At 39.1% G+C, this 57,671-nt stretch carries 48 protein-coding genes, 3 pseudogenes and 1 riboswitch (2 of these 52 running past the window's edge); of the genes and pseudogenes, 8 read left to right on the top strand and 43 right to left on the bottom strand.

From position 1 onward, the window contains the following. The 3 genes from KSHG_RS02335 to KSHG_RS02350 all read left to right on the top strand — a co-directional run. Positions 1 to 1,360: the 3' portion of an amino acid permease gene (locus tag KSHG_RS02335; protein WP_010301252.1), read on the top strand. Its footprint begins 29 nt before the window's first position; only the last 1,360 of its 1,389 coding nucleotides appear in the window; the start codon falls outside the window, past its left edge; it ends in the stop codon at positions 1,358 to 1,360. Between the two features lie 336 nt (positions 1,361 to 1,696). Next, entirely contained in the window at positions 1,697 to 1,867 is a 171-nt protein-coding gene (locus KSHG_RS18220; RefSeq protein WP_154646869.1) for a hypothetical protein, read from the top strand. Continuing rightward, positions 1,849 to 2,316 carry a DUF4309 domain-containing protein gene (locus tag KSHG_RS02350; RefSeq protein WP_010301254.1) on the top strand — a complete coding sequence of 156 codons (468 nt, stop codon included), beginning with the start codon at positions 1,849 to 1,851 and terminating at the stop codon, positions 2,314 to 2,316. Before KSHG_RS18220 ends, KSHG_RS02350 begins: the two co-directional genes overlap by 19 nt. A gap of 262 nt (positions 2,317 to 2,578) precedes the next feature. Beyond that, a riboswitch (cobalamin riboswitch) is annotated at positions 2,579 to 2,768 on the bottom strand. Positions 2,769 to 2,810: 42 nt separating this feature from the next. Here the strand turns inward: KSHG_RS02350 and KSHG_RS02355 are convergent. Next, a complete protein-coding gene (locus KSHG_RS02355) occupies positions 2,811 to 3,689 on the bottom strand; it encodes a LysR family transcriptional regulator (protein WP_010301256.1) in 879 nt (292 codons plus the stop codon). A gap of 98 nt (positions 3,690 to 3,787) precedes the next feature. Here KSHG_RS02355 and KSHG_RS02360 point away from each other — a divergent pair, with 98 nt between their 5' ends. After that, positions 3,788 to 4,957, top strand: a complete 1,170-nt coding sequence (locus KSHG_RS02360) for an MFS transporter (protein ID WP_010301259.1) — start codon at positions 3,788 to 3,790, stop codon at positions 4,955 to 4,957. Positions 4,958 to 5,206: 249 nt separating this feature from the next. Here KSHG_RS02360 and KSHG_RS18225 read toward each other — a convergent pair whose 3' ends face one another. The 5 genes and pseudogenes from KSHG_RS18225 to KSHG_RS02390 form a co-directional block, all read right to left on the bottom strand. Continuing rightward, on the bottom strand, positions 5,207 to 5,389 hold the full coding sequence (locus KSHG_RS18225; RefSeq protein WP_147630477.1) for a hypothetical protein: 183 nt from the start codon (positions 5,387 to 5,389) through the stop codon (positions 5,207 to 5,209). A gap of 220 nt (positions 5,390 to 5,609) precedes the next feature. Continuing rightward, the gene (locus KSHG_RS02375) at positions 5,610 to 5,981 is read right to left on the bottom strand and encodes an immunoglobulin-like domain-containing protein (protein ID WP_010301262.1); all 372 of its coding nucleotides are present in this window, start codon (positions 5,979 to 5,981) and stop codon (positions 5,610 to 5,612) included. A gap of 123 nt (positions 5,982 to 6,104) precedes the next feature. After that, positions 6,105 to 7,439 carry a type I glutamate--ammonia ligase gene (gene glnA / locus KSHG_RS02380; RefSeq protein WP_010301264.1) on the bottom strand — a complete coding sequence of 445 codons (1,335 nt, stop codon included), beginning with the start codon at positions 7,437 to 7,439 and terminating at the stop codon, positions 6,105 to 6,107. Between the two features lie 48 nt (positions 7,440 to 7,487). Continuing rightward, a pseudogene (locus KSHG_RS15935) lies at positions 7,488 to 7,873 on the bottom strand (MerR family transcriptional regulator). A 214-nt stretch (positions 7,874 to 8,087) separates the two neighbouring features. Continuing rightward, the gene (locus KSHG_RS02390; RefSeq protein WP_010301268.1) at positions 8,088 to 9,335 is read right to left on the bottom strand and encodes a methionine gamma-lyase family protein; all 1,248 of its coding nucleotides are present in this window, start codon (positions 9,333 to 9,335) and stop codon (positions 8,088 to 8,090) included. A gap of 133 nt (positions 9,336 to 9,468) precedes the next feature. On the opposite strand from KSHG_RS02390, the gene KSHG_RS02395 reads away from it, so the two are divergent. Further along, on the top strand, positions 9,469 to 10,083 hold the full coding sequence (locus KSHG_RS02395; protein WP_010301270.1) for a trimeric intracellular cation channel family protein: 615 nt from the start codon (positions 9,469 to 9,471) through the stop codon (positions 10,081 to 10,083). 53 nt (positions 10,084 to 10,136) lie between these two features. On the opposite strand, the gene KSHG_RS02400 is transcribed toward KSHG_RS02395, so the two are convergent. The 7 genes from KSHG_RS02400 to mutS form a co-directional block, all read right to left on the bottom strand. Then, positions 10,137 to 10,436, bottom strand: coding sequence for a rhodanese-like domain-containing protein (locus tag KSHG_RS02400; protein WP_010301273.1), 300 nt, complete (start codon positions 10,434 to 10,436; stop codon positions 10,137 to 10,139). 76 nt (positions 10,437 to 10,512) lie between these two features. Beyond that, the gene (hfq, locus tag KSHG_RS02405) at positions 10,513 to 10,734 is read right to left on the bottom strand and encodes an RNA chaperone Hfq (protein ID WP_010301276.1); all 222 of its coding nucleotides are present in this window, start codon (positions 10,732 to 10,734) and stop codon (positions 10,513 to 10,515) included. A 50-nt stretch (positions 10,735 to 10,784) separates the two neighbouring features. Further along, positions 10,785 to 11,696, bottom strand: coding sequence for a tRNA (adenosine(37)-N6)-dimethylallyltransferase MiaA (gene miaA, locus KSHG_RS02410; RefSeq protein ID WP_010301281.1), 912 nt, complete (start codon positions 11,694 to 11,696; stop codon positions 10,785 to 10,787). 1 nt (position 11,697) lies between these two features. After that, positions 11,698 to 12,624 carry an alpha/beta fold hydrolase gene (locus tag KSHG_RS02415; RefSeq protein WP_010301286.1) on the bottom strand — a complete coding sequence of 309 codons (927 nt, stop codon included), beginning with the start codon at positions 12,622 to 12,624 and terminating at the stop codon, positions 11,698 to 11,700. After that, positions 12,617 to 14,266: a glycerol-3-phosphate dehydrogenase/oxidase gene (locus KSHG_RS02420; RefSeq protein WP_010301289.1), complete on the bottom strand. Its 1,650-nt coding sequence runs from the start codon at positions 14,264 to 14,266 to the stop codon at positions 12,617 to 12,619. The genes KSHG_RS02415 and KSHG_RS02420 overlap by 8 nt, the downstream gene beginning before the upstream one ends. 19 nt (positions 14,267 to 14,285) lie before the next feature. After that, entirely contained in the window at positions 14,286 to 16,223 is a 1,938-nt protein-coding gene (gene mutL, locus KSHG_RS02425; protein WP_010301293.1) for a DNA mismatch repair endonuclease MutL, read from the bottom strand. Positions 16,224 to 16,241: 18 nt separating this feature from the next. After that, positions 16,242 to 18,893, bottom strand: a complete 2,652-nt coding sequence (mutS, locus tag KSHG_RS02430) for a DNA mismatch repair protein MutS (protein ID WP_010301296.1) — start codon at positions 18,891 to 18,893, stop codon at positions 16,242 to 16,244. Between the two features lie 120 nt (positions 18,894 to 19,013). Between mutS and KSHG_RS02435 the strand changes: the two genes are divergently transcribed. Then, complete coding sequence (locus KSHG_RS02435) at positions 19,014 to 19,379, top strand: DUF423 domain-containing protein (protein WP_010301299.1); 366 nt, start codon at positions 19,014 to 19,016, stop codon at positions 19,377 to 19,379. 110 nt (positions 19,380 to 19,489) lie between these two features. Here the strand turns inward: KSHG_RS02435 and KSHG_RS02440 are convergent, their stop codons facing one another. The 5 genes from KSHG_RS02440 to KSHG_RS02460 form a co-directional block, all read right to left on the bottom strand. Then, the gene (locus KSHG_RS02440) at positions 19,490 to 20,239 is read right to left on the bottom strand and encodes an alpha/beta fold hydrolase (RefSeq protein WP_010301302.1); all 750 of its coding nucleotides are present in this window, start codon (positions 20,237 to 20,239) and stop codon (positions 19,490 to 19,492) included. Positions 20,240 to 20,555: 316 nt separating this feature from the next. Then, complete coding sequence (locus KSHG_RS02445) at positions 20,556 to 20,909, bottom strand: RicAFT regulatory complex protein RicA family protein (RefSeq protein ID WP_010301304.1); 354 nt, start codon at positions 20,907 to 20,909, stop codon at positions 20,556 to 20,558. Next, positions 20,909 to 22,429, bottom strand: coding sequence for a tRNA (N6-isopentenyl adenosine(37)-C2)-methylthiotransferase MiaB (miaB, locus tag KSHG_RS02450; protein WP_010301307.1), 1,521 nt, complete (start codon positions 22,427 to 22,429; stop codon positions 20,909 to 20,911). The genes KSHG_RS02445 and miaB overlap by 1 nt, the downstream gene beginning before the upstream one ends. A 58-nt stretch (positions 22,430 to 22,487) precedes the next feature. After that, on the bottom strand, positions 22,488 to 23,840 hold the full coding sequence (locus KSHG_RS02455) for an AMP-binding protein (protein WP_010301310.1): 1,353 nt from the start codon (positions 23,838 to 23,840) through the stop codon (positions 22,488 to 22,490). Positions 23,841 to 23,903: 63 nt separating this feature from the next. Further along, entirely contained in the window at positions 23,904 to 24,845 is a 942-nt protein-coding gene (locus KSHG_RS02460) for a TDT family transporter (protein ID WP_010301313.1), read from the bottom strand. Between the two features lie 100 nt (positions 24,846 to 24,945). On the opposite strand from KSHG_RS02460, the gene KSHG_RS15940 reads away from it, so the two are divergent. Further along, a complete protein-coding gene (locus KSHG_RS15940; RefSeq protein ID WP_407635297.1) occupies positions 24,946 to 25,761 on the top strand; it encodes a LysR family transcriptional regulator in 816 nt (271 codons plus the stop codon). Positions 25,762 to 25,808: 47 nt separating this feature from the next. Here KSHG_RS15940 and KSHG_RS02470 read toward each other — a convergent pair whose 3' ends face one another. Beyond that, the gene (locus KSHG_RS02470) at positions 25,809 to 26,675 is read right to left on the bottom strand and encodes a 2-oxoacid:ferredoxin oxidoreductase subunit beta (RefSeq protein ID WP_010301318.1); all 867 of its coding nucleotides are present in this window, start codon (positions 26,673 to 26,675) and stop codon (positions 25,809 to 25,811) included. Then, positions 26,662 to 28,421: pseudogene (locus KSHG_RS15945) on the bottom strand (2-oxoacid:acceptor oxidoreductase subunit alpha). Before KSHG_RS15945 ends, KSHG_RS02470 begins: the two are co-directional and overlap by 14 nt. Before the next feature lie 263 nt (positions 28,422 to 28,684). Here KSHG_RS15945 and KSHG_RS02480 point away from each other — a divergent pair. Continuing rightward, a complete protein-coding gene (locus tag KSHG_RS02480; protein ID WP_010301322.1) occupies positions 28,685 to 28,891 on the top strand; it encodes a hypothetical protein in 207 nt (68 codons plus the stop codon). Positions 28,892 to 28,977: 86 nt separating this feature from the next. Here the strand turns inward: KSHG_RS02480 and KSHG_RS02485 are convergent, their stop codons facing one another. The 23 genes and pseudogenes from KSHG_RS02485 to KSHG_RS02595 all read right to left on the bottom strand — a co-directional run. After that, entirely contained in the window at positions 28,978 to 29,775 is a 798-nt protein-coding gene (locus KSHG_RS02485; protein ID WP_010301325.1) for a TIGR00282 family metallophosphoesterase, read from the bottom strand. Between the two features lie 142 nt (positions 29,776 to 29,917). Beyond that, positions 29,918 to 31,471, bottom strand: coding sequence for a ribonuclease Y (rny, locus tag KSHG_RS02490; RefSeq protein WP_010301328.1), 1,554 nt, complete (start codon positions 31,469 to 31,471; stop codon positions 29,918 to 29,920). Positions 31,472 to 31,767: 296 nt separating this feature from the next. Next, a pseudogene (recA, locus tag KSHG_RS15950) lies at positions 31,768 to 32,842 on the bottom strand (recombinase RecA). A gap of 182 nt (positions 32,843 to 33,024) precedes the next feature. After that, on the bottom strand, positions 33,025 to 34,269 hold the full coding sequence (locus tag KSHG_RS02500) for a competence/damage-inducible protein A (protein WP_010301333.1): 1,245 nt from the start codon (positions 34,267 to 34,269) through the stop codon (positions 33,025 to 33,027). A gap of 120 nt (positions 34,270 to 34,389) precedes the next feature. Beyond that, positions 34,390 to 34,968: a CDP-diacylglycerol--glycerol-3-phosphate 3-phosphatidyltransferase gene (gene pgsA, locus KSHG_RS02505; RefSeq protein WP_010301335.1), complete on the bottom strand. Its 579-nt coding sequence runs from the start codon at positions 34,966 to 34,968 to the stop codon at positions 34,390 to 34,392. A gap of 54 nt (positions 34,969 to 35,022) precedes the next feature. Then, positions 35,023 to 35,976, bottom strand: a complete 954-nt coding sequence (locus KSHG_RS02510) for a helix-turn-helix domain-containing protein (protein WP_010301338.1) — start codon at positions 35,974 to 35,976, stop codon at positions 35,023 to 35,025. 16 nt (positions 35,977 to 35,992) lie between these two features. Further along, positions 35,993 to 36,802 (bottom strand): DUF3388 domain-containing protein, encoded by an 810-nt coding sequence (locus tag KSHG_RS02515; RefSeq protein ID WP_010301340.1) that lies wholly within the window; start codon positions 36,800 to 36,802, stop codon positions 35,993 to 35,995. Positions 36,803 to 36,950: 148 nt separating this feature from the next. Beyond that, a complete protein-coding gene (gene ymfI, locus KSHG_RS02520; protein WP_010301341.1) occupies positions 36,951 to 37,673 on the bottom strand; it encodes an elongation factor P 5-aminopentanone reductase in 723 nt (240 codons plus the stop codon). Between the two features lies 1 nt (position 37,674). Then, positions 37,675 to 38,979, bottom strand: a complete 1,305-nt coding sequence (gene yfmH, locus KSHG_RS02525; protein ID WP_010301344.1) for an EF-P 5-aminopentanol modification-associated protein YfmH — start codon at positions 38,977 to 38,979, stop codon at positions 37,675 to 37,677. Next, the gene (gene yfmF, locus KSHG_RS02530; protein WP_010301347.1) at positions 38,979 to 40,244 is read right to left on the bottom strand and encodes an EF-P 5-aminopentanol modification-associated protein YfmF; all 1,266 of its coding nucleotides are present in this window, start codon (positions 40,242 to 40,244) and stop codon (positions 38,979 to 38,981) included. The genes yfmH and yfmF overlap by 1 nt, the downstream gene beginning before the upstream one ends. Positions 40,245 to 40,710: 466 nt before the next feature. Continuing rightward, positions 40,711 to 41,670, bottom strand: coding sequence for an ABC transporter permease (locus tag KSHG_RS02535; RefSeq protein ID WP_010301352.1), 960 nt, complete (start codon positions 41,668 to 41,670; stop codon positions 40,711 to 40,713). Between the two features lies 1 nt (position 41,671). Further along, a complete protein-coding gene (locus KSHG_RS02540; protein ID WP_010301355.1) occupies positions 41,672 to 42,736 on the bottom strand; it encodes an ABC transporter permease in 1,065 nt (354 codons plus the stop codon). 2 nt (positions 42,737 to 42,738) lie between these two features. Further along, positions 42,739 to 44,277, bottom strand: coding sequence for an ABC transporter ATP-binding protein (locus tag KSHG_RS02545; protein ID WP_010301358.1), 1,539 nt, complete (start codon positions 44,275 to 44,277; stop codon positions 42,739 to 42,741). 183 nt (positions 44,278 to 44,460) lie between these two features. Further along, complete coding sequence (locus KSHG_RS02550) at positions 44,461 to 45,519, bottom strand: BMP family lipoprotein (RefSeq protein WP_010301363.1); 1,059 nt, start codon at positions 45,517 to 45,519, stop codon at positions 44,461 to 44,463. 74 nt (positions 45,520 to 45,593) lie between these two features. Next, positions 45,594 to 46,322: a GntR family transcriptional regulator gene (locus KSHG_RS02555; RefSeq protein ID WP_010301366.1), complete on the bottom strand. Its 729-nt coding sequence runs from the start codon at positions 46,320 to 46,322 to the stop codon at positions 45,594 to 45,596. A gap of 210 nt (positions 46,323 to 46,532) precedes the next feature. Then, entirely contained in the window at positions 46,533 to 48,920 is a 2,388-nt protein-coding gene (locus KSHG_RS02560) for an FtsK/SpoIIIE family DNA translocase (RefSeq protein ID WP_010301369.1), read from the bottom strand. A gap of 93 nt (positions 48,921 to 49,013) precedes the next feature. After that, a complete protein-coding gene (locus tag KSHG_RS02565; protein ID WP_010301372.1) occupies positions 49,014 to 50,681 on the bottom strand; it encodes a ribonuclease J in 1,668 nt (555 codons plus the stop codon). Between the two features lie 200 nt (positions 50,682 to 50,881). Continuing rightward, positions 50,882 to 51,787: a 4-hydroxy-tetrahydrodipicolinate synthase gene (dapA, locus tag KSHG_RS02570; protein WP_010301374.1), complete on the bottom strand. Its 906-nt coding sequence runs from the start codon at positions 51,785 to 51,787 to the stop codon at positions 50,882 to 50,884. A 20-nt stretch (positions 51,788 to 51,807) separates the two neighbouring features. After that, the gene (locus KSHG_RS02575; protein WP_010301377.1) at positions 51,808 to 52,848 is read right to left on the bottom strand and encodes an aspartate-semialdehyde dehydrogenase; all 1,041 of its coding nucleotides are present in this window, start codon (positions 52,846 to 52,848) and stop codon (positions 51,808 to 51,810) included. A gap of 182 nt (positions 52,849 to 53,030) precedes the next feature. Beyond that, entirely contained in the window at positions 53,031 to 54,248 is a 1,218-nt protein-coding gene (locus KSHG_RS02580; RefSeq protein WP_010301379.1) for a M16 family metallopeptidase, read from the bottom strand. Between the two features lie 111 nt (positions 54,249 to 54,359). Beyond that, complete coding sequence (pnp, locus tag KSHG_RS02585; RefSeq protein ID WP_010301382.1) at positions 54,360 to 56,489, bottom strand: polyribonucleotide nucleotidyltransferase; 2,130 nt, start codon at positions 56,487 to 56,489, stop codon at positions 54,360 to 54,362. Between the two features lie 176 nt (positions 56,490 to 56,665). After that, the gene (gene rpsO, locus KSHG_RS02590) at positions 56,666 to 56,935 is read right to left on the bottom strand and encodes a 30S ribosomal protein S15 (RefSeq protein WP_010286308.1); all 270 of its coding nucleotides are present in this window, start codon (positions 56,933 to 56,935) and stop codon (positions 56,666 to 56,668) included. Between the two features lie 139 nt (positions 56,936 to 57,074). Further along, a protein-coding gene (locus KSHG_RS02595) for a bifunctional riboflavin kinase/FAD synthetase (RefSeq protein ID WP_010301385.1) crosses the window boundary here: on the bottom strand, positions 57,075 to 57,671 show its 3' portion. 348 nt of this gene lie beyond the right edge of the window; the window shows 597 of its 945 coding nt (coding positions 349–945); the start codon falls outside the window, past its right edge; it ends in the stop codon at positions 57,075 to 57,077.

Below are 57,671 nucleotides of genomic sequence, written 5' to 3' on the forward strand. Positions count from 1 at the left end.
CATCGACGCCTTTGCGAATGAAAACAAAAACGGACACCTTGCTAAAACATTAGGTCCTTTCGACTTAATGCTACTCGGCGTCGGTGCCATTGTCGGTACAGGTATTTTTATTTTACCGGGAACAGTCGCTGCCGAACATGCAGGTCCCGGAATCGTTTTTTCTTTCATTATCGCCGCTATTGTTTGCGCATTCGCCGCTCTATGTTACTCAGAATTCGCGTCAAAAATCCCTGTGACAGGTAGTGCTTACACGTATGCGTACGTTGTATACGGCGAGTGGATTGCTTGGCTAATCGGTTGGGCACTCATATTAGAATACGGATTAGCAGTTGCTGCCGTATCTACTGGATGGTCCGCTTACTTGAATTCATTATTAGTAGGTTTCAACATTCACATTCCACAAGCACTTTCAGCTTCTTACAATGCAGATGCTGGAACGTACATTAACTTACCTGCTATGCTCATTATTTTCTTGCTATCATTTTTATTAACGAAAGGTGTGAAAGAATCAACGCGTTTAAATACGATCATGGTGTTTATTAAAGTCGGCATCATCTTGCTATTTATTATCGTCGGTATTTTCTACGTAAAACCTGAAAACTGGACGCCGTTCTTACCATTTGGCACAAGCGGTGTATTAACGGGAGCTGCGTTAGTATTCTTCGCCTTTTTAGGCTTCGATGCCGTATCTTCTGCAGCGGAAGAAGTAAAAATTCCACAACGTAACATGCCAATTGGTATTATCGGTTCTCTTGTCGTTTGTACGATTTTATACGTTTGTGTATCGCTCGTCTTGACAGGCATGGTCCCATTCACGCAATTAAATGTAGATAACCCAGTGAGCTTTGCCATGCAAATGGTACATTTAAATTGGGTATCTGGATTTATCTCACTTGGAGCAGTCGTCGGTATGACAACGGTTATTCTCGTAATGCTTTACGGTTGTACACGTCTACTTTACGCATTCAGTCGTGATGGTTTATTGCCTAACGTGTTGAGTGAAGTAAATGAAGAACATCACACACCTATTAAAAACACATGGATTACCGCAACGATTACGGCGATTTGCGCTGGTGTTATTCCACTTTATCAACTTGCGAGCTTAGTCAATATGGGTACGCTTCTCGCCTTCGCAGCCGTATCACTCGGAATTTTATTTTTACGTAAACAAAAAAATATTCCTAAAGAAGGATTCAACGTTCCTTTCTTCCCAATCGTACCAATACTGTCATTTATTCTTTGCGTATTCTTGATGACACAATTAACACGTTTCACTTGGATCACTGCGATTATTTGGCTTGTGATTGGCTGTATCATCTATTTTATATACGGTAAAAAACATAGTAAATTACAACAATAAAACAAAAAACTCCTACAAATCAATGTAGGAGTTTTTTTATGGCTGCGTACTGCTAATTAATAAACTAATTAACGGAACTAACGGCGCATTTAATTTATTTTAAAAATGGAATTTTTTTGAACGTTGTCGATTTTTCCATCTGCAACGAATATTTCCCACTGTTGTTCCATCACTTGTAACATATTACGTCCTCACTTACTATTTTCATAGATGTTATTGTACATGGAATGGATTGTTTATTGCAACAATTGCACGAAAGCCTCTTTTACTTGATTGTGACAACGTCAGCTATCGCTTATAATACATATATTGATCATAATGTAAGGAGAGATCTTGTTGAAACGAGCATTTGCATTCATTCCTATTATTTGTTTATGTACGCTTTTAGTTGCTTGCACGTCATCAAAAGAAGAATTGACGACATCAAAAGTTTCCAACAATGCGACAACTGAAAATAAAAAAGAACAACAAGCGATTCAAAAAAACAATTGCAACAAAAACAATTAACCTACGTCAAAAAAGCCTATGAAACGGCAAAGTTAGGTCAACTACCGAACATTCCATTTATCGTTGGTGAAACGACTTATACGACGGTGAAAAGCGAATGGGGCGAACCTAATTTAGCATTTGTCAATACGGCTAACTTCGTACAATATCGCGCTGCAAAAAAAGAACAAATCGCAACGGGACTCGGAGTTGGGCTTTATCAAAAATTGTACGAAATTCGTTCATACGTTTTGGATGATACGAAAACGGCCATCGAGCCACTTTCTGCTAAACTCATTCAAAAAGAGTTTGGCAAACCGATGCAAAAAGACTTTTTAGGTCCAGATCAAGTTTGGCATTATACAGCGAATCAATTTACATTTAAAGTAACAATTCATACGAAAGAACAAACCGTTCGTTCTGTTGCTGTGTATGCAAAAAACTTCGATGATTCAAAACAAATGCAATAAAATAGAAAAAGACTAGAAATGCCAGACAAACGTCTGAATTTCTAGTCTTTTTTTCGTATCGCTTCTGTTTGTTTTGTTTTTCGAATTGGGGAGTTCGTTAAAAAACAGAAATCACTAAAGTTTAAGGAAGCATATACGAAGAGTCTAGGAGAGTGGAATGATTCCTCATATCTCTCACAATAAAGTTCACTAGCAGAAGCCATACCAACTGCTGTATTCTACAAATTTCTGTAGCCAACATCACCTATCCTCGTAGGTAAACTCGATGCTTTTGCTATAGGCAGGTCTCCTGGCTCATACTTATCGCTAGCTCGCCCTTCCCACCTAATTAGGCAGTGGATATACAAACGTAGCAAGTATTTACAGTTGCGGGACAGCGTCGGACTTTCACCAAACTTCCCTTTTAAGCAAAATCTTTAAAAAGATCTCGCACCTAAAGCTGCATAATAAATTTACTATTCCATCATATCAATTTTTTCGTATTTTCGCAATATTTATTTAAATAGATTTTGTGTAAATTCAATAAACAATTCTACAGACGGTTTCGTATGTTGACTTTTTTTCCACGCAAGCTGTATGAGTCGTATATTATCACAATCCTCTATATTGAACCGATGGAGTTGCAACGCCTCCATACCAACATAATACGGAATAATACCAATTCCTAAATTAGCCGAAATCAACCCTGCAATTGTCGGAACATCTGTCCCTTGGAAAACCATACGTGGGTGGAATCCGACTTTTTCACACCACATGCGCATTTGCTGTTGTAAAATTTGTTGATCGTTAAATCCAATAAAATCAAATGATTGTAGTGCTGATAAAGAAACAGATTCTGTCATCGCAAGTTCATGTTCTAAACTGCAATATCCATAAAGTCTTTCTTCTCGAATATTGATTTGATTGACTGCATCACGCTTCTTAAAGTCACTCATAATAAAACAGACATCGACTAAGTCTGCTTCAACTAAAGCAAGTGCCTCTTTTGAATTACATTGCATCAAATCAATATGAACATTCGGATAATTTGTTGAAAATTCTGGTAGCACTTTCGGCAATAACGTCGTACCAATTGATTGAATAAATGCTATACGAATTGTTCCTTGATACGGATCATTCCAATTTTTTAGTTTTTCTTCCCCATTACGTAAAGCAGTAAGTGCCTGTTCGACATATGGTAAAAAGGTTTTGCCATACGCACTTAATTGAATAGAGCGTCCTAATCTCTCGAATAAAGTACCTTCTAACTCCGCTTCCAGTTTTAAAATAGCTTTTGATAAAGCCGGTTGCGAAACGTGCAAATTTTCAGCAGCTTGACGATAGTTTAATGTTTTACAAATTTCTTCAAAATAGCGTAATTGATGGATTTCCATAATTTCCTCCGATAACTTATAGTTATTAATTCAATAATAACTCAATATTAGACGTTATGAAAATATGGGCGTATGCTTAAGACAAGGAAGTGAATCATATGTCACAAAAAATTACGTGGGGTATGTTGATTGGTAGCCTCGTTACTTTTGCTAACTTATACGGGCCGCAAACATTCATTCAGCATTTCACCCATGATTTTCACATGTCCGCATACGAATCGAGCTTAGCTCTATCTATTTCTACGTTTACACTTGCCATCGCTATGCTCGTAATGGCGACTATATCCAATGCCGTCGGACGAAAAAACATTATGGTATTTTCTTTAATAAGTTCGTCCATCTTATATATAGCAGTTGGCTTTGCACCTAATTTCGAAATTTTATTACTCCTCCGAGCATTAGAAGGAATTGCCCTTGCTGGTTTTCCCGCAATAGCTATTACGTATCTAGCAGAAGAATTACCGAAAAAAGAATTTACAAAAGCATTAGGTGTTTATATTACCGGTAGTGGCGTAGGTGGTTTTTTTGGCCGAATTGTCTCTAGTACGATGCTTGATTTAACGAATTGGCATATTGCCGTATGGTCACTCGGTTTACTAACCTTGTTACTATCCATTATTTTTATGTATCTCGTACAACCTTCCAAACATTTCTCCCCTCAACCACTTTCATTAAAAGCGTGGACGAATGGTATGTTAGAAGCATGTAGACATACGAAACTATGGTATTTTTATACGCTCGGTTTTTTAGCTCTCGGTATTTTCGTTGCCACGTTTAACTATATCGGATTCCCTTTAATGAATGTATACGAGCTTTCACAAACTGTTGTGGGCTTTATATTTATTTTTCAATTATTTGGATCCATTGGGTCAATGATTGTAGGGAAATTGTCCGGACGCTACAGTCGTAAGCGAATGCTTATCGTGAGTATTTCCATCGTTACAATTGGTATTTTGTTAACGACTGTTCATTCCCTTTTAACTGTCTTATTCGGTTTATTTATTTTATCATGTGGATTTTTCGCTTGGCACAATCTCGTAAGTGGCTGGGTTAGTATTAGTGCTCAACCAGAAGTGAAAGCTTATGCTTCTTCTCTCTACTTGTTGAGTTACTACGTTGGATCTAGTGTTATCGGAACAATCGGCGGTCATTTTTATGATAGCTACTTGTGGAACGGTGTGGCGATGCTCTTAATTAGTTGCACAGCCATTAGCTTCGGATGTGTTGCATTATTATCTACTTATTTACGACATCATACCGCTTCTTAATAAAAAAGATAGTCAAAGAACTGACCTCCGAAAGTGAGACAGTGAAAAAGACACTTCTTTTAAGCCGAATTTGACGGCAACTCCTAGAATATGGCTGAAGACCTCGCAAGCTCCCTGCGAAGTCTTCAGCTAATGTTTCTTTGCTAGGAGTTGCCGTCAAATTTTTATTAAACCACCTTTTCCGGTATTTTACTGGAAAAAGGTGGTTTAAATGTCCTATTATCATAAATTGTATAAGCAATCATTTAATTAAAGCCATCCATAATACGCTGCACGTGCCCCATTGACCGCTTTTAACACATCTTTAAGTGGGGAATTTCCGCATAATGTTTCAATCGCTTGAAAAAGAGTTGGTTGCATCGCTTCTTTTCCGGAACGATGTAACTCCCCCTTTTTCATACGACTTCTCCCACTGATAAATTTGGCTGTCATTCTTACTTCCACATACGTTCATCATGTCTTTCACTGCCTTCTGCCAACTTCCTCTTCCTCTTCATCCCTTTCATTTTTGTTTCGTATGAATATACTTGTTTTTTGCCAATCAAAAAACACCTCCAAAGATTTTATCCCCTTGAAAGTGTCTTTTTCTTTTTATGTTGTCTCAGATTTTTAGCTCAGTTCCTGAAGGAGTCCTCTTTTTTAGAGGGAACCATTAAACAAAATCTGCCTCTTCTATAGTAAATGGTGCTATTAATTGTTGATTTTCAATTTGTTTAATGAGTCGATAATGTCCATCAGGCAACGAACCGTAATGTGCGCCCCAATGGATGGTCTCTTTGTTTTGAGAGAAAGGCTCTACATACAACGCCAATAGCGGAACAGCTAGAGGTCCACCTTTAACCCGCTCCCAAGACGTTCCTACTTGTACTTCTAACTTGTAGTCTAATCCGTATACGAATGGACGGTTCGTATCATTTTGAATCGTAAATACAGCCGAATCGGCACAAACTGTCAATGGATCTACGAAAAATTGAATCGTCGTATTTTCAGAGAAACCTTCTTCAGTATATTGATAATGCTTCATTCAGCAGCACCTCCTCCTTATACTAGTTCCTCCATTTCTATTATGTAAAACATATGTGCATTTTACGCATTAATTAACTACATAAAAAAACAGCCCTAAATAAGGGCTGCTCGTTTAATCGGCTTAGTACATTTTAAGATATTGTTCGCGTTCCCATGGGTGAACTTGTGTGCGGAACATGTCAAATTCAATTTCTTTCGCTTCTTTGAAGTTTGCATAAATGTGTGAGCCAAGTGCATCTTGGATTACTTTGTCTTCTGCAAGTGCTTGAAGTGCATCGTAAAGGTTAGAAGGTAAGTTTGTAATACCTGCTTCTGCACGTTGTTCTTCATTCATTGTGTAAATGTTGCGATCTACAGCAGCTGGTGGTGTTAGTTGTTGCTCAATACCGTTTAAACCTGCTTCAAGAATAACAGACATCGCTAAATATGGGTTGGCTGTTGGGTCAACAGAGCGTACTTCGATACGAGTTGATAACCCACGTGAAGCTGGTACACGGATTAACGGTGAACGGTTTTGACCAGACCATGCAACGTAACAAGGTGCTTCGTAACCTGGTACTAAACGTTTGTATGAGTTCACTGTTGGATTCGTAATAGCTGTGAATCCTTTTACGTGTTTTAATACGCCCGCCATGAATTGCATTGCTGTTTCAGACAATTTCATCTCTGCGTTTTCATCGAAGAAAGCATTTTCTTTACCGTTAAATAGTGATACGTTCATGTGCATACCAGAACCGTTCACACCGAATAAAGGTTTCGCCATAAATGTGGCGTGTAAACCGTGTTTACGTGCAATTGTTTTTACGACTAATTTAAATGTTTGGATGTTATCACACGCTGTGATAGCATCTGCATATTTAAAGTCAATTTCATGTTGTCCAGGAGCGACTTCATGGTGTGATGCTTCAATTTCAAAGCCCATTTCTTCTAATTCAAGAACGATATCACGACGGCAGTTTTCACCAAGGTCCGTTGGCGCTAAGTCAAAGTAAGCACCGTGGTCATTTAATTCTAATGTTGGTTCGCCTTTTTCGTCTAATTTGAATAAGAAGAATTCAGGTTCAGGTCCTAAGTTAAATGCTGAGAAGCCCATTTTTTCCATACGTTTTAAAGAGCGACGTAAGTTGTTACGTGGGTCACCTTCGAATGGTGTAAGATCTGCTTTGTATACGTCACAGATGAAACGACATACAGTACCTTTGCCCGTAGTCCAAGGGAATACAATAAATGTATCAAGATCTGGATATAAGTACATGTCTGATTCTTCAATACGTACGAAGCCTTCGATTGATGAACCATCAAACATCATTTTGTTGTCTAATGCTTTTTCTAATTGAGATACAGGAATTTCAACGTTTTTGATTGTACCTAGAATATCTGTAAATTGTAAACGAATGAATTTGACTTCTTTTTCTTTAACTAATTGACGAATATCATCTTTTGTATATTTCCCCATGAATGAACACACTCCTAATTTTTTTATGTTTATACTAATCTCTTCTTTTTATGGTCTAAAAAATCGAGATAAATCACCTTGTCGTAGTGAAGTCGTCTGCATGCGCTGTGCTTGCTGCATTTCTTCACGCAGTATGCGACGTAATTCCGCATCTGTAATTTCAGTCTTTTGTTGATTGGATAATACAGGCTCGTTCTTTAAAGCAAAAACTTTTTTATACCTGCCATGTTGATACCTTGCTCTAGAAGATCTTTCACTTCTAAAAGTGCATCCACATCATTAAGTGAGAACATCCGGCGGTTCCCATCTGTTCGGGCAGGTTCAATCAATCCATGCTCCTCGTAATAACGTATTTGGCGTGCTGTTAAATCAGTTAACTGCATAACAATACTTATCGGAAGGAGTGGCATAGAGCGTCTGATTTCTCTGCTCATCTTCTATCACCTTACCTTTCACAACTATTATAATACTCTGTGTTAGTTTTTATGTCAACAATATGTTAGGAAAAGTAACATATTAATTTTCGAATAATTCCATCTAATTTGTATATTATTAAAAACGCTAGTATATTAACATTTTACATCGAAATGAATTTAATAAAAAAGAAGCACATCTTCTAATAGAAGTGTACTTCTCTATGTCATGTCTTTAATCCATTTGTTGAACGGCGCTTAAAATAGCTGTTTTTACGTGTTCGTACGTTAAGCCGCCTTGCATATATACCGTGTACGGTGGACGAATCGGACCGTCTGCAGAAAACTCCATACTCGCACCTTGTACGAATGTACCCGCTGCCATAATGACTTCATCTTGATAACCCGGAAGAAGTGAAGGCTCTGGTGCAAATTGCGCGTTTACAGGTGAGTTTTGTTGTACTGCTTGGCAAAAAGCAATCATTTGCTCTGGTGATTTAAATGACACCGATTGAATTAAATCCGTACGTTTCGCATCATAACTTGGTTCAGGAACCATTCCTTTATGCTCTAAAATAGCTGAAGCGAAAATCGCACCTTTTAATGCTTGAGATACCATATGAGGAGATAAGAAAAACCCTTGATACATATCCGTTAATGTGTTTAATGATGGGCCCGCTTCTGCTCCGATTCCCGGTGTTGTCATACGATAAGCACATTTTTCAACGAGATCGGCACGTCCTGCAATGTAGCCACCTACTTTTGCTAAACCGCCACCTGGGTTTTTAATTAATGAACCGGCGATTAAATCTGCACCTAATTCAGTGGGCTCTACACGGTCTACAAATTCACCGTAGCAGTTATCAACGAAGATGATAACATCTTCTTTCATCGCACGTACTTTTTGAATCATTTCTTCGACTTTATCAATCGTGAAAGATGGACGTGTTGCATATCCTTTAGAACGTTGAATCGCAACCACTTTTGTTTTTTCACTAATTGCTCGTTCAACAGCATCAAAATCAACATCACGATTATTTACTAAATCAATATGTTGATAATCAATTCCCCAGTCTTTTAAAGAACCCGTATCTTTGTCGCCACCATCTACGATTGATTGCAACGTATCATACGGTTGCCCTGTAATGTACATCAATTCGTCTCCGGGACGTAAAACACCAAATAAAGATAATGTAATCGCATGTGTACCCGAAATAATTTGTGGACGAACAATTGCTGCTTCTGCGCCGAAAACTTCTGCATAAACACGTTCTAAATTGTCGCGACCTTCATCATCGTAGCCGTAACCTGTCGTGCCATTAAAATGATTTTCACTTACGTGATTGTTGCGGAATGCCGCTAATACTTTTTGTTGGTTATAGAAAGCCATTTCTTCCACTCGGTCGAATTGGGGTCTAATTTTTTCTTCAATTTGTTTTCCTAAAGCACGTGTCGCTTCAGTTAACGTTGATTGGAATGCCATTATGCATCACTCCTTCTACTTGTTTCATTTTAATCTTATCAGTAAATACGTCGTAGTCAAATATAGTTCGTGCAAAAGCGATGTAGATTTGTTACAATTTCATTCGATTCTATTTATGAAGGAGGTTTTCGTCATGGCTTGGGAAGTATTAAGTATATTAGGAACGATTGCCTTCGCTATTTCGGGAGCAATCATCGCAATGGAAGAAGAATATGATATTTTCGGCGTTTACTTATTAGGCGTCGTCACAGCATTTGGTGGAGGAGCGATTCGAAATTTATTAATCGGCGTCCCCGTCTCTGCTTTATGGGAACAAGAAATGTTTTTCCAAATTGCACTCGTCGCCATTACGGTCACGTTTATTTTTCCGAACCGCCTTTTAAAACATTGGCCTTTATGGGGGAATTTTTTCGATGCGATTGGCTTAGCCGCCTTTGCTATTCAAGGTGCATTATTCGCCGTGAAATTACACCTGCCGATTAGTGCCGCAATCGTTGCAGCTGTCTTAACAGGTGCAGGTGGCGGGATCGTACGAGATTTACTCGCCAGTCGAAAACCACTCGTACTGCGCGACGAAGTATATGCCGTCTGGGCGATTTTCATCGGATTGATCGTTGGTTTCAAACTCGTCACAAGTGATATGGGTTTATACGTTTTATTCATCGTCATCACTTTGTTACGCGTTCTCTCTTATACGAGAGGCTGGCGTCTACCATTTAAATCGATTCGGTCTAAACCGTTAAAATAAATAAAAAAGGAAGCGATGAAAATCATCGCTTCCTTTTTTATCGCATCATAGAATTAAAATTCTAATTCGCCTTCCCAAGCGCTCATACCGCCTTCTAAATTCGTCACATCGTATCCTTCTGATTCTAAATACGTACATGCTTGATAACTACGTCCACCTGCATGGCATACGAAAATATACGCTGTATCTTTTGATAATTCGCCTTTACGTTCTTCTAATTGACCGAGTGGAATGTGGATAGCACCTGGAATAATACCATTCGCTACTTCCGCATCTTCACGAACGTCAACTATGTTTAATTGTTCGTTCGCATCAAATTTTTCTAATACTTCTTCAGCTGTCATTGTTTTCATTATTAATTCCTCCTACATTTCGTTCTCTACTACTATACAAAAAAGAGCCGCAATCCCGCAAGATTGTGGCTCTTTTTTATTCTTCTCCTAATGCAACTGATTTTGTAGGAGCAAATGTAGAAATCGCATGTTTATAAATTAAGTGTTGTTTACCATCTGCTTCTAGCAGGACTGTAAAATTATCGTAGGAACGAATTGTCCCTTTTAGTTGGAAGCCATTTAATAAAAAAACGGTTACGAACACGCCATTTTTGCGTAATTGATTTAAATACGTATCTTGTAAATTCGCTTGTTTCACTGTAAATCCCCCTACTGCTCAAATTTGTCTCTGCTATACGTATACCCTATTTATTGGAAAATATCCTCATAAATTTTTTCTTTCGGTAAAAAAGCGTCAAACCATGTGACGTCCATTTTATTTCGGAAATATGTCAGCTGTCTTTTAGCATAACGACGTGAATTTTGTTTCAATTTTTCAATCGCAACGTCATAATCCATTTTCCCATCAAAGTAATCGTACAATTCTTTATAACCGATTGCTTTAATTGCTTGTGTATCTCGAATACCACGGTCATACAATGCGCGTACTTCTTTTTCTAAACCTTTTTCCATCATGATGTCTACACGTGAGTTAATACGTTCATACAAAAGGTCTCGGTCCATATTTAAGCCGATAATTTTATGATTGTATAGCGCTTTTTGACCTTGATGCTGTGCATCATCTGATTTTTTCGATTCCGAATGCTCTGCCATTTCAAGCGCACGTATAACGCGGCGCGTATTATTTGGATGAATCGTCGCCGCCGTTTCAGCGTCAACAGCACGCAAACGTTCATGCATCGCTTCAGGACCTTGTTGTGCCAATAAATCATAATATTTTTGACGCACTGTTTCATCAATTTTTTCTTCGGTAAAGCGGAAATCGAATAATACAGCTTGTACGTATAAACCCGTACCCCCGACGATAATCGGTAATTTTCCTCTACTCTGAATCTCAGCCATCTTTTCACGAACAGCTTTTTGATAATCTGCTACAGAAAAAGTGTCTGTCGGCTCTAAAATATCTAATAAATGATGCGGAACACCGTCCATCTCTTCTTCAGTAATTTTAGCCGTTCCAATATTTAAATCTTTATAAACTTGCATCGAATCGCCGTTAATAATTTCACCGTCGTATTTTTTTGCAAGTTCGATGCTTAATGCAGTTTTCCCGACAGCTGTCGGTCCTACAATAGCAATCACATCGTAATTTTTCGTCATATTATTCTTTCTCCAACCATTTCTGTATTACCGTAAAAACAGTATTTTTCTCTTTTTCATTAAAGATTTCATGACGCAATCGTTCACATAAATAAACCGACACGTTTTGTATGCCTGCTTTGCGTAATTGATCCGCGACAGAAAAGACCCCTTTCCCGTAATCTCCAATCGGGTCTTCTTGACCACTAATAAACAATACGGGTAAATCTTTACGAATTTTTTTAACTTCTGTATTCGAAGTAATCTTTTTTAATCCACCCGTTAAATCTGCATAAAACTGATTCGTCGATGTGTAATTGCAAAATGGATCGTTTAAATAACGCTGCACATTTTCTCTGTCTGCTGACAACCAATCTTTCGTCGTTTTACTTTTCGGGTTTTTAATATTATTCATCACATCTGAAAGTTTCGTAATAAAATTTGCTGGCATTCGAGGTCCGAACACTTGAGAAGCAATTGAGGACACGATATGTCCAACAAAATGAACAGGTGTATAAACGAGTGTACCGACAAAAACCGCTTTCTCTATTTTTTCACTATGCAACTCTGAAACACGGCGTGCAACGAGCGACCCCATACTATGACCGAGTAAAATCGGGCGAGGTAAAGCATATTTCTCGCGAACAATAGCCATTACATGTGCAGCATCTTGCGCCGCATGTTCAAATCCTGCTTCATCGCCGTAATGACCAAGAGGTGAATCGTTTAATAGAGCCGTTTCCCCGTGTCCTCTATGGTCTTGCGTCACGACCACGTATCCTGCTCGCGTAAAAAACGTTGCCATCTCTTCATAGCGTCCACGGTATTCAGACATCCCGTGAAGGACGTGAATATACCCTTTTATAGGCTTTTCACATTCTTCGGCATAATAGGTCGTCGCTATTTGGTAGCCATCTGGCATCGTAAAAATTTCGTCCTGCTTAATCATACGTGCCATCTTTCGCAAAGCGTGTAGCATCAAAAATGAGCGTATCTAGCTCTAAACGATAACTTTCTTTTTCAGATGGAACGTAATGCAATACGTCCGACATCAAATCAATTACTTCATCTTTGTACGTCGTCACAGAGTCGATATCAAAATACATACGCCCCGTACGGCGAACGAGTACGTCCGATGGGTTGTATGCCATTTCATACTCTATCGCATACATAATTTGACCGTATAAATCATCCGGCATTTGATAAGCATCTGGCTTATTCGCAATTGCTCGGAATACATGATGTACGTTCGAACCATATTTTTCAACGAGTTGGCGCGCTACTTGTTCGGTCAAACCGAGATCTACACCATCTTTATAACGTTGCTCTACGAATTGTGCAAAATTATCTGGATTCAAGCCCTCTGCTCCAGATAACGATAAATGTTTCGTTTGGCATTCACCATACTTTTTAAATTGTTTTCGTTCAACGAGGCGGTCTACAACGTCTTTCGCCATATGACGGTATCCTGTTAATTTCCCACCAGCAATCGTCAATAAGCCGGTTGGTGCTTCCCACATTTCATCTTTACGAGAAATTTCTGAAGGATCTTTGCCATCTTCATAAATGAGTGGACGTACCCCAGCCCAGCATGATTCAACGTCTTTTTGTGTTACATTCACGTCCGGGAACATGTAATGCAATGTATCTAATAAATACGTAATATCTTGTTGTTCTGCAACTGGTTTCACTGGATTTTGATCGTAAAACGTATCTGTCGTTCCGATGTATGCTTTTCCTTCTCTCGGAATAGCAAACACCATTCGACCGTCCGGTGTATCGAAATACACTGATTGTTGCAGTGGGAACACCGATTGATCGATTACGATATGCACACCCTTCGTCATACGAAGTTTTTTATTGTTAGATACGACGTCTTTTTTACGAATAATGTCTGTCCAAGGACCTGTTGCGTTCACGACAGAAAGTGCTTCAATATCAAATGTTTTATTCGTAACACGATCTTTCACTTTCGCTCCAGCTACTTTTTTCCCTTTGTATAGAAAGCTTTCTACTTCTGCATAGTTTAAACAAACAGCACCGAGTTCTACCGCTTTTTTCATCACTTCAATCGTTAAACGTGCATCATCCGTACGATATTCAACGTATAAGCCCCCGCCTTGTAACGTGTCTTCTTTTAATAAAGGCTCTTTACGCAACGTATCATTCGGCGATAGCATCGTACGACGTTCGCTTTTTTTCACTTGCGCTAGAAAATCATACATTTTCAAACCGAGAGACGTCGATAACGGACCGAATGTGCCCCCTTTGTAAAAAGGTAATAACATGCCAAGTGGCGTCGTAATATGTGGTCCATTTTCATAAACGATTGCGCGCTCTCTACCTGTTTCTGCCACGACGTCTATTTGCAATTGTTTTAAATAGCGTAACCCACCGTGAACAAGCTTCGTTGAGCGACTTGATGTTCCTGCTGCGAAATCTTGCATTTCTACTAATGCAACAGAAAATCCACGAGAAACTGCATCGAGTGCAATCCCCGCTCCTGTAATTCCCCCACCGACGATTAATACGTCAAATGAGTATGAAGATAAAGTATCCATTTTTTGTTGTCTTGTACGTGCTGAAAACATAAAATCTCTCCCTTCAAATTTACATAACTCGTTTAAACATCTTTTCAATTTCATACGTTCTAAAATGAACGATGACGGGACGGCCGTGCGGACACGTAAACGGATTGACACATTTTTTTAAGTCTTGAAGCAAGCGTTCCATTTGTTGCAAATCTAAATAATGATTTGCTTTAATTGAACGTTTACAACTCATCATAATCGCCGCTGCTTCACGTAATTTTTTAATGTCCGTTTTGCGTTTCTTCAACACTTGCTCGATTAAATCCTCAATAATTTCTTGTTCCATTCCTTTCGGGAACCACGTAGGATATTCTCTAATAATAAAGGAATGTTGACCGAATTCTTCAAGGAATACGCCCACTTCAGCTAACGCTTCTTGATTTTCAATTAAATGAAGTGCTTCATCCGCTGCATAATGGAACGTTAATGGGAGCAATAGAAGCTGACGTTCGCCACTATTCACTTCTCCGACCATATCTTTGAAAAACTCGTATTTAATTCGTTCTTGTGCCGCATGTTGGTCGATTAAATAAAACCCATCTTCACTTTGTGCCACGATATACGTGCCATGAATTTGTCCGACGATTTCAAGCATCGGAAATGGTTCTTGATCATTCAGTAGTTCATCTGGCTCGATTGTTTCTACTACTTCATTTAATTCGAGTGATTCTTTTTCAATTACATCTTCTTCATCCGGAGATTGTTGCATCGATTGAAAATCAACATCTCGTTCCTTTATTTGTTCCCATGTTTCAGGTTGTCTAAAACCTTCTTCATTCAAATCAGGACGTGAAATTTTTTGTTGTTCTTCATTTGGACATTCTTCTAGTCGTTGTACAGCACCTGGTTTCACTCTTGGCTTATCGCCATATTGCTCCATCGGCGTATTTTGATAGTCGAGCCCTTTCCAAAAATTAATTTGTTCAGAAGAGGATACCGATTTTTTCGGCTTTTTAACGATTTCTGGCGCTTGCATAACACTACGTACCGACTTGTGTAAACTTTCTTCAATTAATTTCATTAAATCCGCTTCTTTACTTAGGCGAATTTGTTGTTTAGACGGGTGAACATTCACATCTGTCAAAAATGGATCCCCTTCGATATGAATGACCGCAATCGGAAAACGACCAATTGGTAAATACGTATGGTACGCATCAATCAGCGATTTTTGAACAGTAAAATGGCGTACCCAACGACCATTGACGAAAATAGACATGTAATTTTTAGAAGCACGTGTAATTTCAGGAATCGTTGCGTATCCTTCAATTTTATAATCTTGTGTTTCCCCTTCAAAATGAACCATTTTCTTCGCATTTGCAACACCATAAATAGCTGCAAGTACTTGGCGTAAATCCCCGCGACCATTCGTTTTCAACAATTCATGATCGTGATGAACGAGCTTGAATGAAATCATCGGATAACAAAGCGCTAAACGATTCATTAAATCAATCGTATGGCCTAACTCCGTTTGAATCGTTTTCATATATTTTAAACGTGCCGGTGTGTTGTAAAAAAGTTGCGCAACGGTAATGTCCGTTCCTTTTCTAAGTGGTCCAGGTTTTTTAGACTGTACGTGCCCACCTTCTAAATACACTTCCACACCGCTCTCACCGTTTGATGTAGCGAGCGTCACTTTTGATACAGAAGCAATTGAGGCGAGTGCTTCCCCTCGGAATCCTAGCGTACGAATACGGAAAAGGTCGTGCTCATTCATAATTTTACTCGTCGCATGACGTTGGAATGAGATGAGCGCATCTTCCTCGTCCATCCCACTCCCATTATCAATAACTTGAATAGAGCGTAATCCCGCTTCTTCTAAAATGACTTCGATTGATGTACTTCCTGCATCTACGGCATTTTCCACTAACTCTTTGACGACAGACGCAGGACGTTCTACTACTTCCCCTGCAGCTATTTTATTGGATAAAAATTCGTCCATAATATGAATATTGCCCATATGAGATGCACTTCCTTTTTATTTTTTCGCTAATTGTTGTTGTAATTTGTAAACGAGTTGTAACGCATCCATCGGCGTCGTACAAGAAATATTGACGCTACGCAGTTGCTCTAGCACTTCCGCATCGTCCTCTTCTACTGTGCCAAACAATGAAAGCTGTGCTTCTGAAACGTTATTCGCTTGTTCGACTGGTACTTCGATCACTTTCTCAATAGGTACTTCAACGATTTTTTCGACCGGCACTTCAATGCGTTTCTCCACAATTTTTTCAACCGGTACTTCCACTCGTTTCTCGACAATCTTCACCGTACCTTCTTCTGATTGCGACTCAAATTGTTGTAATAAAACGTGTGCACGGCTAATAATTTCATCTGGTAAATCTGCTAATTTAGCAACGTGAATACCGTATGATTTATCTGCTGGTCCTTCTTTTACTTTGTGTAAAAAGACGACGCGTCCTTCTTGTTCGGTTGCCGCTACGTGTACGTTACGTAAATGAGATAATTCATCTTCTAACGTCGTTAACTCATGATAATGCGTTGAGAAAAGTGTATTGGCACCAATATGGTCATGAATATATTCCATCATCGCTTGTGCCAAACTCATGCCGTCATACGTAGACGTCCCTCGACCAATTTCATCGAATAACAATAAACTATTCGCTGTTGCGTTCGTAATGGCATGTTGAGATTCTAACATTTCTACCATAAATGTTGATTGTCCACCAGCTAAATCATCGGCCGCACCAATTCGAGTGAAAATCTGATCGGTAATCGGTAAGATGGCTTCGTCTGCTGGAACGTAACAACCCATTTGTGCCATAACAGTAATTAAAGCGACTTGTCGCATATACGTTGATTTCCCTGACATATTCGGGCCGGTAATTAACATCATATTTTCGTCTTCTGATAAGATACAATCATTCGGTACGTACGTTGATTTATTGAGCATTTTTTCTACAACTGGGTGACGACCGTTTATAATTTTCATCCCACGTTTTTCATGGAAAATAGGTTGAATAAAGTGATACTTTTCAGAAACTGTCGCAAATGCTGTGTACACATCTAATTCACTAATTTGTTGTGCGATTTTTTGTAAACGTGTAATATACTGTTTCATTTCTTCGCGAATTTCTGTAAATAATTTGTATTCTAATACAGAACTTTCTTCTTCCGCATTTAAAATGAGCGCTTCTTTTTCTTTCAATTCTTCCGTAATATAACGTTCTGCATTCGTTAATGTTTGTTTACGTTCATAGCGTGTTAAATCAGCTAAATGAATATTTGATTTTGTAATTTCGATATAATACCCGAACACGCGGTTATAACCAATTTTTAAGTTTTTAATGCCGGTTTGCTCGCGCTCACGTTTTTCTAACTGAGCGATCCAATTTTTCCCGTTTCTTGAAGCGTCACGCAGTTCATCTAATTTTGCGTTGTATCCTTCACGGATGACATCGCCTTCTTTAATCGAAATCGGTGGTTGGTCTGTAATCGCATGGCTTAAAAATTGTTCGATGTCTGAACATAAGTCAAGCGCTTGTCCAAGCTCATTCAATTCTGTCGACTTCGCTTCGGTTAGTTGTTGTTGAATGGCTGGCAATTGGCGTAATGATTCGCGTAACTGAGCAAGATCACGTCCACCGATACTTCCGAAAGAAACTTTCCCCGCTAAACGTTCTAAATCGTAGACGTTTTTAAACAACTCTTGTAATTCAACACGTAAAAAATAATCTTCTAATAGTGCTGTCACAATACCGAGTCTACGCTCGATTGCTTGTTGATTTGCTAACGGTTGATGCAACCATTGTTTTAAACGTCGTCCCCCCATCGCTGTCACAGTTTCATCTAACAACCAAAGCAATGTTCCTTTTTGGTCGCCACCACGAAGCGATTGAATCATTTCTAAATTTCTTTTAGAATGCGTATCAATCATTAAAAATTGTTCTACTTCTTTATAATCAAATGCTTGGATATGGGCTAACGAACGCATTTGCGTACGTTCAATATAATGCAGTACGATGCGAATTGCATGATGCAATTCTTCTGGTGCATGCATCGTGTACATTGCTGTATCCTCAACAGACATCGCTTCATCCTCAATCGATAAGACGATTGAATATACGTCTGCTAACGCTTGTAATTCATCGAACATCGCATCTGATACGACGAGTTCGCGAATACCGAGCGATTGGAGTTGTTGCATTAAGTCATCATTCGTTCCATCTACGTATGTAGCTGTCGCTTCACCTGTCGAAATATCGAGATAACAAAAACTAAAACGTGCCCCTATTTTTTCAGCTGCCGCAATGAATAAATTCGTTTTTCCGTCCATTCCCTTGCCTTCCATTAACGTTCCGGGCGTTACGACTTGTACGACTTCACGACGTACGACACCTTTCGCTTGACGGGGATCTTCTGTTTGTTCACAAATGGCTACTTTATATCCTCTGCCGACTAACGTTTCGATATAACCTTGTACAGAGTGGTGTGGTACGCCGCACATCGGAATACGTTCAGCGGCTCCCGCATCTTTACCTGTTAACGTAATTTCTAGCAATTGAGATGCTTTTGTTGCATCTTCAAAAAACAGCTCATAAAAATCTCCTAGTCGGAAAAATAAAAAAGCGTCTTTATAGTCTTGTTTTATTGATAAGTATTGTTGCATCATAGGGGTATATCCCATTTTTGAAAACCTCACTTGTTCGTTCTTTATACTAGTATTATAGCAAATCTAGACGCATAAGAAAGGTTCCGGATTCAAGGGAATAGAAAAGGAGTGGAAATGTAGATGTTCGTTACAGGAGCTTTACTCGCTATGTTTGCGGTCGTACTTGGCGCATTCGGAGCACATGCATTAAAAAAACATTTTGAAGGAACTAACTACGCCCAAACTTGGGAAACGGGTGTCCGTTACCATATGTACCATGCACTCGGTTTATTGTTCATCGGTATGATGCAAATGCCGGCTTTATTCGGTCCGTCTCAAACGTTCCAAACAGCAGCTATTTTAATGCTCATTGGCATGATTTTATTTTCTGGTAGTTTATACGCTCTTGCTATTAGCCGTATTAAAATACTCGGTGCTATTACACCACTTGGTGGACTTTGCTTAATTGCCGCATGGATTTGCGTCGCAATTGGCATTGCCGCTTAACATAGAAAAACACTTTCAAATAACGTATAACCCTATACGAAATTTGAAAGTGTTTTTTTATTTAGTATGACAAAAACCATGCGTTCGCATGGTTTTTAAACGTCTATTCATTATTCAGCTTCTGCGTATTCTTCTTCGAAGTCTGCAATTAAGTTCACGAAGCTTCTTGGTTCTTCTAACATACCAAGGTGACCTGTGTTTGTTAGCATCATTTCAACGTATAAGTTGTCTGTTTCAACTGGTTCAACAACTTTATCTTCTTTTCCTTCAATTACAAGGATTGGAAGTTCAATTGAATCGATTAATGCTTGTTGGTTCGGGCGTGTTTTCATTGCTTCAAGTGCTACAACTAGACCTTCTTTTGAAGAACCGTTCGCAATTGTTTTCGCAAATTCTACGTCCATTGGTTTTGCATCTTTTTTGAAGAACTTGTTAATTGTGTAATCAACATAATGTTCTACGCCTTGTTTCGTAATGATTGCTTGTTGGTCATTACGTTTTGATTTTGTTAACTCACTATCAGCTGCTGGAGAAGAATAAGCTAATACGGCTTTTGTAATTGGCATCATTTGTTTTTCAAGGGCAGCAAGTGTAATGTAGCCACCTAAAGAATGTCCAACCCAAGTTGCTTCTTCAATTCCTTCTGCTTTCAATACTTCAACGACTGCTTCTGCATAATCGTAAACTGTATACGTATCTTTTTCTAACTCGCTTTGTCCATGTCCTGGAAGATCAACAGCGATTACATCAAAACTTTGTGAAAGTGGTCCCATCACGCGATCAAAAATAGCTGTGCTTCCTAAAAATCCATGAATCAATACAAGCGGTGCACCTGCACCTTGGCGTGTATAATGTAACATAGCATAGCTCCCTTCAAACTTCCTATATGCTTTTGTATTCCCTACTTTAATTTCATTGAAAACTAACTCGGGTAAATTTGTGTTCTAAATTGCTTTATGCAACCATACTATAATATAACAAAATTCCGCCACTAATAGGTAACTCGAAAGCGATTTCTTAAAAATTTCTTTAAAAAAAGGCTTATTTTTCGAATTCACGCTATTTTTTTAGACAAAAAATAGAAAATATCTATTTTTTTAGGATGCTTCTATATTCTTTTCATCGAGTATTTCAAAAAAAGAATCGCTCCCTAGAAAAAGGAACGATTCTTTTAATTTATTCTTCTTTTAAACGTTCATTTAATGATTTTGTCATCATTTGCAACAAGTCATTTAAATCTGCATGCACCGTTTTAAATTGATCGACGATTGGCAGTTCGTCAATTTGACGTTGAATGTCATCAATTTTCGCTTCTGTTTGCATATACGCTTCATGCTTCCCGTAATGTTGTAAATTCACCGCTTGCTTTTGCAATTGCTTCAGCTCCGCAATTTTCGCTTGGATTTTTTTATTTTGATCCAATTGTTGCTCCGCTCTTCGGTAAAATATAACTTCATCTGTTTCCGCAATTTTTTTCGCAATACGCTTTGCATCTGCAACAATTTGTTCCTTAGAAAAATGTTCAGCCATTACGCTTCCACCTTTTCGACAATTCCAACGAATTCTCCGTTTAATGAATACGTTTTACAATCTGTGACACGCACGTACACACGTTTTCCGATTACTTCTTTCGGTGCAACGAAGTTCACTAGTTTATTGCGACGTGTATAGCCCGCTAAAACGTCTTTATTTCGTTTACTTTCACCGTCTACTAACACTTCGACAACTTGGTCTTTGTATTGTTGTAACGCTTTCCCACTAAATTCTGAGACGAGCGCATTTAAACGTTGTAAACGATCTTTTTTCACGTCCATCGGCACATTATCTTTCATTTTCGCTGCAGGCGTTCCTTCACGTGGAGAGTAGATGTATGTGAAAGCCATTTCAAACCCTACTTCGCGATAAAGTGATAACGTTTCTTCAAATTGTTCTTCCGTTTCATTCGGGAATCCGACGATGATATCTGTCGTTAATGCGACATCTGGAATTGCTTTTTTTATTTTTGATACGAGTTCTAAATAGCGCTCGCGTGTATATTTACGTGCCATAATTTTCAACATACTTGTCGATCCTGATTGAACAGGCAAATGAATATGTTCTACTAAATTCCCTTTTTTCGCAAGTACATCAATTAAATGATCATCGAAATCTCTCGGATGACTCGTCGTAAATCGAATACGCGGTACGTCGATTAAACGTAACTCATCCATTAAATTACCTAACCCGTAATCGATACCGTCTAAGTCTTTACCGTAGGCATTTACATTTTGACCGAGTAATGTAATTTCCTCATATCCTTGCGCTGCTAGTTCGCGTACTTCTTGGATAATATCTTTTGGTAAACGACTACGCTCTTTCCCGCGCGTATAAGGGACGATACAATACGTACAAAACTTATCGCATCCGTACATAATATTCACCCATGCTTTCGTGCCCCCATTGCGCACTTTCGGCATATTTTCAATGACGTCGCCTTCTTTTGACCAAACGTCAATCACCATTTCTTTCGACATATACGCTTCGTGTAAAATTTCTGGTAGTTTATGAATATTGTGCGTACCGAAAATAATATCTACTTGATCATATGTTTTCAAAATTTTATTCACGACAGCTTCCTCTTGTGACATACAGCCACAGACGCCAAGCAATAAATCCGGATTTTTCGTTTTTAACGGTTTCAAATGCCCAAGTTCCCCGAATACGCGGTTCTCAGCATTTTCGCGAATCGCACACGTATTCATTAAAATGACGTTTGCGTCGTTCACATCTTCTGTCGCTTCATAGCCAAGGCTCTCAAAAATCCCAGCCATCACTTCTGTATCATGAACATTCATTTGACATCCGAATGTTTGAATCATAAATTTGCGACCTTTTCCCATTCCTTCGAACGTCGGGTTAATCGAAAATTGCTCGTAAGCAACTTCTTCTTTCCCTCGTTTTTTCGCATCTTTTAAAGAAGGTGCTTGAAAATAGTCCGCATAGTCTTTCGTTGGTTTCAACGGTTTAAACGACTTCGCCTGGTCGTTCATTTTACGTTGTTCTTCGTTCATTGTTAATTCCCCCTCAATCCCCTCCATTATACGGAATTGTCGAGCTTTTGAAAATGATTTACGTTAAGTAGTCGCGTCGTAACGTCTTGTAATCCAATTTTCCTGTATGAAAATGTGGCAGTTCGTCTACACGTTGGACATTCACCGTATTTGGATGTAAATGATACCGTTGACAAATATAGTGCCTAATTCTCTCCACGTCTCCAGATTCGACAACAATGACGACACGACCATCTTCCCCTACACAGGCGACAGTCACGTTAAATTTTTGTGCGACACTTTTTTCAAGATCGTGTAAATTAATACGCAATCCTTTTATTTTGACGAAACTTTTCAATCGACCGACTAATGTAACATATCCCTCATCGTCCATCGTAGCGACATCGCCCGTTCGTAAACGCCCATTTAACTCATCACCGAGTGCTAAGTCTTCTTTGCTCGCTGCATACCCCATCATGACATTGTCTCCGTAATAAATCAGTTCGTCATTTTCGCCTATTTCAAAGCGACCGCCCGGTATAGGGAGACCGATCGTCCCTAATTTGTCCGGCAAGCGATCTGGTGGCACGTATGCCATTCTCGGCGACGCTTCTGTTTGACCATACATTACATAAAACTTTTTCTGATGTTTTGTCGCATACTGACAAAAACGATCGACGAGATGCACGTCTAAATGCCCACCCGCTTGCGTCATCGTATGTAAAGATGGCAACGCCATATCTAAAAATCCGATTCTATTCATCATTTGATACGTAAACGGTACACCCGCAATAGACGTCGCTTCAAATTGTTTTAGAAAATACCAGAAAGACGGTAATTTCACACTTTTAGACGTTAATAAAAGCGTTGCGCCAACGAGTAAATGGCTGTTAACGATTGAAATACCGTATGAATAAGACAGTGGTAAATTCAATAGCGGACGCTCTCGGTCTGTCAGCTGTAAATAGCGCACGATTGATTCGGCATTGGCTTCGATATTCCGGTACGATAATTTCACGTATTTCGGATTTCCAGTCGTCCCAGAAGTACTTAAAAGCAATGCGACATCTGGATGAACATCATAATTTTGTGTTCCTTGTCTTTTATACAAATCAAGTGCGACTGACTCATATCCTTCCGCTTCCACACCGCCAAGCAAAAAGAGTGGTTCGTAGCAGGCGGCAATCGCCTCGACCATATCTTGTTCTATCTCTTCATTCATTAACATAACGGCATGCCCCGATTGTAAACTCGCCACATAACGTACGATCGTCGCATAATCATTGCGACATTGTAAAACGATGATTCCCTTTTTATTCGATTTTAACTGCTTTACTAGCACTGCCGCATCTTCTACAAGCTCTGCATACGTATATGCTTTTGTCGCTTGTTGTACGACAATTTTCGAAGAAGCTTCTATATGAAAAAACATCGAATCACCCCTGCTCTTTTTTTACAGTGTAATCGATGTTTCTTATATTGGAAACTTATAGCATTAATTATGATTCATTGCATGACTTCTACTTTGTTTGAACTGTGCACTTAAAAAGTGTGTGTAATGCAAACCGACAAATCCGACTGCGGCTATCGCAATAAACGTCTCGACTAAAATCCAGCTCGTTGCGATCACGCCATGAATGTTTAATAAAGACAAACTTTTCACTAATGCCGTCACAGTAATGACAAATGGGAATGTTAAAGCCGCAAAGCTCGGATAAAAAGCGATGTTTCTTATTTTAACCAATTGGCTACTAATAAAGATGAACATAACTTGTGAACACGTTAATAATAAAACGAGTACGATTGTTGAATGTTCTGTAAAGTGCGTACTATACGTAGCGAGTAAAATTGATAAAGGTGCCATAAAAATCCCAATGAGCGGTTTTGCAGGTTCTGGTACATTACCGATAAAGAACATGCGGTATAAGTTAAGTGGAATTAACACAACAGCTAACGCGACACAAAGGTAAAAAACAACGTCCATCGTCATCGGTAAACGACCATTTGCTGTCAACGGCATCATCGCCATTCCGATATACATGACAAACCAGCCTGGTAAGACCATTTGAATTTGAAAACTTTTACGAATGACGAAACGAAATGTGAAATAAATCATTAATAAAAAGTGAACAATAACAGCTGCATACCAAATCGTATCCACGACGAGTGAACGCTCTAGCATACTTAGTGCAATCATAATTGCCATCGTAGCAGTCGGTGTCACCGCTACGATCATTGGATTTTTCATATCTTGCATCACTTCGTTCGGAGCTAGTACGAGCTTTCCTATATAAAAAACACTAAATGCTCCGCCAATAATGAAAGAAATGTTCGCTGCAATCGCCCAATCAAATTGACGAAATAATTTTGTGAATGAAAATAACGCTAATATAACACCACTAATTGGGAGTGGTACCCGTTGAAGTAATTGTTTCATTGGTTTTCTCTCCTTTAACTACCCTCATTGTAAAGGAGGTTTAGTTATTTTAAAAATACATATTTTTGATTATAATTATTTGTAAACCCAATAATTAGAGGTGATTTACTTGAATGATTTATTGCAAACATTTATGAAAGTGTACGAACAACGTAATTTCACGAAAGCGTCTCAATTACTTTTCATTTCACAACCGACCATCTCAACGAAAATCAAGCAACTCGAAAAGCAATTAAATACAGAACTGTTCATTCGACAAGGTCCGAAAAATATCGTACCTACTCCAGCAGGCGACCTTTTTTATACTTATGCGAAACAAACGATTCATCATTATGAAGAAACGCTCTCTCTCATGCAAGAGAAACCTCGCCAAACTTGTCGCATTGGCTGTTCTCATACGATTGCCCATGCGTATTTACCACGTATCATTCCGATGCTTTCCACAACATTTCCAAACGTCGATTTTTCTTTTACACAAGCAAATTCCGAAACGATTGCGACGTCTGTCAAACAGCAACAACTCGACATCGGTTTCATTGAAAAACCGATTGATACAGCCCCTCTTCAAAAACACGTTTTTACAGAAGATGAGCTCGTCCTTGCGGGAAAGAAAGATGCCACAGTTTGGCTTATGCGTGAAGCGCAGTCTGGCGTTCAGTTTTTTAATGAATTGTACGTAGCTGAACATACTATACAGCTTCCTCAAATGCCGATTAACAGTAACGACCTCATCATCCAGCTATTAAAACAATCGTTCGGTCAATCGATTATTTCTAAAAAATGCCTTGATGAGCACCCAACGATTCCATACGAGCATTTGCGCGATGCTTACACTCGTCCACTATTTATCATTTACGAAGACATCAACTTTTTACAGCCGATCGTCAAACAAATCCTCTATTATTTTGAACAATAAAAAAGTTGTCTAAGAGCATCGCTCTCAGACAACTTTTTTTGGTTTCGTTACATAAACTCTTTCATAAGCTCGTTCAGACGGTCTTCCCCAAGTTCGATATCCGAATACGTAATCGCTTCTTCAGGGTAGCCTTCCACTTTTTCTTGATAAGAAGGTGTTTCGGTATCTTCATAAATAATCCCTGTTACGAGACCTTCATGTTCCATAACTGTTTGCATCGCTTGATGACGATCTGTATGGTCGTACCCTTCAATATCGCTTAATTTTGTTAAATGCTCTTTAAACCAATCGTACGTATTCACTTTGTTATACGTTACGCAAGGTGAGAATACGTTAATGAATGAGAAGCCTTTATGTTTCATTCCCGCTTCAATCATCGCTGTAAGCTCTTTTAAGTCTGTAGAAAAGCCTTGTGCAACAAATGTAGCACCCGCAGATAAAGCGACTTCTAACGGTTTTAAAGACTGTTCAATCGCACCACCTGGTGTTGATTTCGTTACGAAACCAGCAGCAGAACGTGGAGAAGTTTGTCCTTTTGTTAAACCGTAAATTTGGTTATCCATAATAATATATGTGATGTCGATATTACGACGAATAGAGTGGATTGTATGACCCATACCGATGGCAAAACCATCACCGTCGCCGCCTGTCGCGATGACATTTAAATCGCGGTTTGCTAATTTAAGCCCTTGGGCAATGGGTAAGGCACGACCGTGGATTCCGTGTAAGCCGTATGAGTTAATATACCCCGATAAACGACCTGAACAACCGATTCCTGAAACGACCGCTAATTCATGTGGTTCAATTTCTAAATTTGCTGCTGCACGTTGAATAGATGCTTGTACGGAGAAGTCTCCACATCCCGGACACCAGTTTGGTTTAATCGTGTTACGAAAATCTTTAAATGTTACCATCTGTTAGCAACTCCTTTACGCGACCTAGCAATTCATTCGGTAAAAATGGTGTACCGTCATATTTTGTTAGGCTAACCGTTTTTTGATGTTGACCGACATTTAATTTAATAATACTCGCTAGCTGACCTGTCGCATTATTTTCAACAACAATAACTTTTTTCGCCTTATTCATTTCAGTAAGTAATTCTTCTGATGGGAATGGGCTAATTAAACGAACGTGCGCATGATTCGCTTTAATGCCTTGTGCATCTAGCACAGGACGAATTTCTTCGATTGCACCACGTGTTGAACCGAAACCGACGATTAATACGTCTGCTTCTTCGTGAGGCGCATCTGTATAAATTGGCATTTCGAAATTCACATAGTTTAATTTACGGAAACGTTTGTCCATTTGTGCAACACGATTCGTCGGAGCTTCTGACGGTGTACCAATTTCAGAATGCTCTACGCCCGTCACATGGTGAATCCCATATTTTTGACCTGGTACGACACGTGTAGAAACACCGTCTTCTGTTACTTCATAGCGTTTGAAGTATTGTTTATCTTCTAATTCAGGTAACTCATCTAAGTTTAATTTACCGCGCTTGATTGATACTTTTTTGTAATCAAATGGTTCAACTGTTTGTTTACCAAGTGACAATTGTAAGTCTGAAAGTAAAATAACTGGCAGTTGTAATTCATCTGCAATGTTAAACGCTTGTACCGTATCGTAAAACGCTTCTTCCCCTGTAGATGGCGCAATGACAACTTTCGGAATTTCACCGTGTGTACCGTATAACATCGCAAATAAATCTGATTGTTCTTGTTTCGTCGGTAACCCAGTAGAAGGACCCCCACGTTGCGTATCTACAACGACAAGTGGTGTTTCTGTCATACCTGATAAACCTAATCCTTCCATCATTAACGATAGACCAGGACCTGCTGAGGCAGTGAAAGCACGAGCGCCACCGTAAGAAGCACCCATCGCCATCGTAACAGCAGCAATTTCATCTTCTGTTTGAACGACAATGCCGCCAACTTTCGGCATTTTTTCGTTAAGTACTCCATAATTTCAGAAGCTGGTGTAATCGGATATGCACTCATAATACGAGAACCAGCTGCTAGTGCGCCTAACGCGATGGCTTCGTTCCCAATCATGAACAAACGATGTTGACCGTCGCCTGCTTCTAATTCAAATTGACCTTCTGCTTTGCCATCTTCCACTAATAAATCATGCATGATTGCATGACCTTGTGCAATGGCATCCATGTTTTTCGCAACGACTTCTTCGCCTTTACGACCGAAAATTTCGTTGACGACACTTTGGAAAACAGTATCTTCTAAATTCATTAATGCTGCTGTTGCACCAATCGCAACCATGTTTTTCATTAATGTCGTACCTAATTCTTTTGCAGTCGCTGTGAAAGGTACGATATACATCGTTGCTTCACAGTCTTCTGGTTTAACGGGTTTAAATTTTGCATCTGCTAAAATAACACCGTCTGCATGTAATTCTTTATAATTTAATTCAATTGTTTCTTGGTCAAATGCAACTAAAATATCATTATCATCAGGAATCGTATGCACGGCTGTTGTGCGTACGTTAATTTTATTATTCGTATGGCCACCTTTAATACGAGAAGAGAAATGACGATAGCCGTATAGGTGGTAACCTAAGCGGTTCATCGCTGTTGAGAAAATCTCACCAGTTGATTCGATCCCTTCACCTTGTTGCCCACCGACTTTCCATGAAAGTTGATGTAACATGATTAAACATCTCCTTAAAACAGGGTATTTTATATATTTTTATCCTTCATAAGTTTATCACGAAGCGAGTTTAGAAACTATTGCAAATCAACGAATTCGATGAATTTCAGACCTTTGACGGAAATTTCTTCATTTCCTCCTCTTTTAAAACGTAAAAAAATAGCTTTTTTATTGAAGTTATGTTTTAGAAAAAAATGAAGTTATGTTTTAGAAAAAAAAGAACGGGAATTAATGTAGTAGAAAAGAAAAGGAGCTGATACATCATGATGAAACTACTTTGGATTCCGATTACGCTCTTTTTAGGAGCGGTGCTCATCCTACTCATTACATCGTTAAGTGCAGGAAGTGGTAGCCTAGAGTTCACAATGAAAGCTTTAATGGGTCAAGGATTAATGATTCCATTCTTCTTCTTCGTTCTATTATTTATGTGGAAATTCAATCGATCTAAACAGGAAACGTCTACATTTTAAACAAAGTTTCAAATTAAACAAAGTTTCAAAATAGCATAAACCTATTAAAAAAGGCGATGACTCATTTTTGAGTCACCGCCTTTTTATTAGCCTTTAAATGGGTGATCCGGGTTAATGTAAATCGGTTCAAAGCGAAGTGCTTTCCCTGTCTGGTCATCTAATTCAACGAAGAACGCACTTAATACCGTATCGCCTTTCGTCGGCACTTCAAAACGAACAGGCATATTCGTTTTAAAACGATACAGTACACTTTCTTTTTTCATCCCTAAAATTTCATTGTACGGTCCTGTCATTCCTACGTCTGTAATGTACGCTGTTCCGCCTGGTAAAATACGTCCATCTGCCGTTTGAACGTGCGTATGCGTTCCGACAACACAGGAAGCTTGTCCATCTAAATGCCAGCTCAATGCGATTTTTTCACTCGTCGTTTCCGCATGAAAATCAACGAATACGAGCGGTGAAATTTTCTTCGCTTCTTCTACTAATTCAGTCGCCATTTTAAATGGATCTTCGTGTGGTGGTAAGAATACGCGACCGTGTAAATTAATAACAGATAACGTTTGACCGTTTTTCGTAATTGTCGTCATCCCTTTACCTGGTGCTTCTTCAGAAAAGTTAGCAGGACGAATTAAATAATCCGTATCGTCGATGAAATCAAAAATTTCACGTTGGTCCCACGTATGGTTCCCCATCGTCATAACGTCTACGCCCATCATTAATAAATCTTGATAAATACGATGCGTTAACCCTCGACCCTTCGCTGCGTTTTCAGCATTTGCAATGACAACGTCTATATCATATTTTCTTTTTAATTTTGGTAAATTTCTTTCGACTGCATCTAAACCTAGATCGCCGACAATATCTCCGATAAATAATACTTTCATTTTCGTAACTCCTTATTGTTCAACATACGTTAACTTTACCACAGTTCGATCTGTAATGGTGAGTTCATCCACACGCTACAAGTGAATCCGAATAAAAAAAACACCTGAAACATAAAATGTTTCAGGTGTTTTCGTTTTATTATTATTTCGCGTAATCGACAGCGCGCATTTCGCGAATAACCGTAATTTTAATATGACCTGGATAATCCAATTCATCTTCAATACGTTTGCGAATATCTCGTGCTAAACGATGTGCCGCTAAATCGTCAATCGCATCTGGACGAACGATAATACGAATTTCACGACCTGCTTGAATCGCAAATGATTTTTCAACGCCTTCATAAGACTCTGAAATTTCTTCTAGCGTTTCTAGGCGACGAATGTAGTTTTCCAACGTTTCACTACGTGCACCTGGACGAGCAGCTGAAAGTGCATCTGCTGCTGCGACAAGTACCGCGATAACAGACGTTGCTTCTGTATCACCGTGGTGAGAAGCAATACTGTTAATAACGACTGGATGTTCTTTGTATTTTGTAGCAAGTTCCACACCAATTTCAACGTGTGAGCCTTCTACTTCATGGTCAATTGCTTTACCGATATCATGAAGTAATCCTGCGCGTTTTGCGAGCATGACATCTTCGCCTAATTCAGCAGCAAGTAAACCTGATAAATGAGCTACTTCAATTGAGTGTTTCAAGACGTTTTGACCGTAACTTGTACGGTATTTCATACGACCTAAAATTTTCATTAAATCTGGGTGTAAGTTATGAATACCTAAATCAAATGTAGTTTGTTCCCCAGTTTCACGAATTTGTTCATCAATTTCACGACGTGATTTTTCAACCATCTCTTCAATACGAGCTGGGTGAATTCGGCCGTCTTGCACAAGTTTTTCTAATGCAAGGCGTGCGGTTTCACGGCGGATTGGATCGAATCCTGATAAAATAACAGCTTCTGGTGTATCATCGATAATTAAATCAATACCTGTTAATGTTTCTAACGTACGAATGTTACGACCTTCACGACCGATAATACGGCCCTTCATTTCATCGTTAGGCAAATTCACAACTGAAACAGTCGTTTCTGCTACATGGTCTGCAGCGAAGCGTTGAATTGCCAATGATAAAATTTCGCGTGCTTTCTTATCGGAAGTTGCTTTCGCATTTTGTTCGGCTTCTTTTGCCATAACAGCAATATCCGTCGTTAATTCATTTTCAACATTTTTCAGAATAACATCTTTTGCTTCTTCACGTGTTAAAGCTGAAATACGTTCAAGCTCTGAACTTTGTTTTGCAACAAGCGCATCAGCTTTGCTCTCCATCTGTTCAATATGCTGCTTTCGATCAGCTAGAGACGTTTCTTTACGTTCTAATGCTGACTCCCTATTATCCAGAGTTTCATCCTTACGATCTAAGTTTTCTTCGCGCATCAACAAACGATTTTCTTGTTTTTGTAATTCAGCACGACGATCACGGATTTCATTTTCTGCTTCAGTTCGAATTTTGTGAGTTTCATCTTTTGCTTCAAGTAATGCTTCTTTTTTAAGTGCTTCCGCTTCCCTTTTGCCATCTTCAATAATCATTTCAGCAGAGCTTTTTGCACCTGTCACTTTTGAATCGTTCACTTTTTTCATCACGAAATAGATAACAGCGGCACCGACGATGAGTCCAAGCAAAGCGGAGATAATAATATCCATCAATCGAACACCTCCTCTTGCTATATTAGTAAAACATTTTTAGTCGGCTACACGTTTCTTTCTAACGTAGTGCCTATTTCATTTCAAATCTAGAAATAATACAATTTCATTGTATAGATGAAAAAAAGGACTGTCAAGGATTCACAGTATATGGATATTTTTCAGTTCCGACATAAATCGCAAAAATTAACATTATTTTCAGAAAAAAGTCGCGACGAACGGAATTTTTATACAAAAACACACCTATAATTATTATGGGAATAAAAAAACGTGCTTGCGCACGTTTTTTTTAAAATTTATTTTTTATTTTCTTCTAAGCCTAATTCCGCTAATAATTCCGCATCCATTACTTCTTCTTCTTCTTCAGTTGCTTCAGCTTCACCTGCTACGATTCCAGCAGCTACACGGATTTTTTTGAGCAATTTCTTCGCGAATTTCAGGATTGTCTTTTAAGAATTGTTTCGCATTTTCACGACCTTGACCTAAGCGTTCGTCGCCGTAGGCAAACCATGAACCTGATTTTTGTACGATATCATAATCGACGCCAATATCTACTACTTCACCGACATATGAAATACCTTCACCGTACATAATATCTACTTCAGCTGTTTTGAATGGTGGCGCTACTTTGTTTTTAACGACTTTAATTTTCGTACGGTTCCCGACCATTTCATTCGCTTGTTTAATCGTTTCAGCACGACGTACTTCTAAACGTACAGAAGAATAGAATTTAAGCGCACGTCCACCTGGTGTTGTTTCTGGATTCCCGAACATCACACCAATTTTTTCACGAATTTGGTTAATGAAAATCGCGATACAATTTGATTTATTAATAATACCAGAAAGTTTACGCAATGCTTGAGACATTAAACGCGCTTGTAGACCCATGTGTGAGTCACCCATTTCGCCTTCAATTTCGGCTTTCGGTACTAATGCTGCTACAGAGTCAATTACGAGCATATCAATGGCACCACTACGTACTAATGCTTCTGCGATTTCAAGTGCTTGTTCACCTGTATCTGGTTGAGCTAATAGTAATTCATCAATGTTAACGCCTAAATTTTGTGCATATGCAGGGTCTAATGCGTGCTCAGCATCGATAAATGCTGCTTGGCCACCATTTTTTTGAATTTCAGCAATAGCATGTAGTGCAACGGTTGTTTTACCAGAAGATTCAGGGCCGTATACTTCAATAATACGCCCTTTTGGATAACCACCTACACCAAGTGCTAAATCAAGTGTTAATGAACCACTTGAAGACGTCGAGATGCGACGGTCTGCTTGTTCCCCTAATTTCATTACTGAACCTTTACCAAATTGTTTTTCAATTTGTTTTAAAGCCATATCTAAGGCTGCTTTACGATCGTTCAATGTGTTTCCTCCTTCGATTCACTGTCTTTCGTGTCTATACATACTATACTGTATTTCATTCAAATCCACAAGAAAAAAGCGAACATTTATTCGTATTTTTTTCGTTGATTTTTTTGAAATTAGCGGTACTGCAAGATGAAAAAGTACGAAATATCCCCTCATACCACTTCATTTTCCTATTATTAATTATACCCTTTTTCCGCTAAAAGCTGTAATGTTCGGTACTGTGCATTTTTCACAGCAACAAGACGATTCGCATTCCGACTACCGGCTAATTTCAGTTCAAAACTCGTGCAAATACCGTCTATACAAATACCAATCCAAACCGTTCCGACAGGACTTCCATCATGCGGGTCTGGTCCTGCTGCGCCGGTTAGACCGACACCTATTTTCGCATCATAATTCAAGGCAACATTTCGCGCCATCGCTTCTGCACATTGCGAACTAACAACCGTATAGTCACGCAACAGCTGACGATCAATTTGAAGTTGCTTCACTTTCATCTGCTCATTGTAGACGACCGCTCCACCTTGTAACACATCACTAATGCCTGGAATAGAAGCTAGTTCTGACATGAATAATCCCGCCGTCAAACTTTCCGCAGCCGCAATCGTTAATTTATTATTACGAAGTACTTCCGCAAGCTTCGATGCTAATGAATCATCATCATATCCATATAAATAATTTCCTACCCGTTCTAACAATTGTGCAATAACGGGTTCCATTAATTGCTGTGCTTGTTGTTCCGTATGAGCAGAAGCCGTCACACGCAGCGTCACTTCTCCGTCCGCTGCGAGTGGCGCAACCGTTGGATTTTCCATATCTAGAAAAGGTGCAACCCGTTGTTCTAATGCGGCTTCTCCAATACCGTAAAATCGTAATACGCGTGAGACAATTGTCTGTTCCGTACGTTGCATTTGTAATAAGTACGGCTTGACTTCGAATTGAAACATTGGCTCCATTTCTTTCGGCGGACCTGGTAATAAAATATACTGTTTCCCATTCAACTCAATGCCCATGCCTGGTGCCATACCGTGACGATTTTTAAAAATAGTGCTTCCTTCTAAAACGAGTGCTTGTTTTTTATTGTTTTCCGTCATCGGTCGATTACGTACAGCAAAAAACGTTTCAATCGATTGCATCGCTTCCTCATCCATAATGAGTGAACGATTTAAATGTTCTGCTATTACTTCTTTCGTCAAATCGTCTTTCGTCGGCCCTAATCCACCCGTCAAAATGATACAATCGCTTCGACGTTCCGCTTGGCGAATTGTTTCTTTTAAGCGCTGTCCATTATCTCCTACAACCGTATGAAACCGTACATTTTCACCAATTTCATTTAGTTGTGCAGACAAGAAACGAGCATTCGTATTATTTATTTGTCCGAGCAAAAGTTCAGACCCTACCGCAATAATTTCCACATTCATATTGATGTCTCCTTATAAAAAGAGCCTAGTCTACTGAACGATTCTTATGAAAAAAACGGTGCTACACACCGTTTAAACCATGCTGAACTGTCCAATAGTCTAGACTCTTACGATTTTCAATTACATTGAATCTAACAATAGACGACGGTTTTTCCAGAAATAATCCAAACCTGACAATAATGTAAAGAAGAACGCTACATATAACATAATCATATCAAATGGAATATCCCATAGTTGGAAAATGATATTGTGTAGCAATAAGAAAGCTAATGCTACCATTTGAGACCATGTTTTTAATTTTCCTAATTTGCTTGCTGCAATAATTACATTTTGTTCTGCACCGATTGAGCGTAATCCTGTTACCGCAAACTCACGTGCTACGATGACGATGATAACCCACGCAGGAGCTACTCCCCATTCAACTAAAATAATAAACGCAGCCGTTACGAGTAATTTATCTGCTAATGGGTCCAAAAATTTCCCCATATTCGTAACTAAATTATATTTACGAGCTAAATGACCATCAAAATAATCCGTTAATGATGCAATGATGAACACAATTGATCCAATTAAATGTTCAACCGGCATTGTTGCACCTAATAATGTGACATTACCCCAACCAAAGTTCACAACCATTAAGACGACGAAAATTGGAATCATAATGACGCGAGCCACAGTGATTTTATTCGGTAAGTTCATATTTTTCACCCTTTTCCAAAGAAAATAGCCATCCCTAGATGACTATCCACTTCGTTATTTTGTTTTAATGACAATGTTTTGTGTAACACGTTGTGAAGCTGGAACTGCTAGTTTCACTTCTTTACCGTTTACATACACTTTACCATAAGATGCTGCACCTAAGCGAATACGAATATAGGATTGATCTTTTGCATCGTATTCTAGTTTGTCACCTTTAGCATACATTTTACCAGTTGATAAATTACCACCATTTTGGTCTGTAATGCCAACCCAGTTGTCGCCTGTCATATCAACGCGCACTTTAAAGTTCTTCGTATCTGTTAACGTATACGTTGTTGTTGCACCATCACCAGCATCTTGACCTTCAGAAAGTGTTCCAGCCGCTTTTGCTTTTTTCGCTTTTTCAGCTGCTGCTTTTTCTTTAGCTGCTTTGTCTGCTGCCGCTTTTTCGTCTGCTGCTTTTTGTGCTTTTTCTTGTTCGTCTACGGCTTTATTCGTCGTAGTTGTCGTTTGATCTTGCGTTTGTTCTTGTTTAACTTTCGGTGTTGTATCCTCATTTGATGCAGAATGTACAAACAAGAACCATACGATTGCAATCACTGCTACTACAATGACTGCTACAGCGATCTTAGGCATCAAATCAGACATTTTTCGAGATGAAGTCGATGTCGTTTTAATTGTTGATGAAGGTTGATTCGCATTCGTACGACGATTCGTACCACCTTTTGGTTGTTGAATTGCTGTTGAAGCACTTGTTGCTTCTTTCGCTCTGTTTTCTGGGATTTCATTTTTGTACGTTTCTAAAATCTCAGTTGCGTCTAATCCTACTGCCTCAGCGTATTGTTTAATAAATGCGCGTACGTAGAAAGCTCCTGGCATAACGCTAAAGTTGCCTTCTTCGATGGCAGATAAATAGCGTTTTTGGATTTTTGTAATTTCTTGTAAATCTTCTAAACTATACCCTTTGGCCATTCTCGCTTCTTTTAAGCGATTTCCTAGTTCTGCCAAGTTAAACACCTACCTGTTAAAAATTAAAATCTCCAAAACCACCGAAACCACCTGATCCTTCAAAAAAGTCATTTTGTCTTTTTTGTTTTTCAAGAATCTCATATGTAATTTCTTCCTCTGGATGATGTCTCAATTCTATTATATAATCGAAATCCTCGAGTGTGTACTCCGAATGTTGAACAAAAATATCAGGATGTTCTACAACTTTGATAGCTGGTAATTGCATCGTTTCACGGATTAATTGCAAATGCTTTTCATCTTGTGTTCTACGCGTTACCGCCCCATCAATAATAAAAATATTATCGTCGCTATATTCATCACCGTGTAATTTTTGACGAATCGTTTGTTTAATCATTGTGGATGATAAAAATAACCATTTTTTATTCGCACAAACGCTGGATGCCACAATGGACTCAGTCTTCCCTACTCGGGGCATGCCACGAATACCAATGAGCTTATGACCTTCCTTTTTAAACAGTTCAGCCATAAAATCAACGAGTATCCCTAACTCATCGCGAACGAAACGAAATATTTTCGTTTCATCTCCTTCACGTTGAATATAGCGCCCGTGTCGAATCGCTAAACGATCACGCGTTGTCGGCTTTCTAAACTTCGTAACACGAATCATTTCCATCGTAGACACGATGTTTCTGAACCGTTCAATTTGTTCAGGCTTATCTGCTCGAATCAGCATGCCACGTCGCACTAAATCAACGCCATTAATCGTCACGATATTGACGCGTAACATCCCTAATAAAGAAGCGATATCGCCTAGTAATCCTGGGCGATTCACCTGTATTTCATATTCAAAATACCATTCGTTCATACAAGGTACTCCCTTCATATAACGATTAAAACATTTCTATGTTTCATAATAGCGGATTTTGTATCAGAATAAAAGAAAAAAAGGAAATCTACGCCAAATAGCGTAAATTTCCTTTATAAAAATTGACCATTAAGTCATGAATTTCCGTTTAAATATACCAACCGCCATTAACTCGCAATATTTGCCCTGTCATATAATCTGCAGAACCTGACACGAGGAATGATACTGCGTTCGCTACTTCTTCCGGTTGTCCTGGACGATTCATCGGAATTTCAGCGACTACTTCCGCCATTTCTTCCTCTGATAAATGACCGTTCATTCTCGTCTGAATCATGCCCGGCGAAACAGCATTTACCGTCATACCATTGTAAGCAACTTCTTGTGCATACGCTTTGACGAAACTGTGTACAGCGCCTTTAACGGTTGAATACAGCACTTCGCCTGCTCCCCCTGCTTCTCCCCAAATCGAACCAATCATCACGATATAACTTTTTTCATGACGACGCATTTTGGAAGCGAGTTTTTGAATAACTTCAATCGGTGTTTGCACATGAACTTGCCAAAGTTTCAACATTTCTTGTGACGTCGTGTCATCTACTAATTGATAAAGTGCATGTCCACTTGCGACGACAATCGCTTCGATATCAAATACATTTTGTGCAATATGTTGTGCCGCTTCTACTGACGTTAAATCGCATTGAATCGGCATAAACTCTTGATTCGGATAGCGTTCTGTTAGTTCGTTCAACAACAGTGCAACAGACGTATGATGATATTGTAAATATAAGCTGTAGCCGTCTTCTGCTAATCGCTTTGCTGTTGCGGAACCAATTGCTCCAGAAGCACCTAAAACTAAGCAAAAACGTTTCATATTAAGCTTTCGCCTCTTTTTGAAGCGGTTCAATCGTAAATGTAGATTGTTGGCTTTCTCCTGTAATAGACGTCATTGCTCGTTCAACGTCCGCAATCGTTAATTGTTCGATTACTGGCACAATGTCAAATAAATTCATGTCGTTAAATTTATAACGTGTAAATTGATTTGCAATGAATTCAAGTGAATTTAAAGCACGCAATGTAAAGCCGATTTTACGACGTTTCACACGATCTAAATCTTCTTGCGTAAATGGTAATTCTTTCGCTGCATCGTTCATGACACGTTTCACACCTTCTTGTAATTCTACAGGGTGTGCCGTATCCGAACCGACCATTGCAAAACCGAATCCTTCTTCTAATGAGAAGTCGTATGAGTAAGATTCATCAATCCAACCTTTTTGGTAAACTTCTTCGTAGAAGTCCGAAGAACGACCGTACATTAAATCGAGCGCTAATTCGATGGCTAGTTCATGTTTCATCATTGCTATACCTTGTAAGCTCACTTCTCGTGCTTTAAACGATACGTATGCTTTCGGTTTTTGTACGTCCATATGAAGCACGCGGTTTGATACAGCAGCTTCTTTCGGCTCGTCGACAACGATTCGTTCAATTGGTTGAGGCTCTGCAAATGTTTTATTCGCTTGGTTCGTGCGAATAGTTTCCATCATTTGTTCAGGATCTACATTCCCGATTGCGAATAATAACATATTCGATGGGTGGTAGAACGTGTTGTAACACGTATATAAATGTTCGGCTGTAATGCCATCAATTGACTCTACCGTTCCAGCGATGTCAATTTTCACAGGATGTTGTTCATATAGATTTTCGATTGAACCGAAATATACGCGCCAATCTGGTTGGTCATCGTACATTTGAATTTCTTGTCCGATAATCCCTTTTTCTTTGTTCACTGTTTGTTCTGTGAAATAAGGTTGTTGTACGAAATCTAACAATGTATTCGTACTTTGCTCAATATGGTTCGTCGCAGAGAATAAATACGCTGTACGTGTAAAGGATGTGAATGCATTCGCTGACGCACCGTACTCACTAAATTTTTGGAATACGTCACCATCTTCTTTTTCAAACATTTTATGTTCTAAGAAATGGGCAATACCATCTGGTACCGTAATAGCTTCTTCTTCGCCTAGCGGTACGAATGAACGATCGATTGAACCGTATTTCGTCGTAAACGTTACGAATGTTTTTGAGAAGCCTTGTTTCGGTAAAATATACACGTCTAAACCGTTCGGTAACGTTTCATGATAAAGTGTTTCTTCTAGTTGATCAAAATGAATCTTTTCCATTATTCAGCTTCCTCCCCACATAAGAAATAAACGGCTTCTTTGTTTAATTGTTTCGCCATACGTACGACATCTTCTTTCGATACAGCATCCCATTTAGCACTCATATTCTCAACTGTAAATGGTTCTTTTAAGTCACGGTATTGATTAAACAATTCGATTTGTCCGCGCGCAGAATCTAACGCTTCTTTTAATTGATTTTTTAACATCGCTTTCGTTTGCGTAATTTCTAAATCTGAAATATCGCCTTCACGAATAGCTTCTAGCTGTTCATCAATTAAACGTATCGCTTTTTCTTCATTTTCTTGTTCGATTCCTGACATCACATACATAACACCGTATTGTGCTGAATAAGAACTTGAGCAATAATAAGCCAAGCTTTCTTTTTCACGTACGTTCATAAACAGTTTGGCATGTGGATAACCACCGAAAATACCATTGAAAATTTGCATTTTAGGGAAATCTTCATGTTCAAATGTAACAGGTGTTGAATAACCGATATGCAACTTCCCTTGACGTGTATCGAATGTTTCTTTCGTATACGCAGCCGTTGCTTTTGAAGTAGGAATTGGTGCTTTCTCAAAGCGTTTGCGTCCTTTGAACGGGAATGCTTCTTTTAGTGCTGCAACCATCTCTTCTTCATCAATATCACCGATGACGAAAATATCAACGAGATCTTCCGCTAACATTTTTTCATATGTTTGTTTTAGACTTTGTGGTGTAATTGCTTGAACCGCTTCTACCGTACCGTTTACTGAAGTTGAAATCGGATGATTTGGGCGGAAAATTTCTTGTAATCGTTTTTGTGCATAACGTGATTTTTCGTCAAAAACAGATTGAATACGCTCAATGACCATTTCTTTTTCACGCTCAACAATTGACGGCTGGAAATAACCATCTTCTGTTAAATTCGGTTCGAACAATACTTTATTCATTAAAGTGAGTACTTGTTTTAAGACGTTACCTTGTTTTAAATAATGATCATTAACTGTTTCGACATTTAATAATACGACTTGGTCATTTCCTGTTTTCGTCGTATCTAAATAAAGAACCGTTCCGTACAAATCATCTAAGTGCATTCGTAATGCAGCTGCTGTTGGAAACGCTTGATTACTATGTTGTAAAACGTTCGTTAATACCGTGCGGTTTGCCGCTTCTACTGTATTCAACGGACGTTTTAATTTAATTGAAAAATTAACTGTTTTAAACTGTTCTGTTTTGCGCGTGAAGATTGAAACGCCTTCCGCGACTTCCGTTCTATTAAACATGAAACCCCTCCTATAATCCTGGGTAAAACACCATTACTTTCTACTATATATGAATTTTCTTATTTTTTGCAACTAATGGTGACTGAAATTGCGTAATTACGCGGATCTCATACTAATTATCCGTGTAATTCATCCATTTCACAAAAAAGAGAATAGGAACAACTGTTATTGTTCTTTTCGACCGATGCTTTCGGAATCCACTTCGAACAGCTCTTCTATACTTCTATTAAAAATGCCTTATAGAAAAAAGACAATTGTTGTTGGAAATTACGTATATTACTACTAAATCTTAAACAAAATGAGCTTCGTACTCATCGCAACAAACTTAAGAAAATACGCAAATGAAGTATCGTAATTCCTAATTTACACATAAAAATAAAGAAGAGGATGTCAAATTCAACATCCTCTTCTCTATTAAAGACTGGAATTTTTACTTATGTCCCAGCCTCTTTTTATTTATCATTTATTAGCGTTTTCCTTTAATGTACGGTTTACCTGAAGCCTTCGGAGCACTTGCTTTTCCGATAAAACCAGCTAAAGCTAAAATCGTTAATACGTAAGGTAAAATTAATAAGATGACTTCTGGTACGTCTTGCACGTACGGAATAGATGCACCCGCAATACTTAATGATTGTGCTAAACCGAAGAACAGTGCTGCACCAAGCGCGCCAAGTGGATGCCATTTACCGAAAATCATTGCGGCAATTGCCATGAACCCTTGACCAGAAATGGTCGTTGCAGAAAAGTTTCCTGCAATCGCTTGTGCGTAGATCGCACCCCCGATACCACCAAGGGCACCTGAGATCATCACGGCCATATAACGCATTTTCGTGACGTTTACACCCATCGTATCTGCGGCAATTGGGTGTTCCCCAACAGCACGTAAACGTAAACCGAATGGTGTTTTATAAATAACGAACCATGCAACGAATGCAACGACAATTGCGACAACAGACGTCACATACATATCATGGAAAAACAACTTCCCGATTACTGGAATATCGCCTAGTACCGGAACGTCGTAACGATTGAAACGTTCTGAAATTGAATCTGTTTGACCTTTATCGTAAATCATTTTCACAGAGAATACAGCTAAAGCAAGTCCTAACATATTCAATGCCACACCGGTTACGGTTTGGTCTGCACGGAATGAAATCGCTGCAACAGCTAATAATAGTGAGAAGATGGCACCGACAACCATTGCGACAACTAAGCCGACCCATGGTGTCCAACCTTTCATACTATCTGCGAACGTTAAGTTGAAAATAATACTGATGAAGGCACCAATAATCATAATACCTTCAAGACCGATATTTACTACACCAGCGCGTTCAGTGAACACGCCACCGATTGCCGTCATAATTAATGGAGCTGCGTAGAAAATGGCAGAAGGAATAATGAAATATAACACATCCATAAAGCTCATGTTATTTATCCCCCTTTACTTTCTGAACGCCTTTTTTCTTGCTCGCTCTTTCAAGGAATAAACGAATTAAATATCCTGAAGCAACGAAGAAGATAATTAAGGCAATAACGATTGATACAATCTCGGTCGGTATTCCTGCGGCATTTGGCATATTCAATCCACCGTTTTTAAGTGCACCGAATAAAATCGCACCGAGTAATACACCGAATGGCTGGTTGGCACCTAATAAGGCAACCGCAATACCATCAAATCCAATACCAGTAGCAGCATTTAATTTCATCATGTTGCCGAACGTACCAAGTGCTTCCATCGCACCACCAACACCTGCAAACATACCTGAAATAACCATCGCTAATACGATGTTACGGCTAACGTTCATCCCTGCGTACTCGGATGCATTTTTGTTGAAACCAACTGATTTCAACTCATAGCCCAATGCTGTTTTCTCTAAAATAAACCACATAATAATAACTGCTAAAATTGCGATTACAAAACCCCAGTGTAGACGAGAGAATTGTGTTAATGACGCTAACCATTCTGAAGACAGAGAAGCCGAATCATGAATTTTATCCGTTTTCTCTTTCCCACCACTAATTGCTGAAATCGCCGCATTCGCTGTATGTAATGCGATATAGTTCATCATGATGGTAACGATTACTTCATGTACTTGTAATTTTGCTTTTAAAATACCTGGAATGAATGCCCATAGACCCCCAGCAACAGCTGCTGCTAAAATCGCAACGACTGCATGGATACCTGTTGGCAATTCGAATGCTTGCCCTACATAAGCAGCTGCAAGCCATCCCATAATTAATTGTCCTTCTACCCCGATATTGAACATCCCAGTACGGAAAGCGAATGCTACCGCTAAACCTGAGAAGACGTACGGCGTAATTGTACGAATCGTTTCACCGATATTGTATGAATCCCCGAAAATACCATTCCATAATGCTGCATAACCATCGACTGGGCTAAAACCCGATACGAGCATAACGATTGCTCCGACGATTAAACCTAAAATAACAGAAATGACAGGTACGAGAATATTAATTAAACGATTAGACATAGTTATTCTCCACCTACTTTATTTGCAGTTTTCGTTACAGCATGACCAGCCATTAATAAACCTAGTTGCTGTTCTGACGTTTCGCTCGGCTTCACAGTATCAATAATGTGACCGTCATGAATAACCGCAATCTCATCTGAAACGTTCATTACTTCGTCCAATTCAAATGAAACGAGTAATACCGCTTTCCCTTTATCACGTTGTTCGATTAAACGACGATGAATAAATTCAATCGCCCCAACGTCTAAACCTCGTGTTGGAAGGGCGGCAATTAATAAATCTGGGTCGCGGTTTACTTCACGCCCAATAATTGCTTTTTGTTGGTTCCCACCTGATAAAGCACGTGCAGGTGTATGAGCGCTCGGTGTACGAACGTCATATTCTTCAATAATTGTTTCCGCTAATTTATCAATTTTTTTATAATCGATAATACCGCCTTTTGAAAGTGGGTTTTGATAATACGTTTGTAGCGCAATATTGTGTCCGATTGGGAAATCTAACACGAGACCATGTTTATGACGGTCTTGTGGAATATGCCCCACGCCTGACTCTGTAATTTTACGCGGTTTTAAACTTGTAATTTCTTGACCTTTTAAGGTGATCTTACCAGAAGTCGCCTTTCGAAGACCGGTGATTGCTTCGATTAATTCGGATTGTCCATTACCATCAATACCGGCAATACCCACAATCTCTCCAGCTCGGACGGTCAAGTTTAAATCTTTTACGCGATCGACACCACGATTGTCTTTCACGTTTAATTGGTGCACTTCAAGAATCGCTTCTTTCGGATGTGCTTCCGTTTTTGTCGTTTTGAATACAACTTGTCGGCCAACCATCATTTCCGCAAGTTGATCCGGGCTCGTTTCAGCAGTTGTGACTGTACCGATTCCTTGCCCTTTTCGAATAATTGTTACACGGTCTGAAACGTCCATAATTTCTTTTAATTTGTGCGTAATTAAAATAATGGATTTCCCTTCAGAAATTAAGCGTTTCATAATTTGAATTAGCTCTGAAATTTCTTGAGGTGTTAGAGAAGCCGTTGGTTCATCAAAAATCAAAATGTCTGCGCCACGATACAACGTTTTTAAAATTTCGACACGTTGCTGCATCCCAACTGAAATATCTTCAATTTTTGCATAAGCATCTACATTTAAACCGTATTGCTCCGAAAGTTTTTGAACTTTTTTGGCCGCTTCTTTAATGTTAATCGTGCCAAATTTTGTCGGTTCACTTCCTAAAATAATGTTCTCCGTTACCGTAAAGTTTTCAACTAACATAAAGTGTTGGTGAACCATGCCGATGCCTAAATCATTCGCTTTATTTGGATCCGAAATTTTCACTTCTTCACCGCGAACTTTAATCGTCCCAGCTTCCGGTTGGTATAAACCGAAAAGAACGTTCATCAGTGTTGATTTTCCTGCTCCATTTTCACCTAATAATGCGTGAATTTCACCTTTAGCTAGTTGAAGGGTAATGTTGTCGTTTGCCACGAAATCACCGAATTCTTTACGGATTCCAAGCATCTCGATCACATATTCCAATGTGCTCACTCCTTCAGACTCTATCAATAATAGTTTGTAATGGTTGTAATAAGAGGTTAATTAAATTAACACATGAAAACATTCAAACGTTGAATGCTTTCATGAAAAAATTTAAAAAAAGAAACATGAGGGCAAGGTTTTGCCCTCATGAAATACCGACCAATTCGCGGCAATACTACTTTATTATTTTGATGGTTTTTCAGGAACTTCAATTTTGCCATCGATAATGTCTTTTTGAGCTTTATCGATTTCTGCTTGTGTTTTATCAGAAATAGCGCCGTGAGAATCAGCAAGACCTACACCGTCATCTTTCAGACCGTAAGTAACTGTTTCGCCACCTGGGAATTTGCCATCTTTTGTTTTCTTGATCATATCTTGAGCTGCAACGTCAACACGTTTTAAAACAGAAGTCATAACGATATTTGTTTTATCATCTACTTTACCTTCGTCATATTGGTCACGGTCTACACCGATTGCCCATACGTCGTTACCTGCTTTTTTCTGTGCGATTGCTTCAGTGAATAAGCCTTGACCTGTACCACCAGCTGCATGGAATACAATATCTGCGCCGCTGTCATACATACGTTTTGCGATTGTTTGACCTTTCGCAGCATCACCGAATGAACCGGCATATTGAACATCAATTTTCACATCTGGATTAGCCGCTTTAGCACCAGCAACGAAACCAGCTTCAAATCCACCGATGATGTCGCCTTCCATACCACCTAAGAAACCGAGTTTACCAGTTTTAGATTCTAATGCTGCAGCAACACCAGCTAAATAAGAAGCTTCGTTTGCTTTAAACATAATTGAAGTTACGTTATCGTGTTCAGTAACTACTGAGTCAATAATAGCAAGTTTTGCATCTTTTTGTTGTTCAGCAACTTCTTTTACAGCGTCTTCAAGTTTGAAACCAACAGCGAAAACTAAATCGAAATTACGACGTACTAAGTTATTGATGTTTGTTGTGAAGTCTGAATCTGAAGCAGATTGTAAGTAGTCGTAACCACCGTCACCTTTTTTAAGACCTTCTTCTTCACCGTAAGCTTGAATACCTTCCCAAGTAGATTGGTTGAATGAACGGTCATCAATACCGCCTGTATCTGTAACCATTGCTACTGAGAATGCGTCTTTACTAGAACCTTTTTTGTCATCTTTTGCATCATCTGAACCACATGCTGCTAATAATGTACCTGTTGCTAATAATGCTGTGAATGCTAAACCGATTTTACGCTTTTTCAATTTGGAGTCCTCCCAAAAAATGAAGTTTATATTTTTTTGTATTGCTACGACAGCAAGATGTCTACTTCTGATGGTTATACACGTTTTCTCACTACGTGGAAGCTAAATTTATCAGCTCTGAAATAGTTTCGAGAATACAAGACCACTCGATCGTTATCATCATAATGAACTTGTTTTAGTACGAGTAAAGCTTGATCTGCTTTACAATTTAAAATAGGTGATACTTCACTATGGTATCCGATAGGATCAATATAGGTGATCGCATAAGATACATGAATATCACCGGAACGTTCTAACGCTTGGAAAATAGATGTATTTTCTTGCGTTAAAAAGTCCCCCGGAAGATACGTTTCCGGAACTTGGTCTACACAGTAGACAACTGGTTCACCGTCCGCATTGCGAACACGTTTTATTGTCACTATAGATGCACCATCATCGCATTGAAAGCGTTTTACATCTTCTTCATTCGAAGGAGCGGCTGTTGAACTAATATACGTCGTCCCGGGCATCATTCCAGCTTCTTCAATCATAGAAGAAATACTCGAAAGTTGCTCAATGCCAGATGTAAACACTGGCTTCGGATTGACAAAAGTACCAACGCCGTGCCTGCGAACAATGATATTTTCTTCTTCCAACAGTCGTAACGCTTCACGAAGCGTTGCACGACTGACACCAAGTGACTTTGAAAGTTCAAATTCCGAAGGGAGCTTTTCGTTTTCTTTGAATACCCCATTCGCAATATCCGTCTTCAAATGATCGATCACTTGGAGATACAAATGACGATGATCTGATTTAATCGTCATTCAAATCACCACCGATAAGTCATCAGACATCAGACGTAGAACATTCTTGCTAATCAGACAATACTATAACATTTTTAATTGTATAAATAAATAGATTTCTTGAAAAACTGTGTTAAAACAGATGATTTTTTAAAAATCTATGACAATTTAGAAAAATTTTATAAAAAAAGAGCAAGCCGACTAAAAAAAGTGATGACTTGCTCTATTATATTACTTTCCGATTAAAATTTGACGTGGTTTACTCTTTTCTGCTGGGCCAACGACACCATGTTCCTCCATTTGGTCCATAATTCGTGCCGCACGTGCATATCCTACTTTTAGCTTTCTTTGTAAAAATGATACAGATGCAGTGTCCTGTTCTATAACAAGTTTTACTGCTTCTTCGTACAATTCGTCCGTATCATCATCTACTAAAGCTGCTACCTCTTCGTCTGTCGGAATCATATCTTCTTGGTACTGGGCCGTTTGTTGTCCTATGACATAACTTACGACTGCCTCGACCTCTTCATCTGATACGAATGCACCTTGAACCCGTACAGGTTTTGATTCACCTGCAGGTAAAAAGAGCATATCACCGCGACCGAGTAACCGTTCTGCCCCACCCATATCTAAAATAGTTCGGGAGTCAATTTGAGAAGATACGGCGAAAGCAATCCTTGACGGAATATTCGCTTTAATAACCCCGGTTAGTACATCAACAGATGGTCTTTGTGTTGCGATAATCAAATGAATTCCTGCTGCACGAGCCATTTGTGCTAGACGCATAATCGAATCTTCGACATCTCCTGCAGCAACGAGCATTAAATCGGCCAATTCATCGACGATGACAACGATAAAGGGTAAACGAGGATGTTTTTCTACATTTTCTTCATTAAAACGATCCACATGTTTATTGTACCCTTCAATGTTTCGCGTTCCTGTATGTGAAAATAAATCATATCGTCTTTCCATTTCCGCTACAACCTTTTTCAGCGCTTGAGACGCTTTTCGTGCATCTGTCACAACCGGTGCTAATAAATGGGGAATGCCATTATAAATGTTCAGTTCGACCATTTTCGGGTCAATCATCATCATTTTCACTTCATTCGGTTTCGCTCGCATTAAAATGCTAATAATAATTCCGTTAATACAAACAGATTTCCCACTGCCCGTAGAACCTGCCACGAGCAAATGAGGCATTTTATTTAATTTCGTTAATTTTGCATCCCCTGAAATATCTCGCCCTAAACCGACGACTAATTTCTCATCCGGCTTATTACTTGGGGACGCTTCTAATACGGAACGTAAGCTAACCATTGAGATTTCTTTGTTCGGCACTTCAATACCGACAGCCGACTTCCCTGGAATTGGCGCTTCAATCCGAATATCTTTCGCCGCTAAAGCGAGTGCCATATCATCTTGTAAATTAACGATCTTACTCACTTTGACACCGCGTTCAGGTAACACTTCGTATTCCGTCACAGCAGGTCCTAAATGCACTTCAGACACATTCGCTTTCACACCGAATGCTTCTAATGTTTGTTCAATCGTTCTCGCATTTTTTTCGATTACTTTAAATTCATCTTTTTGATCTTTAACAGGCGGCAATTCTAATAAGTCCATCGAAGGAATCGAATAAGCTATGTTTTCTGCATTCGCTTCATCTGCGGACACGACGTCGAATGATGGCACGTCTTCCGCTTCCGCCTGTTGCTCGACTTTAGGTGTTTCTACAGCTGCTACTTTTTCTTCTTGAGATAAATTTTGTGTGTAGGCTGAAATGTTCAGCTGTGGTTTCTCCCGTGGTTCTTCTACGCGTTCTTCCACAACGTCTTCTTCTATTGATGAAGACGTTTCTACACGTCTCTCCTGGCGCACTGCACGTTGTTTTTCACTCGCTTCTTTTCTTTCCGTGCGCGCTATCATCATCTCTTCTTTTTGCACTAGGAGTTGTTCTTTCCATTTTGGCCAATTTTCTTTTATAAATGGGAACAATGTTTTCCCCGTCAATAAAATAAAACCGATTAGCACGAGTAAAATACCAATCATTTTAGAACCTGTCGTATCTGCTAGACTATAAAATAAACTATAACCAATCGTACCGAGTAAACCGCCACCTAAAAAGCCATCTGGTTCGCTATAAGCTTTCTCGGTCACGATTAAGCCCCAGCTTTCTTTCCACAAATTCGTATTCGGTGGAATTGGTTTATTATTAAAATAATCCGTAAACATCGCAATGTGACTAAAAAGCGTCATACTTATACTAAGAAGAAGAATTCCCCATACGTATCGATTTTTTAATGCGGGAATTCCGCGATATGTCATCATATAAATCGCAAATCCTATCGTAAAAATCGGAAGCAACATAAACCAATTTCCGATGAGTAATTTACTAACACCTTGTAAAAATGCACCAATCATACCAAAGCGGAACATCGTTAAAAAGGAAAGGGCAATTAAAATGAGCCCTGCAATTTCAAATGCAATTGAAGGTCCCTTCGTCCCTTTCGTATCAGTTGCTTTCTTTCTCCCTTTTGGTTGTGTGGCAGGCGCCTTTTTCTTCGTAGATGTTTTTTTACGCGTACGCGTCGTTTGATTGCTTGTCTTTTGAGACGCCATCCCTTCACCTACTTTCTTCTCTATATTATAACTTGTCAGAAAAACGAAAAAAAGGATTTCCTAGTAAAACTAGGAAATCCTTCTTCTAATTGATTAGTATTCCATAATGATTGGGATAATCATTGGACGACGTTTTGTTTGTTGATATAAATAACCGTTCAATGTATCACGAATTTCTTGCTTGATGCTCGTCCATTCGTAAGAACCTTTTGATACGTATTTTTCAACGACGCCACGAACAAGTTTCGCAGATTCATCCATTAAATCTTCTGATTCACGTACGTATACGAAACCACGTGATAAAATTTCAGGACCTGATGCGATTTTTTTCGATTTGCGGTTAATCGTTACGACTACGATGAAAATACCATCTTGTGATAATAATTTACGGTCACGTAATACGATATTCCCTACGTCACCGACACCGATACCATCAATTAAAACGTTCCCAGCCGTTACACGACCAGCCATACGCATTTTACCATTTTTATATTCCACAATATCCCCTTTATCCGCGATAAAGATTTGAGATTTTTGCATACCGATATCTTGCGCTAATTTAGAGTGCGTAATTAACATACGGTATTCCCCTTGAATTGGGATAAAGAATTTAGGTTGCATTAAGTTCAACATTAATTTTAAATCTTCTTGTGCGCCGTGACCTGAAACGTGAACTTTCTTATCAGCTGAAAATACTGTTGCACCTAGTTTCGCTAATTCGTTCATCGTATCTGCCATTTGCACTTCCATTCCTGGTGAAGGCGTGAATGTAATTAATACTGTATCGTTGTCTTTAATACGTAAATCGCGGTGGTGTTTACGGATAATTTTTTCTAATCCTTCAAGTGGTTCACCTTGATTACCTGTAATAATTGCGACGATTTCGTTATCATCATAATCTGCCATTTTATTCACTGGGATGACTTGTTCTGGATCAATTTCTAAGTACCCTAAACGCATACCTACTTCAAAAATAGTTTCCAAGCTACGACCAACAATGGCAATTTTACGGCCTGATGCGATTGCTTGATCGAATACTTGTTGAATACGTGCGAAGTTAGATGCATATAACGCAACTAAAATACGACCTTCAGCACGGTGGAACGTTTTTTCTAGACGTGCTTTTACGACGTTTTCAGAAATTGTATAGCCTTCTGTTTCAGATCCTGTTGAATCTGACATTAAGATGAATACGCCTTCTTCACCGAGTGCAGCCATTTTTGAAATGTCCGGACGGTATTTACCTTGTGCAGATTGATCAAATTTGAATTCACCTGTGTGAACAATCGCACCTTCCGACGTATGGAACACGATTCCTAGTGAATCTGGAATACTATGTGTTGTGTGGAAGAATGTTACGTATGTTGTTTTGAAGTTCATACGACTTTTGTTCGTTACTTCAAAGAATTTCACTTGGTGCGGAGCAGGTGTTTCTTTTAAATGCTCTTTCGCTAGTGCAATTGTTAAACGAGAACCGTAGACAGGTGCATTTACTTTATTTAATAAGTATGCAACTGAACCGATTGCATCTTCGTGACCGTGCGTTAAGAAAATCCCTTTCACACGATCTTTGTTTTCGATTAAATAGGCCATATCTGGAATAACATAATCGACACCTAGCATTTCGTCCTCTGGAAACATTAATCCACTATCTACTACGAAAATATCGTCATCAATTTCGACAACGTACATCGCTTTACCGATTTCACTCACGCCACCTAGTGGGATAACGCGAATCGTTTCATTTTTAACTTTTGCCACTTCTTTTCCTCCTAAATATATATCCCGTACAGCAACCACTTACCCTCATTATAAGTGTTTAACCAATATTACACAATTAAAAAAAGCGTATTTATGCGAAGCATTCTGATTCCTGAAAAAATGTAATTGTTTATAAAACCGACGATCTCTTACGTATGAAAAAAAGAACCGCCTACAGCGATTCTTTTTGTAAAATAAATTTATTCTACGGTAGCAAATGTTTTTTGTTGTTCAAAGTACGCATCCCATACTACATCAAATTGTTGTTTCTCTTCGTCTGTTAACGATACGATTGGCAAACGAACATTTTCATTACATAAACCTAATTTTGAAAGAGCATATTTTACTGGTGCTGGACTCGGTTGAGCGAACAACGCGCGAATAAGCGGCAGTAGTGCTTGATGAATTTTTGCCGCTTCCGTATGACGCCCTTCTTTAAATAATGTAATCATTTTTTGCATATCGTCCCCGACAACATGTGCCGCCACAGAAATAACACCGTGTCCGCCGACTGCTAAAAGTGGTAACGTAATGCCATCATCTCCGCTATACACTTTAAAGTCATCCGATGTTGAAGCAAGAATTTCTGTCATTTGATCTAAGTTACCACTCGCTTCTTTTACGATTTGGATATTTGGAATTTGCGCTAATTTCGCAACAGTTTGAGGTTCGATATTAATGCCTGTACGACCCGGAATATTGTACAGCATAACCGGTACAGTAACAGACTGCGCAATATCTTCAAAGTGTGCATAAATACCACGTTGATTCGGTTTATTGTAATACGGTGCTACGAGCATGACGCCGTCTACACCTGCAACTTCTGCTTTTTGTGCCATAATTTTCGAGTAGTACGTTTCGTTATCCCCTACGCCGGCAATAACCGGTACACGACCATTGACGCGATCTACTGTATATTTTAAAACATCTAGTTTTTCTTCTGTTGATAACGTTGGTACTTCCCCTGTCGTACCTAACACGACAATCGTATCTGTTCCAGTCGCAATTAAATGTTCAATCATCCCTGCTAAATGTTTATAATCTACCATTGCCCCATCTTTCGTAAACGGTGTGACCATTGCTGTTCCAATATTACCTAAATCCATCCTGTCCATCTCCCTAATTTTTATAGTAAGCCATCTTCGAGCATCGCTTCTGCAATTTGTACAGAATTCAATGCGGCACCTTTTAATAAATTATCTGATACGACCCATAAATGGAACCCTCGATCATTGTTCAAATCTTTTCGGATACGACCGACAAATGTTTCACCTTTGCCTTCCGCTTCTAATGGTGTTGGATATTCTTGATTCGTTGGATCATCTTGCAAGATGACGCCTGGCGCATTTTTTAACACTTCTTGAATGTCTGCGACAGTAAGACCTGATTGTGCAACTTCGATAAAGACAGATTCTGAATGCCCTGATACGACCGGAACACGTACACAAGTAGCTGCGACTGATAAATCAGGCGCATGCATAATCTTTTTCGTTTCATTAATCATTTTCATTTCTTCATATGTGAATCCATTGTCTGTAAACACATCAATTTGCGGTAAAACGTTACGAGCAATCGGGAAATGGCGTTTATCTCCTTTAACCGGTAAAATATTCGCCTCTACTTCTTTCCCTTTTTCCCATTGTATGCTTTGTTGATGCAGTTCTTCTACAGCATTTACACCAGAGCCTGATACGGCTTGATACGTCGACACGATGACATTTTCTAATCCATACGCACGGCGAATCGGTTCGAGTGCGACCATCATTTGAATCGTTGAACAATTCGGATTCGCAATAATCCCTTTATGTGTTTGAATGTCTGCACGATTCACTTCTGGTACGACAAGTGGTACTTCTGGATCCATGCGGTATGCTGATGTGTTATCAATTACGACAGCTCCACGCTTTGCTGCTTCTTTTGCAAGTGCAAGCGAAACGGAACCTCCTGCTGAAAATAAAGCAACATCTACTTCTTCGAACGCTTCAGGTGTTGCTTCTTCAATGACATAGGTAACCCCATTGAATGATAACTCCTTGCCAGCAGAACGCTTAGATGCAAGCAACTTTAACTTTCCAACTGGAAACTTTCGCTTAGAAAGTTGCTCCATCATCTTCGTTCCTACGGCACCTGTAGCACCGACTACTGCTACTGTTAATTGTTTCGTCATCATTCATCTCTCCCTATATTTAAAACTATAATTTGCGTAATTGTAACATACTAACACATAATTGTGTATAATAATTCGACTATTTTGTATATTACGTCATTTTAAGAGCGGATTCCCTCTCGTTCTAGTCGGATTTTCGAATAAAAAAGAGCTTGCTTAAAAAAGCAAACTCTTTGCATTTTTTATTTTCCACTCACGATGACTGATTTAGCATGTGGTTTTGAAAGGACACGTTCAATGACGCGCGCAACACTTTGTTCTGTCACGGCGTGTAATTCTTCTAAAGAACGTTCAATGCTACGATGCTCTCCGTACGTAAATTCATTTCGTGCATTACGATTCATATAATCAAAGCTCGTTTCTAATCCTAAAATTAGTCCGCTCTCTAACTGTACTTTTGCACGTTGAATTTCTTCTGCGGTCACACCGTGTTCAATCACTTCTTTGACAACGTCTAAAATCGTTTGTTCCATTTTCGGAAGTTGCTTCATAGAAGTGCCACCATAAATCATCCATGCGCCTACATCTTCATACGATGAATAATACGAATATACGCTATACGCTAAGGCGTTTTCTTCACGTACTTTTTGGAATAAACGAGAAGACATAGAATCTCCGACGATGTTATTTAAAACGATTAAACTCAACATATCTGGATCCTTAATAGCAAAGCCTTCAAAACCGATTGCCAAATGCGCTTGTTCAATTGGCATTTGGCGACTTACCGCATTCGCATGGAATGCTGGTTTTTCATGTTGCACACGAGGACGACCTTCATTCGTAAATTGATTGAATGCTTTCTCTACGTAGTCGACGAATGCTTCATCAATATTCCCAGCTAATGAAATCACGACTTCGTCCGGTGTATAGTTTTTAGCGATAAACGCTTCGATTTTTTCTTTCGTAAACGTTTGAAGCGTTTGTTCCGTCCCTAAAATAGGTGCTGCCATACGAGAGCCTTCAAACATCGTTTGCCATAAACGTTCGTCGACATTATCTTCTGGATCGTCTTCGCTCATTGCGATTTCTTCTAAGATGACTTGACGTTCTTTTTCAATATCTTCTGCACGGAAAGCTGAATGGAAAAACAAATCGCTTAATAAATCGACCGTTTTTTTCGCTTCATAATCTAAACTTACCGCATAGTAGCACGTTTGATCTTTAGATGTAAAAGCATTCGTTTGTGCACCTAAGCGGTCAAACTCTTCTGCGATTTGTTTAGATGTACGTGTTGCTGTTCCTTTGAACAACATATGCTCAATAAAATGCGTTAAGCCATTTTCTTCTGGCTTTTCATAACGTGAGCCGACATTTACAAAAATACCGACAGCAATAGAGCGCATATGGGGCATTGGTCCATAAACGATTCGCAAACCGTTCGGGCATACTCTTTTTTTCATTTTTTCGATCTCCTTTTCACTTCTTCGACCACTATAGCATACGCGAGCGTAAAAAAACTTCCAAAGAACTTTTTTCGCTCTTTGAAAGTTTTTAAACAACTAGCCATACGATTATTTTGCTACTTGTTGGGCTGCTTCTCTTTCTTCAACGAGTACGACACGACGTGATAAGTTCACACGATGTTTCGCATCTACTTCGATACATTTCACTTTTAATTCATCTCCAACTTTCAACACATCTTCTACGTTGTCTGTGCGTTCTTCTTGGATTTCTGAAATATGAAGTAATCCATCTTTTCCTGGGAAAACTTCTAAAAAGGCACCGAATTTTTCAATACGTTTAACTTTACCGATAAAGTATTCGCCAACTTGCGCTTCACGTACGATGGCTTCAATCATTTTACGAGCTTCTTCAATCATCGGTTGTTCAATAGATGAAATAAAAATCGTTCCATCTTGATGCGTATCAATTTTTACGCCTGTCGCATCGATAATTTTATTAATTTGTTTACCGCCCGGTCCGATTACATCACGAACTTTTTCAGGTTTAATTTGCATTTTCTCGATTTTCGGTGCATACGTTCCGACTTGCTCACGTGGCGCGCTTAACGTGTTTAACATTGATTCTAAAATAATCATACGTCCACGTTTCGCTTGTGCTAATGCTTCTTCTAAAATTGCACGATTAATACCGTCGATTTTAATATCCATTTGAAGTGCCGTAACACCTTTTGCTGTACCTGCCACTTTGAAGTCCATATCACCAAGGTGATCTTCCATTCCTTGAATGTCTGTTAAAACCGAATAGTTATCACCTTTTTTCACAAGACCCATCGCAATACCTGCAACTGGTGCTTTCAATGGTACACCCGCATCCATCATGGCAAGACAAGAACCGCAAATAGACGCTTGAGAAGTCGAACCATTTGACTCAAGCACTTCAGACACACAACGAATTGTGTAAGGGAAATCTTCTTTATCTGGAAGAACAGCTAATAAAGCGCGTTCACCTAATGCTCCGTGACCGATTTCACGACGACCTGGACCTCTTAATGGACCGACATCTCCGACTGAGAATTGTGGAAAGTTATAATGGTGCATGAAGCGTTTACTTTCCTCTACGCCTAAACCGTCAATAATTTGTACTTCTGACAATGAACCGAGTGTACAAACTGAAAGGACTTGCGTTTGACCACGTGTGAATAAACCTGAACCGTGTGCACGAGGTAATAAACCGACTTCTGATGAAAGAGGACGAATTTCGTCTAATTGACGTCCGTCTGGGCGGATTTTCTCGTCTGTAATTAAACGACGCACTTCTGTTTTCACCATATGATCTAATATGCCGTGTACTTGTTTCAATTGTTCTTCTGCATCTTCCGCATCACCAATTTTTTCTTCGTATACAGCTAGCACTTCTGCTTTTACCGCTTCAATCGCTTCATCACGTGCATGTTTCTCATACGTTTGAATAGCGGCTACCATTTGTGCTTCGTATTGCTGTGTAATTTCGCATGCGACCGTCTCATCTAACTCATGTAATGTAACGTCCATTTTTTCTTTTCCACATTCCGCCGCGATCATTTCTTGGAAGGCAATCACTTTTTTTATTTCTTCATGTCCGAATAAAATCGCTTCAAGCATCGTTTCTTCTGGTACTTCAAGCGCGCCAGCTTCCACCATGTTAATCGCATCTTTCGTTCCTGCGACCGTTAATTGAATCGTCGAATATTTTTCTTGTTCAACTGTTGGATTCACGACAAATTCACCATTGATCATTCCGACTTGAACACCTGCAATCGGACCACCGAATGGAATGTCTGATACCATTAATGCTAAAGAAGAACCGAGCATCGCTGCCATTTCAGATGAACAATCTGGATCTGCTGACATGACCATTGAAATGACTTGTACTTCGTTTCGGAAGCCATCAGGGAATAAAGGACGGATTGGACGATCGATTAAACGAGAAGTTAAAATTGCTTTTTCTGACGAGCGTCCTTCACGTTTAATAAAGCCACCTGGAATTTTTCCTGCAGCATACATTTTCTCTTCATAGTTCACCGTTAATGGGAAGAAATCAGTTTGTTTCGCCTTTTTAGACGCTGTCGCATTGCTTAGAACAGCTGTTTCTCCGTAACGTACCATGACAGCACCGTTTGCTTGTTTGGCTAATTGGCCAACTTCAATTTGAAGCGGGCGACCAGCCCATTCATAGGTATACACCTTTTTTTCGCTCATCGTAAAATGAACTCCCTTCTGCCATTCAATTGTTATGAATTTATGTTTTCGTAATACATTATTTTATCAAAGCCACATCGTTTTTAATACTCGAAACGAAGGATTTTATGAATTCTTATCTATTTTAAGACATAAAAAAAGCGGGGCAAGCCCGCTTTTTATTGCTGAATTAAATTCTAGCGACGTAAACCTAATTTTTGAATAGTTTCGCGGTAACGAGTTACGTCGTTTTCGCGAAGATATTTTAATAAGTTACGACGACGACCTACCATTTTGAATAAGCCACGACGAGAGTGGTGGTCTTTTTTGTGTGTACGTAAGTGATCGTTTAATAAGTTAATTTCTGCAGTTAATACAGCGATTTGTACTTCTGGAGATCCAGTATCACTTTCGTGTGTGCGGAATTCCGCGATAATTTCGTTTTTACGTTCTTTTGTTAGAGCCATTGCTCTACACCTCCTGAGAATTATAAGTATCCCCGTTTACTGAGTTCATCGTTGGAGAATCGATTGACCAAGTTACGGTTCTTATGTGATTTAAATCACTTTTAAAATCTTATCATATTCTATAGTTTGAATCAACTAATTACTTTAAGAAAAAGGCTTTACATTGCTGTTGGTCCGCTGTCAATTGTGCAATCAAACCGTCAACACCGTCAAATTTCTTCTCATCACGAATACGTTTATACCAGTCTACGACAACTTCTTCTCCGTAAATATTATTTTCAAATTCAAAAATATTTACTTCAATCGTCAATTGTTTTTCATCTGGATTTTTAAATGTCGGTTTGTAGCCAATATTACACATACCTTCATACCATTCATCTTGGACACGAATTTTTACAACGTACACACCATTTGCCGGGATAAATGTTCCTTCTGGCACTTGAATATTCGCTGTTGGGAACCCAATTTGACGTCCACGTTTATCACCATGAACGACAACGCCTGGCGTTTGATAAGGGCGTCCTAATAGTGATTGAACTTCTTCCATATCGCCTTCTTTTAAAAGACCTCGAATACGTGTTGAACTCACTTTATCATCTCCATCTTCTAATTTTTCTACGACTTGTACAGAAACCGATGAACCACATAACACTTGCATAACGTCCATCGTACCAGAGCCTCGACTACCAAATGTATAGTCGAATCCAGCTGTCACATGCTTGACGTTCAAATTTTT

This window comes from Kurthia senegalensis (genome assembly GCF_000285595.1).
GTDB lineage: Bacteria > Bacillota > Bacilli > Bacillales_A > Planococcaceae > Kurthia > Kurthia senegalensis.

Excerpts from the sequence above, each read along its gene's own strand:
- KSHG_RS02355 (WP_010301256.1), bottom strand. The coding sequence starts at position 3,689 with ATGGAAATCCATCAATTACGCTATTTTGAAGAAATTTGTAAAACATTA.
- KSHG_RS02360 (WP_010301259.1), top strand. The coding sequence starts at position 3,788 with ATGTCACAAAAAATTACGTGGGGTATGTTGATTGGTAGCCTCGTTACT.
- KSHG_RS18225 (WP_147630477.1), bottom strand. The coding sequence starts at position 5,389 with ATGACAGCCAAATTTATCAGTGGGAGAAGTCGTATGAAAAAGGGGGAG.
- KSHG_RS02375 (WP_010301262.1), bottom strand. The coding sequence starts at position 5,981 with ATGAAGCATTATCAATATACTGAAGAAGGTTTCTCTGAAAATACGACG.
- glnA (WP_010301264.1), bottom strand. The coding sequence starts at position 7,439 with ATGGGGAAATATACAAAAGATGATATTCGTCAATTAGTTAAAGAAAAA.
- KSHG_RS02390 (WP_010301268.1), bottom strand. The coding sequence starts at position 9,335 with ATGGCATTCCAATCAACGTTAACTGAAGCGACACGTGCTTTAGGAAAA.
- KSHG_RS02395 (WP_010301270.1), top strand. The coding sequence starts at position 9,469 with ATGGCTTGGGAAGTATTAAGTATATTAGGAACGATTGCCTTCGCTATT.
- KSHG_RS02400 (WP_010301273.1), bottom strand. The coding sequence starts at position 10,436 with ATGAAAACAATGACAGCTGAAGAAGTATTAGAAAAATTTGATGCGAAC.
- miaA (WP_010301281.1), bottom strand. The coding sequence starts at position 11,696 with ATGACGAAAAATTACGATGTGATTGCTATTGTAGGACCGACAGCTGTC.
- KSHG_RS02415 (WP_010301286.1), bottom strand. The coding sequence starts at position 12,624 with ATGATTAAGCAGGACGAAATTTTTACGATGCCAGATGGCTACCAAATA.
- KSHG_RS02420 (WP_010301289.1), bottom strand. The coding sequence starts at position 14,266 with ATGTTTTCAGCACGTACAAGACAACAAAAAATGGATACTTTATCTTCA.
- mutL (WP_010301293.1), bottom strand. The coding sequence starts at position 16,223 with ATGGGCAATATTCATATTATGGACGAATTTTTATCCAATAAAATAGCT.
- mutS (WP_010301296.1), bottom strand. The coding sequence starts at position 18,893 with ATGATGCAACAATACTTATCAATAAAACAAGACTATAAAGACGCTTTT.
- KSHG_RS02435 (WP_010301299.1), top strand. The coding sequence starts at position 19,014 with ATGTTCGTTACAGGAGCTTTACTCGCTATGTTTGCGGTCGTACTTGGC.
- KSHG_RS02440 (WP_010301302.1), bottom strand. The coding sequence starts at position 20,239 with ATGTTACATTATACACGCCAAGGTGCAGGTGCACCGCTTGTATTGATT.
- KSHG_RS02445 (WP_010301304.1), bottom strand. The coding sequence starts at position 20,909 with ATGGCTGAACATTTTTCTAAGGAACAAATTGTTGCAGATGCAAAGCGT.
- miaB (WP_010301307.1), bottom strand. The coding sequence starts at position 22,429 with ATGAACGAAGAACAACGTAAAATGAACGACCAGGCGAAGTCGTTTAAA.
- KSHG_RS02455 (WP_010301310.1), bottom strand. The coding sequence starts at position 23,840 with ATGTTTTTTCATATAGAAGCTTCTTCGAAAATTGTCGTACAACAAGCG.
- KSHG_RS02460 (WP_010301313.1), bottom strand. The coding sequence starts at position 24,845 with ATGAAACAATTACTTCAACGGGTACCACTCCCAATTAGTGGTGTTATA.
- KSHG_RS02470 (WP_010301318.1), bottom strand. The coding sequence starts at position 26,675 with ATGGTAACATTTAAAGATTTTCGTAACACGATTAAACCAAACTGGTGT.
- KSHG_RS02480 (WP_010301322.1), top strand. The coding sequence starts at position 28,685 with ATGATGAAACTACTTTGGATTCCGATTACGCTCTTTTTAGGAGCGGTG.
- KSHG_RS02485 (WP_010301325.1), bottom strand. The coding sequence starts at position 29,775 with ATGAAAGTATTATTTATCGGAGATATTGTCGGCGATCTAGGTTTAGAT.
- rny (WP_010301328.1), bottom strand. The coding sequence starts at position 31,471 with ATGGATATTATTATCTCCGCTTTGCTTGGACTCATCGTCGGTGCCGCT.
- KSHG_RS02500 (WP_010301333.1), bottom strand. The coding sequence starts at position 34,269 with ATGAATGTGGAAATTATTGCGGTAGGGTCTGAACTTTTGCTCGGACAA.
- pgsA (WP_010301335.1), bottom strand. The coding sequence starts at position 34,968 with ATGAACTTACCGAATAAAATCACTGTGGCTCGCGTCATTATGATTCCA.
- KSHG_RS02515 (WP_010301340.1), bottom strand. The coding sequence starts at position 36,802 with ATGAACGAATGGTATTTTGAATATGAAATACAGGTGAATCGCCCAGGA.
- ymfI (WP_010301341.1), bottom strand. The coding sequence starts at position 37,673 with ATGAAACGTTTTTGCTTAGTTTTAGGTGCTTCTGGAGCAATTGGTTCC.
- yfmH (WP_010301344.1), bottom strand. The coding sequence starts at position 38,979 with ATGGAAAAGATTCATTTTGATCAACTAGAAGAAACACTTTATCATGAA.
- yfmF (WP_010301347.1), bottom strand. The coding sequence starts at position 40,244 with ATGTTTAATAGAACGGAAGTCGCGGAAGGCGTTTCAATCTTCACGCGC.
- KSHG_RS02535 (WP_010301352.1), bottom strand. The coding sequence starts at position 41,670 with ATGAGCTTTATGGATGTGTTATATTTCATTATTCCTTCTGCCATTTTC.
- KSHG_RS02540 (WP_010301355.1), bottom strand. The coding sequence starts at position 42,736 with ATGTCTAATCGTTTAATTAATATTCTCGTACCTGTCATTTCTGTTATT.
- KSHG_RS02555 (WP_010301366.1), bottom strand. The coding sequence starts at position 46,322 with ATGACGATTAAATCAGATCATCGTCATTTGTATCTCCAAGTGATCGAT.
- KSHG_RS02560 (WP_010301369.1), bottom strand. The coding sequence starts at position 48,920 with ATGGCGTCTCAAAAGACAAGCAATCAAACGACGCGTACGCGTAAAAAA.
- dapA (WP_010301374.1), bottom strand. The coding sequence starts at position 51,787 with ATGGATTTAGGTAATATTGGAACAGCAATGGTCACACCGTTTACGAAA.
- KSHG_RS02575 (WP_010301377.1), bottom strand. The coding sequence starts at position 52,848 with ATGACGAAACAATTAACAGTAGCAGTAGTCGGTGCTACAGGTGCCGTA.
- KSHG_RS02580 (WP_010301379.1), bottom strand. The coding sequence starts at position 54,248 with ATGAAAAAAAGAGTATGCCCGAACGGTTTGCGAATCGTTTATGGACCA.
- pnp (WP_010301382.1), bottom strand. The coding sequence starts at position 56,489 with ATGAGCGAAAAAAAGGTGTATACCTATGAATGGGCTGGTCGCCCGCTT.
- rpsO (WP_010286308.1), bottom strand. The coding sequence starts at position 56,935 with ATGGCTCTAACAAAAGAACGTAAAAACGAAATTATCGCGGAATTCCGC.